This is a genomic window from Bacillus sp. FSL R12-0074 (genome assembly GCF_038005725.1).
GTDB lineage: Bacteria > Bacillota > Bacilli > Bacillales > Bacillaceae_G > Bacillus_A > Bacillus_A mycoides.
In genome coordinates, this window is sequence record NZ_JBBOTR010000001.1 from 3,174,768 (window position 1) to 3,232,438 (window position 57,671).

The window sequence follows — 57,671 nt, forward strand, 5'->3', positions numbered from 1 at the left end:
CATAACGTATAGCCATCAACAAACGGCATCATAATGTCTACTATCGCAAGATGAATATTTTCTTTCTCTAAAACGCCTTGCGCTGCCTTTCCATCTTCCGCTTCAAAAACTTTAAAGCCCTCTTTTTGTAAATGGTAATGCAATAACTCTCTAATATGTTTATCATCATCAGCTAATAAAATATGTATCATCTTCATTAAACCCTCTCTTGTTCATCCTTCTACATTCTTACATTAAGAAACAATTGGATCTTTTGCAAGAAAAAGAAAAAGAATCTATTTTGAAAAAAATTATTCAAAATAGATTCTTTCATTTTAGTATTAAGATTATTTTAATAAAAACAATTTCTACTCTTACTAAGCTTTAGAAATATCAACAAATCCTTCTCCGAACACATCACGAACATCGTGTATAGCGATGAACGCAGCCGGATCCGTAGTTTGAACAATCCGTTTTAGCTTCACTACTTCTTGCTTATTAATAACAATATAAAGAATTTCCTTCGGCGTTTTCGTGTAATAGCCATGACCTGAGTACACAGTAACCCCTCTGCCCATTAAGGTAGTTACCTTCCCGGCAATTTCATTCGGGTTATCAGAAATAATCGTAATGGCTTTCTTCGGATTTAAACCTTCAATTACAAACTCCATCACTTTCGTTGCTACATATAGCATAATAATTGTTATCATCAGTTTTTCTGCACCAATGATGAAATAAGATGAAAACGCAACGATTAAATCGAAGAACAGTAAACCATAGCTAATGCTCCATCCTAAATATTTATGCGTCATCCTTGCTAAGATGGTAGTACCTGCTGTTGTTCCGCCAACACGAATGATAAGACCAATCCCGCACCCGATAAATATTCCTCCGAAAATGGCATTTACGAGCATTTCATCCGAAGCAATCGTCCAGCCTTCTGTTAAATGAAGAAATAGCGAGTTAGTAACTACAGCAATGATCGTATAAATTGTTGTTATCTTATTCAAAAATTTATAACCAGCTATTAACAAAATCGCATTTAAAATTAAGTTAACTAAGCCTGGTGACCATTCAAATAAATAGTACGTAATAATCGTGATACCAGTTACTCCGCCTTCTCCAAACTCGTTCGGAATAACAAACAAATTCACACCTAACGCAAAAAGAAATGCACCAATAATAATAAAAATAATGTCTGTCGTTCTTTTTTTCATACAGTACCTCACTTCTTATGTAAATATTTATTCTGCCATAAACTCTCACCATTATATCGTGGAATATTCAAATCGAACAGTGGTTTATTTTTATTTTAATATAGGGTAATAAATCAACTTTATCCTATATCCACATGTAATTTAAATAGGGTAACAACTTTATTTATCCTTTTCGGCAAGAAGACTCCATCTGAATTGTGTTAGGGGTGAAACCCAACAATTCAGGTGGAGATGAATTGCCGTCAGAAGGTAGACTGAACTCTTTTGTTTCCTTCATAACAATTTTTTGAGGACGAATATTTGTTTCTTTTTGTCTTACGATATGTCGTAGATAAAGAGGGATTATATCGTAAGACAACGAAATTGGATAATAATAATCATTCGGTCACTTGAGCCAAAAGGAATTACTGTAGAAGAATGGAATTACGCTGAAGAACATGTTCATATTTTGTTCCGTTTCGTTCCAAATATTGATTTGTCAAAAATAATTTTAATGAAATCTCTAAGAAAGGTGGTGAAAACGATGGTTAAAAAGAAAGCAGTGAAAGTATTACGTAAACAAAAGAAAAGAGAAAACATACAACGATTCACGCAGAAACAGAATATCGGACGGGCTTGCCTCACAGCTAAAGAATTTCGTTTACTGCAACGCATGTCACATAGTTCAAAAGCATTGCGAAATGTTGGATTGTACACGATTAAACAAAGTTATTTGAACCATAATAAAATGGCTACTGTAAAAGAAGTGGACAATGCCATGCAGGCTGATATGAACTACTGGGGCATTCAATCAAACTCTGTTCAAGCGATTCGTAGAGCCTTATTTACAGAAGTGAAGAGCTTTTTTAAAGCATGGGAACAGTGGAAGAAAAATCCTGAAACCTTCACAGGTCGTCCTAAGTTTCCAAATTATTCTCGTTCAACGGACAAACGAATTATTGAAATCTATCAAGTTCCAAAAGTGGATGATAACGGGTATTGGATGATTCCGATGAATGTTGCATTCAGGAAAAAATTCGGTTCCATTAAAATACGTATGCCAAAGAACTTAAGAAATAAAAAAATCTCCTACATTGAGATTGTACCGAAGCAAAAAGGTCGGTTCTTTGAGGTGCATTACACATATGAAATGCACGTTTCTCAAATGAAGCAACAATCCACGACTACTAGTAACGCTTTGAGTTGCGATTTAGGGGTAGACAGATTATTAAGTTGCGTAACAAATACAGGTGATGCATTTTTAATTGATGGAAAAAGACTAAAATCCATTAACCAGTACTTCAACAAAATGATAGGTAATCTGAAGCAAAAAAATGTGGAAAATGGACTTTCAAAACGTGTTGTAACGAACAAAATGGCCACACTTTGGCATAAACGAGAAAGACAAGTAAAAGGTTATATTTCACAAACTGTAGGCTTGTTGTTCAAAAAAGTGAAAGCATTCGATATAGATACTATTGTCGTAGGGTATAACACGGGTTGGAAACAAAAATCTGATATGGGAAAAAAGAATAATCAAAAGTTTGTTCAAATTCCATTTCATAAACTGATTGCAGCGATTGAGAATAAATGTATAAAAGAAGGCATCCGTTTTTTGAAACAAGAAGAAAGCTATACTTCAAAAGCTAGTTTTCTGGATAAAGATCCGATTCCAGTTTGGTCTAAGGATGATAGGGCGCATTATCGCTTTAGTGGCAGACGAATCACTCGTGGCCTGTACCAAAGTAAAGCAGGAACATGTATCCATGCTGATATTAATGGTGCGTTGAATACATTGGAAAAATCAAGAGTTGTAGAATTGGATGACAACCTCAAAGTGAAAACGCCGATTCTATTAGAAGTGCAAAAACGTAAGGCTGTTGCTTCGCGCATAGCTTAGTGGGTGCGTCAAACATCCATGTGTACTCGACTTGTCGGGGCTTGTAGCACACGCCGGAGTCATCTGAGTGGTGGCTTCTTCCACAAGGAAGAACTGCTCTTTTTCGAAAGGGTGGTGCAGGTGGGAAAACAATCGTTCGTTGCCGGTACCAACCAAAAACTTACTTGGGGTGTTACCGTAAGGTGGCATGAATTCTAGAGCGTCAAACTTGTCTAGCGATAGATGAAAAGACCTAGAGTTCTAACTCAAGCCCCCACTGAAACGCTTCATCTCAGTGGGGGTAGTTGACTATGTACTACAAATAAAGTTTTGATTTCACATGCAATTGTTGCTAAAAAAATGAATATGAATACTCACTCGCACAAACTTCGAATACAAAGCAAATAGGCGAAGCTATAGAATAGACTTCGCATCAAACATTTAATCACAGAGATTTATATTTATACATTCCAGAAATAAATTTACTTATCTTTCTCCATATATTCTTTAATCTTTCGTTCTTCCCACTCTTTTCCGAATATCCCAAATGGAAAAGTTGTCAAACCGTGTATAACGATACCGATTCCCCAACCTCCAAGTGGATATAAAAACCATAATTTACTTGAATCAGAACTTATATTTATAAAAAACAGCATTAAGTTAACTAGTATATAGACCGTTAAATGAATGTAAAACGCTTTTAAATTCTCCATCCTTTTTTTAGCTCGTAAATAAACCTCATCTCGCTCCACCCTTAAACACCTCTTTCATTATTGTATTTTTTAAACTCGCTCCGATTTAAACATCATATTCTAATCGAAAATCCCTTATTCTCAAAAAACACAAAATAAAAAATACCCATCAAATTGTCATACACATGATAATTTGATGGGTACTGCATGATACATTTAGTTTTTACATTTATTGTTTGGAGTAAATTGCAAATAACGACTTATACTCGCCTTATTAAGACCAGATCCATACATCCTCATTATTTTCAACGTTGCTCTTTACTTCATGAACTTTTTCGATATGATCCGTTGTGTTGTAGTTAATAGAAATTCCGCCCCAGCCTACATACTTCATATCAATTTTTACTTTCTCACCCGTATTAAATACTTGTCCTTTAGTTAAGTACACTTCAATAATAGCTTTCTTCCCATTTACTGATGGATACTGCACTACAACATATTTAGTAGAAACGTCTCCCTCATCTTCCATCGTTCCTACTTTTGATACTTCCCCAATTACATAATCAGGAGAACCGTCTTCTTTCATGTGCATACCTAATTTATTTGAAGTATTTTCAACTGTATTTGCAATCATATATTCCGTAAAATTACGCATCATAGATCCAGTAGCTTTTACTTCATCTCCTACTTTCACATTTGAAAGGGAATCCATGTATACACTAACAGGCTCCTCATATTGCTTAGATTTTACAACAATCACACCTTTATCTACTTCTATTACTCGTCCTTCTAACGTCGAGAAATTCGATTCAATAGAAGCGGCACTCGCTTTTGACAGTTCTAATCCTGGTAAATTCGCTCCTGATAATGCTGCGATCCCTAAAGCACCTGCTAAAATTATTTTTTTCATACCCATATGTAACCTCTCCATTCATGATGATTATATTTTTTTGATTGGATACGACCAACCTGTAACTATTGTAGTTACAGGTTATAAAAAATAGCAACCATCTTTCTCATGCAATGTTGCGTACTGTGATTTTTAAATATAAAGTTTGATAAAAAGATTTATTGTATCTTATTCCTATATTCAGCAATAGTGTTAGGTTCATAAATAACAGCAGGTGTATTTGCTAATGGTGGCGAAAGTAAATGTCATGTACTATGTTCTTCAACTCTACGGTTTGTATAGTCGTAGTTAATTACATTATGTAGGAGCGGAATTAATATGTTAATGAAACCAAAAAGATTACAGCCAGGAGATATTGTGGCGACAGTAAGTTCTTCATGGGGAGGTGCTGGTGACTCTAAGCTAAGATGGCGATATGAGCAAGGAGTAAAAAGATTAGAAGACGTCTTCGGTCTTAAGGTTGTCCCAATGCCAAATAGTTTAAAAGGTAGCGAATACCTTTACAACAACCCACAAGCTCGTGCGGAAGATTTAATGACAGCATTTAAAGATACTCGTATTAAAGGAATTATTACGAATATCGGTGGAGAAGATAGCATCCGTTTACTTCCTTATATAGATTTTAATGTTATACGCGAAAATCCGAAAATCTTTATGGGCTACTCTGACGATACCGTTTCACATTTGTTTTGTCATAAAGCAGGAATTCCCTCTTTTTACGGTCCAGCAATTTTAACCGATTTTGCCGAAAATGTAGAGATGGATCCATATACAATTGAAATGGTAAATAGAACACTCTTTTCAAATGAGGCCATTGGCGAGATTCAACCAGCTCATGAATGGACGAGTGAGCGTTTAGAATGGATAGAGATAAATAAGGATAAAAGGCGTACGATGCAACAAAACAATGGATATGAGCTACTTCAAGGCTCTACTACTGTACAAGGGCGTTTAATTGGTGGTTGTATGGAAGTACTGGAATTTGCAAAAGGAACGGAACTTTGGCCTGAGAAAAAACATTGGGAGAATAGTATCCTTTTCTTTGAAACCTCTGAAGATCATCCAGAACCAAGTTATATAAAGTATTGGTTACGAAATTATGCAGCGCAAGGCATTCTGCAAAAAGCAAATGGCATCATTTTTGGTAAACCAAAAGACGAAACATATTATGAAGAATATAAACACGAAATACTGCAAGTAATGAAAGAACATAATTTAGAAGATTTACCGATTCTTTATAATTTAAATTTTGGCCATACCGAGCCGAAGTTTATTTTACCTTACGGTGCGATGGCAGAAATTGATTGTGAAAATGTATCCTTTTCTATTTTAGAGAGTGGCGTGGAATAAATAAAAACACTCCTATGAGATATGACTGTGAATTGATACTTTTTAAAAGTATATAATTGGAGGGAGATTACGTTTATGGAAGTAACATTTACAGTAAGTAAATGGGATGAAAAACTAATCGATGATACTAGAAAAGATTTCCCTATTAATATTGCCCATGTTGAATATGATATTGATGGTGAATTAAAAGGAAAAGCTTTTGTTGAATACTTATTATATTATTTAGACTCAAATATAAATGATGGTCACTTGGCTACTGCTAAAATTTCTGGATTTTTACACTTTGAAGGAATTTATAAGGGGCAACAAGGGACATTTACAGCTATAGAGCAAGGAATATTTGATAAAGGAAATCTAGATTCCCCAGGAACAATTATTAAAGCTACTGGTAACTTAGAAAGTCTGAGAGGGTCCTATAATTATCAGTTTACAGGTCAAACCAGTAAACTAATTTTAGAGTTTGAATTTTAGCAAAATATCCTATAATTTAGTGGAAAGGACATTTCTTGTAATACTAGGAATGTCCTTTTTTTGTTGACGAGCTTATTCAACTATTCTTCTATTAGTTAAGAAAAGAACAGAGTATATTACATAACGTCTTATTATCAGTATTCAACGATGCATAAAATTTTCGTTATGGTGGAATTAAAAATCTAAGCTCGAGAGGCATGTGGCCCCCACCTATTCATTACTTTTCCTACTAACTAAAGAATAATCCCAGAAAAACTCCCCTTCATAACTTCTTTTTCAAGTTGGTTCCTACATATAAACATCGCAATAATTTTTGTGCGATGTTTTTCATCGGGCTCAAATTGTTCAATGGTTACGTCACAACGAATGGTATCACCGCTAAAGACAGGACGTACAAATTCAAAATCCATTTTGCGAGCTAGTACGTTATAGTCACCGCCAATTTTTGTAGGCAGCGTTGATGTTAACAGCCCTTGTACAACAAATCTCCCCTGCTCATCTGGTTTAACATGATGAACACCTTCATCTTTAGATACTTCTGTAAATAAAACAACATCTTCTTTTGTAAACGTTCGTTCAAAGGTGATTTTTTCGCCTACTTGCAATTTCATCGATACCCCTCCTCAAAAACACTTTTAACATAAGAAAAACCGAAACTATAATCATTTCGGTTTTTCAATCTAAAGAAGTCTATATTTATTTTAACGAATGAACAAACAACCCACTGCGCAGTTTTGGTTCAAACCACGTTGATTTTGGTGGCATAATTTCTCCAGCGTCTGCGATTGATAATAAAGCTTCCATTGATGTCGGATATAATGAAAACGCTGCTTTATATTCACCGCTATTTACAAGGCGTTCTAGTTCTTCTAATCCGCGGATTCCTCCGACAAAATCAATGCGTGAATCAGATCGTGGATCGTGTATTTCAAGTACTTGGCTTAATAAATGATCTTGCAGAATAGATACATCTAAACCTTTAACGAGATCATTCGCATCAAACGTTTCCTCTTTCACTGTGAGTCTATACCATTTCTCATTTACATACATACCAAATGTTTTTGGCTCATTTGGTTTATACGGAGAAACAGCTGCTTCTTCTACATAAAAGTATTGTGCAATTTGCTTTAAAAACTGTTCTTCTGATAAGCCATTTAAATCTTTCACAACCCGGTTATAGTCCCAAATTGATAATTCATCATGAGGGAATAAAACAGATAGGAAGAAATTGAATTCCTCTTCTCCTGTGTAATTCGGATATTGCTCTCTTCGCATTAGTCCTACTTTTGCTGCTGATGCTGAGCGATGATGCCCATCTGCAATATAAAGATTAGAAATATCTTCAAATGCGTTTACTAAAGTAGCAATTACATCCTCATCAACTATTTTCCAGGCAACATGCTCCACGCCATCTTCTGCTGTAAATGTAAAGATTGGCGCATGTTCTTCTTTCCAGCTTGCAATGAAACGTTTCACTTCTTCTTTTGTACGATACGTTAAAAAAATTGGCCCCGTATTTGCGTCACACACATCTACGTGGCGAATACGATCAAGTTCTTTTTCATGACGCGTTCTTTCATGTTTTTTAATTGTATCATCTTCATACTCGTCAATCGATGTACAAACGACAAGGCCTGACTGCGTTCTTCCTTGCATCGTCAGTTCATAAATGTAAAGCGCTGGCTCCTCATCTTGAACGAACACTTCTTCTTGTATAAATTGCTTTAAATTTTCACCAGCTTTTTCATATACGCGATCATCGTACGGTGAAAGTGCCGGGTCTAAATCAATTTCTGCTTTATCAACGTGTAAGAAAGAATATGGATTCCCTTTTACAACTTCTCTTGCCTCTTCACTATTTAATACGTCATACGGTAAAGCTGCTACTTGTGCTGCTTTTCCTTCTACTGGACGAATAGCACGAAACGGTCGGATTTTTGCCAAGTTTCTCTCTCCTTTACACAATCATTCGAACAGCTACAACACCTGTGATTTTGCTTATATTTTCCACAATATTCTCTTTTATTATATCATCAATTCCGTTATCAATATCAATCATTGTGTACGCCCAAGAATGTTTACTACGATTAATCATATCCGCAATATTAATATGATGTTCTGCTAAGCATCCTGTAATTTGTCCTACCATGTTCGGAACGTTTTGATGCATAATTGTAATTCGTTTTTTTCCAATGTACGGAAGTTCTACGTTTGGATAGTTTACTGAATTACGAATATTACCTGTCTCTAAATATTCACGTAATTGACGTGCAGCCATTACTGCACAATTTTCTTCAGATTCAGACGTAGATGCACCAAGATGAGGCGTTGCTGTTACATTTTTCATCTTTATAACATTTTCATTCGGGAAATCTGTTACGTAATGTGTAATAATATCTTCTTCTAACGCTTTTTGAAGAGCTTTTTCATCTACAAGTTCTCCTCTTGAGAAATTGAATAGACGCATTCCTTTTTTCATCGTCTCTATAGCGTGTTCACCAATAATCCCCTTCGTTTGGTTCGTAAGAGGAATATGAAGTGTAATATAATCACACGTTGCAAAGATTTCATCTAGGCTAAACGCTCTTTGTACTTGCGTAGAAAGACGCCATGCTGTTTCAACTGATATATACGGGTCGTAGCCAACAACGTCCATCCCTAAAGATAACGCATCGTTCGCAACTAAAGCACCGATTGCGCCAAGACCGATAACACCTAAACGTTTCCCTGCAATTTCTGATCCAACGAATTGCTTCTTCCCTGCTTCAACAAGCTGTGGTACTTCTTCTCCATCCAACTCTTTCGTCCAGCTCACTCCTTTTATAATATTACGGGAAGACATAATAAGGCTTGCGATAATAAGTTCCTTCACTGCATTCGCATTAGCCCCTGGCGTATTAAATACTACAATCCCTTTTTCCGTACAACGCTCAACAGGAATATTATTTACACCGGCACCAGCTCTTGCAATCGCCTTTAAATCTTCTGAAAACTCTTCTTGATGTAAAGAATAGCTGCGAAGTAAAATACCATCTGGATGACCTACTTTTTCTCCAATTTCATAGCGATTCCCATCAAAAATTTGCAAACCCTTTTCGGCAATTTGATTTAACGTCTGAACACGAAACATATCCCCATCTCCCTATCTATTTTCAAGCTCAAATTCCTTCATATAGTCTACTAATTCTTGTACACCTTGGGTTGGCATCGCATTGTAAACACTAGCGCGCATACCGCCGACTGAACGATGTCCCTTTAGCGTAACGAAACCGCGCTCTTTCGATTTTTGTAAAAACTGATTGTTAAGCCCTTCTGACGGTGTTGTAAACGGAATATTCATAAGTGACCGATACGTGGGATCAACTGGTGAAGTAAACAATTTAGATTCATCTAAAAAATTATAAAGAAGTGAAGATTTCATTCTATTCTGTTCTTCAATCGCAGATACCCCGCCTTGTTCTTTCAACCACTCTAGTACAAGTTTTGCTACATAAATACTAAAGGATGGCGGTGTATTATATAGGGAGTTATTTTTACTGTAAGTTTCATAGTTTAACATCGTAGGACAAGCACTATTTGCACTGCCAATTAAATCTCTTTTTATAATTACAATCGTTAAACCCGCTGGCCCTAAATTCTTTTGCGCACCCGCATATATGAGACCAAACTTCGTAACATCATATTGTTCTGATAAAATATTTGAGGACATATCCGCAACGAGCGGCACTCTTTCTAAATGTGGAATATCCACATATTTTGTCCCCTCAATTGTATTGTTCGTTGTAATATGTACATAATCTAGTTCTTCATCCTTTGGTAAATCATCCATTTTAGGAATCGTAGTAAACTTATCTTTTTCAGAAGAAGCAATCACTTGTACTTCTCCTACTTTTCCGGCTTCTTGCAGCGCCTTTTTAGACCATGAACCTGTCAGTACGTACCCAGCTTTTTTATACGTACTCATTAAATTTAACGGTATCATAGAAAATTGTAATGACGCACCGCCCTGTAAAAATAAAACTTCATACTCATCAGGAATGTTCATTAATTCACGAAGTAAGCTACTTGCTTCATCAATAATACTTTGGAAATAAGAAGATCTATGGCTCATTTCCATAACAGACATGCCTGTCCCGTTATAATTTACAAGCTCCTTTTGCACTTTCTCTAAAACTGGCAAAGGGAGTATAGATGGTCCTGCTGAAAAATTATACACTCTCTCCATCACCCAGATAACCTCCCTATTTCTCATTTTTATTATTTTTTAAACTTTCTGAATTATAACCTATATACAATACACGGTCAATTTGTTTTCCGTTATTACGGTGCAAGACGCAATGGAATCGCTTGCATGTGCACCCTGCTTTTTATAAACATACAAAAAAGTGTTAAGTACATAATCGTACTTAACACTCTAGTAATTAAGTATAATAGCTACTTACTCGTAAAGAACCTATCGAAAATTTGATAAATAGCTGAAAGACCAAAGAGCCAATAAATAGTATCCACAAGCGCCGGCATAGAACCAAACCATTTCTCAACTACATTATAATCTAACGCCACAAACAACCAATTCAAACCGCCAAGAATCACCAAAATTACTGTAAGGTATGACAAAAATTTCATTATGATTGCCCCCTAGGTGATAAGATGGTGAAAGGCCTTTCACTAAAATATATGTAATAGATTCTAAAACTTACCTATTTTATAAAATTTATTTTCGATACCAGCCATTAATAACTGTCTCTGCTTCTTTACTATGTATTTGATATGAATGATTACTATCATTAGATCCGATAAACCAAATTGAAAAACCTTTAAAATATGGCTTCGCTTCTAATACATCTCGGTAAGCACGCCACCCGTTAAGTTGTACATCTTTCGAAAACACATTCGTAACATCTGGGTTCCACGGGCTTTGTAATCCAAGTTCGCGTGCTGGAACGTTAAATCCACCAAAATAAACTGGCTTTCCTGTTGTTTTATGTAATGTCTCAAGTTGCTGAACGACATTTTGGCCACGATTGTATACTGTCGTCGCAAATAAGCTTTGTTTTACTTCTTCGTATGATGGATTTCTTTTTCCTGAAACTTCAAACCAACTATCAATACTTACAATGTCCACCTTTTTTAAATACGGGCGATTTATTTTCTCTTCAAATTTCGCCTCAAAAGAAGGATCCCAACTTGCAGTTAACCACCAATTCATTTGATACAAAACATTTCCTTTATACTGCTGGCGAACAAAATTAATCGTATCATTCCAATATCCTTCTGCATATTCCATATTCACGAAATTAGAAGCGATTTTCAGCCCATAAATATTGTACTTACTTGTAATGGAATTAAAAATATCTTGTAAAACAACCGTTTTCCAATTCCAGAAGAAATCGTTAATATTACTAGGGTTCCACTCTGTTTCTCCAATATTTCCTTGCTGAATAAACGGAAACGGCTCCAATATAACTTGTATATTACGCTTTAATAATTCTTGAATTAAAATAATAGCTTGTTTCTTTTGCGCCTGATTAATTACCATATTAGCCGAATTCACATCCGAAATATCTACTTGAATAGGTACATTCACCGTATTTAAATTCAAGCGCTCTACATCTGCTAACACTTTCGCTACATTGCCTACTTCCCCTACCGTTACGTTTCCTGACTTTATTTTTCCAGATTGAACAGTATTTACATCCGCCTGTATATTTCCCTGGAAACAAAAAGAAAACAACATGATACACACTCCTAAAATACTTATTAAACTCTTATTTTTCTTCACAAGTTTCCCCCTATAATTTTTGACATACTTGCTTATTCTATACAATGTTTCACATATATTCCACAAGAATATTTAATGAAATTTCATCAATAAAAATGCTATTCACCCTTTATCCATACCTTATTCATACTAACCTCCTAAAAATAGTAAGGTAAATAAAAAAGGAGCGTATTTCTGCTCCTTTTTTATCCTTATACGATTGAATTTATTGACTTCCTTCTGGTAACTTAATTGGATCGAATTTTTCATATGAATCAATTTTTATGCTCACAACTGTATCCAATTTTTCGTTATCCGCACTAGATTTTTTATCTGTATTACGTTCACTCAGTTTTATAGCTGTGCGCATCTCTTCAAATTTATAATCTTTCGTTATTATATATTCAACAGTTAACGCATCCATATTAAATCCTTCCATTAATTTGTTCATATCTCCATTAATTTTCTGTAATGTATCTACTGCTTCTTTCCCCTTTAAGTCAAGTGTAAGCTTATATGTATCTCCCTCCTTCTTTGCTTTCATTTTCTTAGCCAAAACTTCCGGTAAATCTAACTCATTAAGTAAATTTTCACTTACCATTACGTCATTTATATTAAATTGATCACTAGGTATTGTAATTAATTCTCCTGTACCAGGGTCTTTCACTTGAGCAACGACTTTTCCATCTACTTCGTACGTTACAATATCTGTTCCACTTATTTTCATTTCTGCTCTAGAATTCTTTCGTTTCGGCTCCATTTGAATGTTCATTTTAATCTCTTCTGATTGACTGTTCCCCTTCATTGACATAAGAGACGTTAAAGTGAGAAAATCCTCTTGTTTAAAATTATCACCTGCTTTTTTAAAAATATCTTTCGCTACTAATTCATTTTCTTTTTGTACAGCGACTGGTTTCGTAACATTCGTTTTCTCACTACTACAACCCGTTGTCAAACCTACTATTAACGCCAAACTAGATGCTACAATCATTTTCTTCATAATGATCCTCCCCATTCCTTATTAGAAATAATTACACTTCATGTATAGTAAATTAAATGAATTAATATAAAAACAAATACAATACTTATTTCACTTCTAAACTAAACCAATTGTTAAATCCATATACTAACGTAACTAACGCTCCAATAACACCAAAAACAACTATATTTATACCAATTGAAGAGCCAAATACAACAGCCATTATTGACACAATCATTAATAAAATGGCGATACTATTTATCTTAATTTCTACTATATCGCCATCCTTTACTTTCTTTTCTTTACTCCCAAAAAAGAATTGTTTTACTTTTATATTTGCTTCATCTCCCTCAAAAGGAAGCGTATATTCTTCATTATTTTCAAGTTTCATTACTACTTCATTATCTACCTTTACAGCGACTCTTGCTGCTCCTCCCATCATTCCCGTTGCCCTTACTACTTTAATACTCATGCTAAATCCCCCCTGCTTCAACGCCTTGTGACTCTATTTTCCCGAGTAGCTCTTCATATTTTTGCATCTCTTCTTGCGCATTATTCCAGCTCTCACCGTAAATATGAGTTAACTTTCTTGCTGTTATTTCAATTATAAAAGAGCTATCTCCATTTTGAAGTAATACATACGTTCTTGTATCCTCTTTATATATTTTCATAGGAGTTGCTTTTTTTAACTTCTCCCCGGCTGGTTGTCCTACTTTTTCTAACATAACCGGTACATAACTTTTCTCTATAGCTCCCTCAATTGTACTTCCATTCCAATCACCTTTTCTTAATACGTATAATACAGTTACTACTTCTAACTTATCGAACGATTCTTTTTTATCTTTGAGCGCTTTATCTTGTTGCTCTACAATAATATCCTTCGTTTCTTGACTCATTTGTGGCGTCGTATTCACCGCATTTGTATTATTTAAGTTATACAATTTTCCAACTTTAAATATAAAGGAGATCGATAAAACGACAATTAAACAAATATACCATTTATTATATTTTGGTGATTCAATATCTGAATATGATTGAATCTTTTTATGTTCAGCTGATGATAAAGCTGGTTCTTTCACTGCTGCAGCAACCTCTTGCTGCCCCTCATACACAGTTCCTTTACTCCAAAAGCCCTCTAGCTGTGCTTCCAGTTCTTCTTTTGATAGTTTCGCAGCTGGAATAGTAGTAGCTTCTCCTTTTTTAACTGTACTTTCCATATTGGAAATTTCACGATTTCGAATGATTTTATTTTTTTTCACATTGTATTCAGCATCAAAGCGTGTTCCTAATCCTACTTCTTTATGAATCCGCCCTTTTATAATAGATGAAATGATATACATCATAAAAATAACTATATACACGGAACCGGCATACCAACCTGTTAAATATACAGGGAGGATTATCCATCCTAAAAGGCTTAAAACAACTAAAATATAATATAATTTAAGACTCTTCTTACTTGTAAACGAAAATATTTTACAAAACTTAGAAAATGAATTCCAAAATGTATACGTAAAACTTGCCATAAAAGCACAATACTTATTTTTCGTTCCAATTGTATCTCTATAAATTTTGTAGGCACCTTCATGATTCGGCTCTAATCGTATTGCAGTTTCAGCTAGCATTCTTGCTTTTTTAAAATTACCTTTTTCTTTTGCAACATTTGCAAAATACACTAGATTTGTTACATTTTCTGGATTCAGCTCTAACGCACGTTTTTCCGCCTTTATTCCCTCTTCTATTCGTTTCGGATAATAACTTAAAAGAATAAAAGCATATCTTCCTACATACATATCATTTTCAGGTTCTAATTCTATCGCTTTGTTATAGTATGTAATACCTTTATTTAGCGATTCGATATATATTTTTGCCTCACCCACATAAAAGTAATATACGCCTTCTTCCGGATAATTTTTTATCCCTATTTCTGCTATCTCTTTTAATCTCTCAAAATTTTCTTGCGCATAAAAAATATCTAGCGCTGTTAACAAAACATTTTCATCTAAGTGATCTATTTTTAGTGCCTCTTCTAAATATTTACTTGCTTCATCAATTTGTCGAAATCCAAAGTAGTACACATGACTTAAACAAATATAACCAGTAGCATCTTCTGGATCTTCTTTAATCATCCATTCCGCTTCTTCTTTTGCAAGCTCAACATCACCAAGCTTCAATAAGTGCGAGATTCTCCTAAGTTGCTCCTCCATCTATTCCTTTCCCTCCAATCTAATATCATTTATTTCAATTGGTGTTCTTCCATATACTCTAATACTTTGTCAAAATCTTTATTTACATCACTAAACGTTGCATAATTTTTTGCGCTTGAGAACCAGTCTAAAGTTGTCGGTTGCCGTTTTTTCATTGCTTTTAATAAATCTTCATTGGATAAGGGTTGTAACTGTCCCGTTTCAAATGAACGCTGAATAGCTTCATTAATAGCATCTTCCACTAAATATGTTAAATCTGCCCCTGAAAAATGCTCTGCATACTTCGAAACAAAATCTAACTGCAATTCCATTCTCGGTTTATCCTTTGTTTTCAACTCTAGTATTGTCAGTCTTTCCTCGTTATTTGGTGGTGCCACAAAAACAAGTGAATTAAAACGGCCTGGTCGTCGTAACGCTGGATCAATATACCATGGTGTATTTGTTGCCCCAATTATATAAACACCTTCATTAAAAGAATTGCTTCCGTCCATCTCCACTAGCAATTGATTAACTAACGTTCTTTGATGATGAGCACCCATCTTCTGTCTATTCCCGCCATATGCGTCTAATTCATCTATAAATAAAATACAAGGCTTTGTTTTTCTTGCCTCTTCGAACACTTCATGTAAATTTTTCTCCGCTTCTCCTGACCACATCGAGAGTATTGCTTGCAACTCTAAATGAATAAAATTAGCGTTTATCTCACCGGCAACTGCTCGCGCTAAAAATGTCTTACCGCATCCAGGCGGCCCATAAAATAATAAACTACCTCCTACTTTCTTACCGAAAGCTTGAAAATACTCTGGATTCTTAATCGGCATAATAAAGTCCATATTGATTTTCTTTTTAATATCTTCCATTCCGCCAACATCATCAAAAGTTATTTTACTCTCTTCCACTTCAACCATTTGATTTTTTTCTCTATCAAAAGAAATCACTTTAATTTTCTCTCGATATTTCTCCATGTCGTTCATTCTTGTATTTATCCCCCTATAAAACCCTTTAATTTAGAATACATGTATCCCTATTTCTGTAAAACCTTAAACAAAATATTCCAAAAAAAAATTATAACAAAGTTCCACAGAATTTTTTGTCAAATTTTGTCGCAAGACGAAAAAGAGACCCTTACCTATAGTAAGAGCCTCTTCTAACATTATTTCGGCTGTAAAGTTAACACCTTCCCTTCTATCCCCTCCGTATTCAATGTAGTCGTATGATACTCACCATTCACCCAATCATCTATTTGATCATGATACCAATCGCTTTTAAAATGTCCTGACTGTCCCGGCCCCACTATATGATAACCGTTTGACATATCTTTCGTATCAATAACGAATCGCCAAGAAGCCCCATGATTTACAATACCGTTATCTCCGTAACTCGCTGCTTGAACGGTAACTTGGCTTCCGCCAATTGGAACTGGTTTTTCACGATTAAATGCAAGTAGTGCTAGCATACTAGATGATTTTGAAATTGGATGTGTAAAAGCAAGTTGATGGTAATCGCCCCACTTCCACTCCGCAACATTCGGTCCATATTCCTTCTGTAATTTCTTCATTACATTTTCGTACGATGTATGCACAACTTTCGTGAACCCTCCGTACTTCGTAAACCAAGCGCTATTTTCTCCTGCTACTTCTTTTCGAATCAATTCATCAACTACTTGTGACTTCCCTTCAAATAACTCCATCACATCTTTCGGTATTTCTTTTGAAAATAGCGTATTCGAAATCTCTTTCATTAACAAATGGAATATTAATGGTGCCGCTTCATCTTTACTATCGTAAAAATTCCACTTTGTTAATTGTTTTACGCCTTCTTTCTCTACTTCATTTAAAGATGCTTTATTTAACTCTTTTAACAATATAGGAGTAAACTCTTTCCCATATAAATTTTTTTGATCCATCTGTAACTCTTCTAAATCTTTTACCGTATACTTATCCTTCTCTTGCAAAAACTCTTGAATACGCATTTGCCTGTAGGGTTGCGCCCACGTATTACTAATATGGTACGGATAATTATCATCAACAATTTTATTATTTGCAGTTGAAATAAACCCTTGTTTTGGATTTATTACTTTTGGAAGTTGATCAAACGGAATATACCCTTCCCATTCATATTCATCTGTCCATCCTGGCACAGGCAAACTACCATCACCTTTTTTACGCACTGGTATATTTCCATTCGCTTTATAAGCAATTGTGCCATCGTTTGATGCAAACACAAAGTTTTGAGTCGGTGTATGAAAATCTTGAAGAGCCGTTTCAAACTCATTCCAATCTTTCGCCTTATTCATATTTAATACAGCCTTTAATTCAGCGGAAGGCTCCAAAGCAGTCCATTTCAAAGCGAATACTGTTTTTGTTTTCTCTTTTCCTTTATCCGCAAACTCTGAAATAACTGGACCATGCCTCGTAACCGTAACGTTATACGGAATTGTTTTCCCGCCTTTTACTTTAATAGATTCATCAACAACCGTAGCCTTTTCCCATTTATCGTTATACAAAAATTCATTTTCATTATTAGGATTTCGCTTCTCAATATATAAATCTTGCACATCGGGACCTGTATTCGTAACGCCCCATGCTATTTTGTCATTGTGTCCTAATATAACGCCTGGTACTCCTGCGAAAATAACGCCACTCACATGTAAATCTTTCATTTCAAGTTGCGATTGATACCAAATAGAAGGTGCCGCAAGAGATAAATGAGGATCATCCGCTAAAATTGGTTTACCAGATACACTCTTTTCACCACTCACAACCCAGTTATTACTACCGTTAAACTCTGGTGGAATAACTGTCTTTGAAAAACTTTGTGCTACGTCCACATTTGTATTTTTCAATTCAGCTAGCAATCTAGGCGCATCTTTCGGATATGTAGGAAATAGCTCATTTGCTTGCTCTTTCGGTAAATTTTTCAGCGCCCAATATCGAAATGCTTGTCCGTGCCAATGTCCTCCTAAATCAAACGCCATATACTTTCCAATCGTTAAAGAATCCACGATTGACCATTCAGCAGGTTCATAGCCTAATAAAGTAAACTCAACCGGCAATTTCTTTTCGGCCTTCGCTTCACGTATAAAAGTATTCACCCCATCAGCAAATGACTGCAGGGCATATTTCGCTTCCCCATCATATTGACTAACAGATGCTTCTGCCGCTCGCCGTAAACCGAGCGTTCGAAACAATTTATCTCGATCAACAGCTGCTTCCCCTACAACTTCACTTAACATACCAGAAGCTTGTCTTCTACTTAAATCCATTTGAAACAAACGATCTTGCGCTTGTACATACCCTTGCGAGAAATATAAATCATGCGCATTTTCCGCTTTAATATGTGGTACACCTTTACTATCTCGTTTCACCGCAACAGCATGTTGTAAATCCTCAAGTTTTATCGTTCCATCTATCTTTGGCACAGAACTAAGCGTATATATGTTCAAAAAAATCATAGCGCAAATAAACAAAAAAAGAACGATACTACTAGACCAAATAAAAATTCTTTTTCCCCTATTTCGTTTCTTTTTTATGACGACTTCCATACAATCCCTCCTCTCTCAATCTATTCGCTTCTATTGTGAAAGAACCTTTTAGAAAAGAAGAAATCATTACTTGCTCATGCTATGGATCATACAAACTGAATACTTCTCTCTTACGCACTATTTCCTTTCCTTTATTGAAGCTTACTCGTCCTTTCTTACACCAATTCCTCAAAATCCCCTTTACATAAGCGAGCGTTCGCTTATTATGTTCAAACGCAATTTTAAGTGCCTCTAGTACTTTATCCCCTGAAACTCTTTGCATCCATTCCTTTAATTCCTTCACGATATATGGAGATAGACTACTAATGTTTTGTTCGTAAAATTTATAAACTTCACTATGCGGAGTGGCATCCTCTACTCTTTCTACCTCTTCCTTCTCTTCCTTCTCTTGAATAATTGCTTGTTGTGAATTACTACTAACCTCTTCCTCTGGCATACCAAAATACTGAAGTAATAATGGAATCTTGCATTCTTCTTCAAGGCATTTACGCAAAAACTTATGTAGGAACTCTTTACTTTTCACCATTTTCAGCTCACGTAATACACATTTCTCTATGTTCGTATTAAAAATAGGATTATAGTGTAACCAATTTATAATGAATAACTCTTTCGTTTCCGCATCATATAAAATCTTCCCGTATTCCACAAACCGGTTCAATAACTTCTCAACAGTCTCCATACTGTAACCAGTTTCAAGCTCTGCCAAACGCTTCGGTAATATGTAAATACCACATTGCTTCGTTTTCGTACCAGTTAACAAATATATGTAAAAATAACGCTCTTCTGGCGTTAAATCTAATATGAATTCATCTTGCCAAAAGTTCACCTGCACATTACGGTACACCGCCATATGTTTCCCACCTCCTTTTATTCATAAAAAGGCAAATTTCAATCCTTCAATATACATATAGGAATGAGGGCTTTATTTTTGCATTTGAATTCCAAATTTTTTTAACTACTACAACGCCGGTTTTATTTTTTCGCGCTTGTTTTGTTCTTGTAGTTGTTTTTGTTTTTGTTTTTTCTTAGTGATTTATTACTTGGTAGGTGCTTATAAGGGGCTTTGAAGGGGCTTATATAGTGTTTTCATTCCTCTCTTATCCGATGCCTAATTACAAATGTCTCCAACAATCTTCATATATTGCAGACAACCATTATGATTCACCTGCTCATATTTACACGAAAATAAAAAGCACTTGTTGCCTTCGTAGACAATTCAGTGCTTAAAGTTAAAAGCTTATAAATAAAAGTGTCTATAATCGACATAGTTGATTGAAATACAATTCTGTTACATTTATTTTAGTAACGATAATATGATACATACCGAATTATCTACAACTGAACGTTCTGGGCGAGATTTCATTAACACCGTTAATCCAATTAATGAAGTGACTAGCGTTTGTGCCAATGATTTAGCATTCACATCACTTTGCAGTTCTCCAGACTGAATTCCTTTAGTAATTAATTCTTGAAATATAACTGAAAGATACATTTGATGTTCTCTAGTCAGCACTTCAAATTTTTCATTATGAGGAGCAAGTTCCACCATTGTGTTAATACAAAAACAGCCTTTATTTGATTCTTTTTTATATTCCTCTTCCACCATATTTTCAAAAAATATACGAATGGCCTCTTTTACAGATTGTTCTTTTTGAAGTTTTGTTCGAATGCTAGCTGCGTGTAAATTCGTGTATCTCCGTAATGCAGCTTCAAATAGCCCTTCTTTATCACCAAATGCCGCATATAAACTCGGTCTTTGTATTTCCATTTTAGCAGTTAGATCACTTAATGAAGTAGCAGCGTATCCTTTCTCCCAAAAAAGTTGCATAGCAGCATCCAAAGCTTTTTCTTTATCAAATTCACGTAGTCGAGCCATTTAATCCCTCCTCTTTTTTCACCTGTTTTCTAAATTATAAATCACGTTTTTATGTACTAATCAGTATATTATATATCGTATTAAATTATAAATGATATGTCAAAAGAAACTGAATTTAATTTACAATTCACTTGACATAACAACTTATCCCTGATTATATTTGACTTACGAAATAACATACCGTTCGGTACATTATTTCAAAAACAAAAGGAGATGATATTATGGATACTAAAGAAAAAATGACAGCTGCTCTTACACAGAATAATGATCAGTTCCAATCACCTATCAATACAATCATGCCCCGCTATATAACTCTATTATTTTCCATAGCTTGCGGGATGGCTGTGGCGAATATATACTTCGCTCATCCTCTACTTGATTCTTTATCAAATGCGTTTAAGATCAACCATTCAACTATTGGTGTCGTTATTACGATTACTCAAGTTTGTTATGCACTCGGATTACTTTTATTAGTTCCACTTGGTGATTTGTTAAACCAAAAAAGACTTATCATTGTTCAAATGCTTTTATCCGTTTTCGCTTTAATTGTGGTCGGAGTCGCTCCTTCCAGTACCGTACTTTTTATAGGTATGGCCTTAGTCGGAATTCTTGCGACTGTTACGCAGACACTCGTCGCATACGCATCCATTTTAGCTAACCCAAAAGACCGTGGGCGAATAGTAGGTTTCGTCACGAGTGGTGTCGTAATAGGAATTCTACTTGCACGTACATTTGCCGGAACATTAACAGATCTAGCGGGATGGCGTTCCGTTTATCTTACCTCTGCTGTACTTATGCTCTTCGTAATTGGTTTGTTATATCGTAATTTACCTAGTCTTGAACATAAAAAAACAGCTATGACCTATCGTAAATTATTACGTTCTGTTCTCTTATTATTTGTAGAAGAAAGGATCTTACGTATTCGCGGAATATTAGCATTGCTTATTTTTACTTCCTTCAGTATTTTATGGACTTCATTAGTTTTACCTCTAAGTGTTGCGCCATATAATCTATCACATACAGCTATCGGAGCATTTGGTCTTGCTGGAGTTGCTGGTGCATTAGCTGCCACTAAAGCCGGACAACTTGCTGATCGCGGATTCGGAGAGAGAACTACTGGCATAGCCTTATCCTTATTATTACTTTCATGGCTCCTAATTAAATTAATGAACCATTCTCTATTCCTACTAGTTATCTGTGTTATCCTTTTAGATTTAGCTGTGCAAGCTGTACATGTCACCAATCAAAGTATGCTTTTCACAGTGCGTCCAGAAGCGAGAAGTCGCCTCACTGCCAGTTACATGATTTTTTATTCTATCGGCAGTGCAACAGGTGCAATTCTTTCCACAAACATTTATGCAAGCTACGGATGGAACGGAGTTTGTATATTAGGTGCATCCGTTAGTGCTTGTGCTCTTTTATTTTGGGCAATGACCTTACGGCGATCGTCATAAATAAAAGGGGAATAATTTTCTAAACACTGTGGCAATTTCATATGTACCACTAAACGAAAAAGCAGTCGAGACTGCAAAAGAAGTTGGTATAGTTGAAGTAAAACGTGATAAGAAAAAAAGCAGTCTTCTAAATGCTTCCGAAAGTATTCAGAAAGAACTTGATAGAGGAAGACTTGGTTTCAAACGTAAATATGTAAGGTGTTAAAAGTATGAAGGTGTCAATCTAGGAAAGATTGACACCTTTTTTGTGGACATTACTAGACTAACGGGACTGAAAGTTAAAGGGAACCAATCATTCATTTCCCTCTATACATCTCATACTTCTTCTATCAATTTATATACCCTATCTCTTTTCTCATCATTTTTGATAAAAGTAAGCTTTCCTTCTGTAACAAACCCTTCTAATATTAAGCATACTTGTCCAAAGGCTTTAGGCTTATTCGTTGTAAATCTTTCATCTGATATTTTACCAGATCGTATTAATTGTTCGCATAGCTCAAGTGCACTTATTTCTTCAGAATTAAATAATCCCAAAATATCTTTTTGCAAGGGCGATAAAGGTGCTGGGATCTCAGCTACCTCCACTTTTTCTTTTTCTTCTTCAAATAAATCTTCAAATGAAATTTGATTCATTACATCTTTTCCTTTCTAACAACTGATTTGTATAACATGAACTGAATCCTATAGGTACGAGAACTTTAAATATTAGTTATTGTTATGTAGTACTTACCTTATTACATGAATTTCAAACTCATATACATCATTTCATATAGTATGTTTTGATTATACCAAATATACGTTCTGTCTTCTATTGTAGAATTTTTTATAACAGGAATGAAAGTAATAGTGAATATTTATCTCCTCGTTAGTTGTATACACTATGTAAAAAAACAGAAAAAATGTTTACATAATAAAATTATAGTTTTCTATTAAATTTCTACGCTAAAACGTAAAAAAGCACTTGTTGCTTTTAGTTGACAATCAAGTGGCTTTAAGTTCATCTGTTTTTAAGTAACATTAAATTTGTCAGTTTTATAATAACAGTAGGACACCTTTGTATGTCATGACAACTACAACGTTAAAACTTATGAGTTTGTACGTTTTCGTTAGTTTTATGTTCATTCCATGTGTTTTTATATTCATGCCCCAGTAAAATGTCATCTCGCCTAAGCTCGTACTTCGTTTTCTATTCTATCATTGCACGTAGTACTCTATGATGGTACAACCATCATGGGTCTCTACTTTTAAACCACTTATTGTTTTTCTTTCCACCACAAATATACTTTATTTTTTATCTGGTGAATATACAATTATTCTCCCTTCTGGATATTCACCTTCCCATCCACAAGGCCATCCCCCAAGCTTATAAACCTCAAAGATTCTTTCATAAAAATTATCAACTTTTCCATTTACTAAACGATTTAGTGCACACATATGTAAATCTCCAATTATTTCTTCAAAAATATCAATATATTGTAATACAAAATCACCTGGATAGTTCTCGGATGATTGAATAATCTCCCTTATAGTACGCTCCATAGAGTTTAAATCATGCTCATATAATTGTCCTATTATTTCCCCACCTTCTGAGGATTTAATATCTTCCCAAACGTTTTCAACCTCATCCAAATCTTGAGACCATGCCAATTCTTGTGCTCTTTCATACTCATTAACCATAACAACATCACGATTTAGAAGGTTTTCATTATGAAAAGGTTGTAAATTTGTAATAAAATTAATAACCTCTTCGACTAATTGAGTGTTTTTTCCGTACTTCATTTATTTATCCACCTTTCCCAAAGTTCTTCAGTAGCACCGCCACCTCTTTTCCAAATCTTTATTTCTTCATTTAATTTTGTTTTGTAAAACTTCTCAATACCAATTTCTAATACCTTTGATTTGTATAATGGCAAGCCACTTTCTGTACCTTTTTTTAATTTTTGTTGCAATTCAAACACTTGTTGTTCCAACTCCTTAATACTTTGATTGATATTTAATTTATCTAACTGATCTTTAACCACATTATTATATACACTATGAAATCCTCTATGCCTAGACAAAGCACTTGGATCTTTTGCTGGTATCGGTAAAAATATCCCGTTATCAGCATGATCCATATCCATTCCAATTTTCTTTAATACCGGATGATTTCTTAAGTTTTTAGGTATTATATTTTGCGCCTGATATCCTTTCCGTGATGCAGAACGTGGAAGCCCCATGGATTCCAATATATTTTGCCCTAATTTTGTAGAACTACCTCCTGTAACCTTTCCAGGGGTACCTGGAATAAGTCTAGTAGCTTCTTCACCCGTACCCTTAACACCACCGCTCTCCAAATTCGAGATCCTACTCTGAATACTCGCCTTAGAGGCATCATGGGCTTCTTTTTATCCTTCCATTAAGTATTACTTCTTCACCTTTAATGAAGAGGGATAGTTCACATCTTTTGCTAATGTATTTTCAATTATATAATACTAGTAATTTCTGTTAGCCCTAATTCATAAAAATAATTTTTATACACTCAAAGCATACCTATCTATTAAAAAACACTCGTTGCCTTTAGTCGACAATCAAGTGCTTTCAGTTCATATGTTTTTAAGTAGCATAAATTTGTAAGATTTATAAGATCTGTAAGTTTTGTATTAACAGTACGACACCTTTTACATGCCATGACAACTACTAAGTTAAAATTGACGAGCTTGTACGAGTTCTTAGTTTAATATACATTCCATGTGATTATATTCATCGCCTAGTAAAATGTCATATCGCCTAAGCTCGTACTTCGTTTTCTATTCTCTCATTGCATGTAGTACTCAATGATGACATAACCCCCATAGAGTACTTATTTTTTAACAGCCTATTCCTTTTTCTGTCTTTTTCTATAATCTTACCTCTTTGTATCTGGTCAACTGAGCATTCATATCCTGCTCTATTTAACCAAGTCACATTATTGGGATACTCATCTAAATACTTGGCAATTAAATCTTTACTTTTACTATTATCTAGTTCTGTTCCTAAATATTTATATTCCCAAATAACTAGCTGGCCATTAAAGATATAATCAGTATTGAACCAATTGGTATAATCATAATGTACCTTCAGCTTTCCATCGCTATCAAGAGATAGTGTAAAAAAGTGCCAAAGTTCTTGCTCATTCTCTTTAAAAATCTTTCTAAGCTCATCACTCAATTTATAAAAACATCTTCTTTTCTATCGAGCGATTGATAAAGATGGACATACATTGTATATTCAGCTCCACAAAAAACAAGAGCGTCAAGCGGCTTATGCCTTTATGAAAAGACTAGTAAAAACATTTGGAGAAGCAACGGTTCTCACAACAGACAAGGCTCCCGCGTTACTTTTCTCTTTCCATAAATTGAGAGAACAAGGTCATAAGCATACCATCCATTGCACAATCAAGCATTTGAATTACCTCATCGAACAGGATTATAGACATATCAAGTGACATTTTTCCAAATCCGCAGGATTTCAAAGGCTTCGCCATGCTTTACGTACCTTAAAAGGCAACTAAACTATTCATGCCCTATATAAATAAAAACGAAGTTTACAACAACCAAACTTCGTTTTTTCGACGTACAATGAATTAGAGAACCTATTCAAAGTTGTATAAACTCTACCTACTAAATTAGGATTTTTTTGTTTATATAAAAACTTTGCAACAGAACCTTTAAACTAAACTTCAAATCCAATTACTATCCATTCATCAACTATGTCCCAAAATTTCATATTATATCTAGGCTCTTTATTCGTCCACCATAAAGTCGCATTATCATTATTAGAATTCTTATAATCTACTGCAACATAACCACCCATACCACTTTTAAAGAAACCAAAAGTAGTTTGTAAATCAATTTGTAAAGGCTCTTCTAACTCCTCAATAATACCCCATTCATCATCATCAAAAAAAGTTACATTTTCTAAAGGAACTAAACCCATAGATTGGCTCGCATAAAAATAGAAACCATTATGAACAGTTCGATAAAAATTTCGTATTGTTGAAGGAATCTTATCCCAAGATTTTTCTAATTCTTCATTATTAAACTCATCTTTGGGATTTCCCCCCTCATAATATAGAATTTCACCATTATTTGTTTTAATAGTGTATAAAATTGAATATCTACCATTTATGTCCATAAGCTCTACTTCTTCAAGGTGCCTAGACAAATAAGAAATAGTGTTTCTTAATTCCACTCCTACGTGCTCTTTCCATATCGATAAAATACTCTCAACTCTCTTGTCTACGTTTTCTTCTTGAAACAATTCATACCATGAATTTGGTATTTTCTCACCATCAAGTTTATTAATCTCATGGCATGATATAAGTTGTGCATTTCTTTTATATTTTCTTAAAAACCCAAGTTTTTGTTCCATAATGCTATGTCATCTCCTTTATTTATCTATATCCTTTTTTATTGCCTTTCAACAAAATCATCAATTTGTTTTTGTAATTTCATTTCTAATTCTTTTTCCTTCTTTATCATCTCTTCTCTAAACTTAGGATCAACTTCAATTTTTTCTTTCTTATAAATTGTCCAATCAGAATAAGATTTAGACCCCTTAGATTTATTGGCTGCTTCACTTAATCCTAAAAAATTCTCTTCATTATTTAAAACCTTAAGTTGTTGTTCTTTTGTTAGTCTATCAAAATTTTCCATCTTAGCCATATTTTTCATTGATACAATATGATCAGCTTGAAGTCTATCTGTAATATACTTACCAGGTAAAGCAGGGTCAGGCGTTCCATCTCTTAATTCATCATATAATTCCTTTGAGATTCTTCTTTCCCCGTATCGAGGCGGTGTTCCAATATCACCCGTACCCTTAACCCCACCACTCTCCAAATTCGAGATCCTACTCTGAATACTCGCCTTTGAGGCATCATGGGCTTCTTGGAATTTCCGGCTATAGTTCGTTCTAGTTCTAACGACACTTCCATCTGGCAGTATTTCTACACCTTTAACGAATGGGGATACGGATTCCACAACTTTTGCTAATGCTAATGTATTTTCAATTATATAATACTAGTAATTTCTGTTAACCTTAATTCATAAAAATAATTTTTAAACATTTATAACATGCCTATCTAATAAAAAAGCGCTTGTTGTCTTTCGTAGACAATCAAGCGCTTTAAGTTCATCTGTTTTTAATTGGCATAAATTTGTAAGTTTCGTAGAAACAGTATGATACCTTTTACATGTCATGACAACTACTACGTTAAAACTTACGAGTTTGTACGAGTTCGTTAGTTTAGTATACATTCCGTGTGTTTATATTCATCGCCCAGTAAAATGTCATCTCGCCTAAGCTCGTACCTCGTTTTTTTATTCTATCATTGCACATAGTACTCTATGATGGTACAACCATCATAGAGTACATACTTTCAAAAACCCTTTTATTTTTTCTATCTACTTCACACATACTTTATTTTTTATTCATATATACTTATGCGTATTTAAATTTAGCACCACGAACTTTATCATATCCGTACATAAAATATAATTTAGTATAGTAAGCTTTATAAAATCACTATAACTAAACTCATTTATTTACTGTAATGAGTTTTTAATGTTTATTTATATTTTAGGAATATCAATTATATTTCCTTGTGACTCATTAATAAGAATATCTGAAATATTTGGGTTCCTTTTTTTTAACTTGAATATTTGAATTTTTGTTAATTCAGGGCTAAATGATATATTTTGTGTTTTAAACGCCAAATTCATAATTTTATTTTGAAGTTTTAATATAAAAACCTTCCATTCTTGTAATGGAGAATTCGAAACTTCCTCCGGACTTTCTAATAGTCGATATCCGTCTGCATAATGAAACATTAGTAATCCCGTTCCTAAGTCACAATCTTTGTTTTCAAGAATTGCATTTGGTATATCAAATCCACTATTCCAATTATAATTTGCTGCAAAACAATGAAGGATTATTGGATTATCTATATTCTTTATTCGGCTAATTGTATCCTCGTTATTTGTATTATAAAGTAATTCTTCAAGCAAACTAATATCTTTATTTTCCATTACACCTTACCACCTTACTGATATTTACTTATTTTGTATTTCCAATTGTTTTAGCTTTCTTTCCCAAAGTTCCACTGTTGCACCTTGGCTTGGGTACAATGGTAAACCATTCCCCTGTAATTTTCTTAAATTTTTTTGCAAATCATATACCTGTTTTTGTAAACTATCAATACTTTGGTTAATATCCATTTTATTTAATGCTCTTGCAACTACTTCATTGTAAACAGAATGATATCCTCTATGTCTAGCCATTGTACTTATATTATCATCTGGTACTCTTAGAAAAATACCGTTTGATGAGTCATCAAAGTTCATACCTATCTTTTTAATTACAAGATTATCTGCCATTTCAGAAGGAATAATATGCTGTGCTTGATATCCACTCCATTTAGTTGAACGTTTAAGCCCCATTTCTGTCATCATATTTTTTCCTAATTTAGTAGAATTTCCTCCTGTTACAATACCCGGAGTACCAGGAATAATCCTACTACCTTCACCCGTACCCTTAACCCAACCACTCTCCAAATTCAAGATCCTACTCTGAATACTGGCCTTAGAGGTATCATGGGCTTCTTGGAATTTTCCGCTATAGTTCGTTCCAGTTCTAACGACACTTCCATCTGGCAATATTTCTACACCTTTAAAGATTGGGGATACGGAGTCCACACCTTTTACTAATGTATTTTCAATTATATAATATTCACAACTTAATCCATCTAACAATCCTTAAAAATAATCTATATTAATTTTCACTCATTTATCATTGTTTAATATCTATAAGAAAAAGCACTCGCTACCAATCATAGGTTTTCGAGTGCTTAAATGTATATACTTCCCGTCATATTTAAATCATTTTTAAGATTTGTTCCTTAACATTTTCGTCAAACTTGGCTCCTTCTACCTTTGCTCCTGTCCAAACTACATTGTCAAGTTTAGCACCGGTAAAATCCGCATCCGTAAAATTCCCATTTAAAAGGGTCGCTCCTGTTAAATCTGCATTTGTTAAATCCGCATTTCTAGCATCTACTTCTGATAAATTAGCATTTTCCAAATACGCTTTTTCGAAGTTACCATCAGTAAGATTGGCACTACTAAAATCCGTTCCAGTGCAATCTGCTTGTTTAGCATTAATTCCAGATAAATTTGCATGGCGAAAAGTAGCATGATTTAAAATTGTTCCAACTAATTCTCCATATGAAAAATCAACTTCATCAAAACATGTTTCAAAACAACTACTTATATTTACCTTTGCATATTTCATATTGGCTTTAGAGAAATTAGCTTCACCAAATCTACAATCTGCAATATGTATCTCCTCTAAATTACAGCTCCTGAAATCAGCCAACTCAAAATCACAATCAAAAAAAGATGCTCTCATTAGTGAAGAAGCTCTTAAATGGACTTGTTTTGCCATGATACCCTCTGCCATCACCTCTGACAAATCAGAAAAAGTAAGGTCTAAATTGCTCATATCCAGCCCATCTATAATTTCATCATTGTATTGAGATCTATTTAATATTTCCATAACTCTTATTCTATCATTACCATTCTCATTCATTATTACGATCTCCTTTCATTTAGCTTTTCAGATAGTCCTTCCAAGCAATATTTGGAGAATAAGTTACACCCATCTGATCTTCATCAAAACTTGGTATAGCCATTACTTGTGCTGGTTCCAAATACTTCATTACTTGTAGCCAATTATCAAGTAATGTATCACTATCACTCCCTAATGGATTATTTAAAATATCAATACAAAGGCCACCCCAATCTAGCTCAGATACCACAGCTGGACTATTTTGTAATAATTCCTTATCAAACATTTCTAAAATATGACCACTAAAGTATGTTCTAGCGCCTATCCCTAAGGGACCGTTAGGAAGAAACCTAACTGGTATTGGTTGGGAAGATATTTCCATCCACATTTGTAACCGTTCACGTTCGGTATTCCACGGATATGATAAAGGCCAAAAAATTTGAGTTACTCCGTAACTTGGTTTCGCAGTTTCTGCGATTTGATCAGATAACTCAAAAAAAGCAGACCATAATTTTTTAGGTATTGATTTATGAAACTCAAACTCTAAAAATGAACGATGGCTCCAGTTAACTTGAAAACGTCCTGTGTAGTTCACAGACTTATCACGATACAGGTAAACTTCTGATACTCTACGCTCTGAAACTACTTTTTCCAGAATTTCCTGACGGTTATATTCTACCCGTACCGTTTCACAGTTGCCCCAATGAGTGGGAGCGAATTTTTCATTTGACTCAAACACATCCAAAAGACGACCTAATAATTCTTCTTCATTAAAAGATACTGTAGGATACATTGTAATTGTGAAAAAATCTGGTTTCATGTATATCCCCCTTAATATTAAAAAATATAGTCACATAATAATTTTTATTCACAGCTTTTTCCACCTACCTCCACCAGGTAAACGTGTATTGTTCTCCCATTTATGAGTCACTTTACCGCTATTTGGATCAGTGTAGTAAACATCACTATCCTTACCCAAAGGTCCACTTGGTCTTGGTTTAGGAGGAATCCCATTCAAATCAGGTTTGTCACTTGATATTGTCACAATATGACTTCCATTTTTATCTTCGAGCATTTCTCTTTCAGCTCGCATTTGCCTGTCGTTATGAATAGTTTGCTCTTTTTCACCCATTTTGTGTTTGTGATCATGAACTAAATCAATTTCACCCTTATCATTACGCCCAATACTATCTGGACGCGTAAGATGCCCTTCACTAGATGTATATGTAACAACCTCACCAGCGTTATTGTCCTCTAATTGGCGATCAAGATGTTCTCCCAAGGCTTTTCTCCCTTTTATTTCTTCTTCTCTTCCACGCTCTTGGCTCTTTCTTAAATTTTCAGTCCTAGCATCCCAATCTTTACGCTCTAAAGGTTGTTTCGTTTCTTCACAATGACGATCATATCTAATATCATCTGCTGCCTTATAATCTCCTTGCGCTTTGGCTTCATCTATTTTCATTCGATAGTATTTTTCTCGTTCTGAAGTTAGTTTAATTTTGTTTGGGTTTGTATTACTACCTTTACCCGTACCCTTACTAGCAAGAGAAGCCTCTACACTCTTAATCTTATCATCTATAATCTTATTACTTTCTGTATGATGCTTATTCACCCAGCTTTGGAAATCTGTACCACCTTGTTTAGATATTAGTAAGCCATTTCCGTCAACTTCAAAACTTGCCGATTTGGCTGTCCTATCATCTATGCTTTTGGCTATTTTTTCGCCAAGTTGATACATCTTTTCATTTCCGGATTTCTCCATTTTAAGGCTCGTTAGTTTCAAACGGTCAAGCATAATAGCTTTATTATCACGCAATGATTGTACCACATTTTTACCCAAATTCGGATTAAAACCAGGCATTCCTTCTTTGAATTTTAATAATTTCGCTAAATCAGCTAATTCACTCGTGCCTTTGAATGCTTTTACTCCTTTTCCTACTGCTCCAACAACTGGGATTGCGTCTAATCCGCCAAAAATGATGTTTCCTACCCGCTCTTCTTGGCTCAATTTCCGGTGTGTTCCCCAGTCTTCTCCGTCGATACCGCTTTTTATTTGTACACCTCCGTATACTACTGCGGCAGCGGCCCCGAGTGGCGGGCAAAGGATTGTTGTGATGATGATTCCTAGGCCTATTCCTATGTCTCGCACCATTTCTAGTTTTTTCTGTTCATCTTCTATCGATTTGTATTCAAATCCTCGTGTGGATGGGACTACTTTCTTATATTCTTCATAATTTAGTTTTGCATCTGGATTTTGTTTTTTTAGTTCTTTGTATTCCTCTTTAAGTACGTTATCAAATGCGGGTGAATCTTTAAAAATATCTTCTACTGTTATTTTATCTTTTTTCGTCTGTATTGTTTGTGGTACACTTCCGTATCCTGCGTGCGCATCTGGTAATACTGTCGTTGTTGTAGAGCCAATTCGGTTATTTGTTTCGAAACTAAGAATAGATGTATCTCTCATTTTTTGAGCGAATTTATCCATTTCTACTAAAAAAGGTTTATCTATATGTTCAGACACCAATCGCCCTGCTTCTCCGCAATATTTTTGTAATGTCGAATAGCTATCAAGTAATTCCCCGATTTTTTGCGATTGATCTTTTGGGTTAAAATGTATACTACCATCTGAGTCTAAATCTCGTATTCTTCCATCAATTTTTTTAAATGATTCATTTGCGTCCCGTAATTTCATGAGAGCATCTTTTGTAATTCGATTCATACCATCTCCCATGTCTTGCCATGGTTCAGGTCTATATTTCACATCCATTTTGTTTTCATCCCCCAGCCGTATGGTGATTTCTACAACTTACTTAATATTTCACGTAATTGTTCGTCCTTTTTAAGCATTTCTACACATACGTTCCCTACAACTGTCGCCGACCTCGAATAGTGTTCAGCCAATTCAAGTGTTTTGTGTAATATATCAGGATATTTTTCAATTACTCTCATCGCTTCACCTTTTTGATAAAAATCACAGCTTAGTAAACTCTCAATATTCGTTCCAATGACGTCTACATGGATTTTATATATATCTTCTAATTTCATTACTATATCAAGTAGTTCTTGAAAATTAACTAATACTTCTTCTCCACCACCAGAACCACCGTCTCCCATTGATACTTGCATTATTCAATACCTCCTAACGAAAATTGTCTCGGGTCAATTAATTTTTTATACGGCATTTTTAACACGTCATACAATTTCTTATTAACCGCATAGAGGCTCACCCAGTCATATCGATTACGATCTACATCTATTTGAACGAAATCTTCTCCTTCAGTGAAATATAAGAAACATTCCCATTTTCCTCCTCTATTACTCCGAGGCCTCGTATACGTTTCCATCGCTATAACGTCTTTATTTGATAAATCTTTTTCCTCAAATGTTTGTTGTTCTGTTTCTGTCATTCTCTTTGAGAAAAATGTATCTTCTATTTCCCTCGGTTCTCTCAACAAGAAAGGGATGCGTGTTAATAAGGAAAAATATACGTCTGGCTTTGGTATGTAGTCGATCTCGTATTTTTTATTTGGCTCTACTTCTGTTAATACAGCCACTCGATCTTTATCATGTTTCAAAAAACCAATTAATACATTATTAATTCTCGTGTATTCATGACAATTTTCATATTCCTTTAATAGCTCAATAATTTGAAAAGCTGCAGGGGTAATTCCATTTTCGCTTGTAAGTAAGCCTTTTTCTTTTAAACTCGTAGTTGCTTTCGTGACACATTCTTCATCAAGTAAAATAATTACGTCACGGTTTGGCAATCCAAATATATCCGTAACCCCAGCTGCACCTGCGAGAACATATAATTCAGCAGGTGCAAAATTCATTTCTTTTCCCATTCTTTTATCCCTCATTTCTCCATCACAACTGTTTTATCGCCCTTACTTCCGGTCTATCTCCGTACGTCTGAATACTTTTATCTAACTCTTTCAAAGCTTTCGTATGTCCTTCAAATGCCTCTACCATTTCTGAGTTATATTGAATGATTAAATCTAGATAACTTAAAAAGGCATCTCTCGTTTTTCCATTCCAGTTCGCACATGTAACGTATGCTTTTAAGTTTTTCGCTTCGTTTAAAGAATCCTTCATACCATTTTCAATATTTTGCGCGTAAGAAATGGCACTTGTAGTGTTACTTCCTATAATTTCAACCTCTTTACCACTCATGTGGGTTCCCCCATTCTTTATATGTTTAATGGATAAGATTTTCAATTTCCTTTTTCTTTTCTTCAAAAGCCTTGGTCGCTGCATTGTATGCTGACGCTTTCTCCGCTTCTGCTTTCGCTTTATATTCCAAATACTTTGCATAAGCTGTACCTATCGCAGATCCAACATCGCTTAATGCACTTTTAAAATAGGATAATAATGTATTTAATTCCTCATCCTTTTCATGACGTTTTTGTTCAAATTCAACTGCCGGAATTTTATTAGCTTCTAAGCCATTACTTTTACTCTCATAATCTCTCTTCGCTGATTCAGCATCTTGAATGAATCGTTTTAACTCTCTTTCTTGATCTTTTAAATAATCATGTAATTTATCATACTGATCTCGTTTCCTCGCGCTTTCTGTAAAACCCGATGCATTTAAAAAAACAGTGTACAATTCCTCTAACATCTTTCTCCCCCTTTATTACAATAACTATGTAGTTAAATTCGTATATTTAAACATGAATATTCATTACATTGAGAATTTATAAATAATTATTTTTGCATATTGCTATTTTATCAAAGGGGTTTTAACATTTCCATATTTTATAAAAAGGTTTCGCATTTTTCCTCAATTAAATAGCAATGAATATTTATTATCTAAAAATTATAGTTTTATATAGATTATTGGAATTTTATCCATATTAAGTGAATTACTGACAAATGATCATCATTTACATGTTATAATTACGATGTGTACATTTAGCTGTATTAGAATGTATATGTGTAATACGTATATTTAATAAAGTTAAATTAAACTGGGGAGGCTTTCTCAAATGGGCAAGAAAACAAGCAAAGCTAAAAAAATTTTGGGATTCGTAATCACCACAGCACTAGCAACTACAATGATGGTAGGCACAGCAAACGCACAAACAACTACGAATAACTATAAAGTAGCTGGCAATGCGAACACTGTATTTACAGATGTACCAAAGGACCACTGGTCAAAAACTGCTATTGATTACTTAGCAGCAGCAGGGATTTATAAGGGATATGGAAATGGAAAATTTGGTTTTGGGGACAACATTACTAGAGGACAGGTTGCTTCTTTAGTCAATCGACATTTAGGTTTAATAGCAGATGATAAACAGGGAAATATCTTTAGTGATATTACAAATCATATGTTTGAAAAGGATATCAAAGCCATTGCGCAAGCTGGAATTATGACAGGTGATGGAACAGGTGCATTTCGTCCAGATGACGCATTAAATCGGTATGAGATGGCAGTAGTATTGCAAAAGGCATTTCAATTAAACTCAAAAGGACAAGAGAACTTTAAAGATGTACCAAAAGGTCATTGGGCCTATGAATCTGTAAATGCAGTGCGTAGTAACCGGATATCCCAAGGTGACGAGTCTGGTAATTTTAATGGCAACATGCTTGTGAAACGTGAGCAGTATGCACAATTTTTCTATAATGCAATAGCAAAGAACAGATCTTATAATTTCAACATCAATACAAAAGAAGAAATGAAACAAATGTTAACAACAGCTTTACAGGATGGGACGTTTGGTCCATTTAAATTAGATGTACTGGGTAAAGATATATCTGAGGTAAAAAAAGAATTTGGAGTGCCTGATGTTTGGAAGCAAGCACCATGTACAGAATGTGATGCACCTACTACAGCGGTATATGGAGATTATAATATTGATATGTACCCTTCGGACGCTAGATATATATGGGTAAAAATGGATATAACTATCGATGAATTAAAAGAGTGGTTTGGTGAGCCAGATGGAATTGGAGAGGATATGACTAGTGAAGGCTTTATATATAATCGAGGAAGCTATTCTCTTTATTTCAGCTTCTCTGATGGTTATATTCAACGCGCTGAAATATCTAAAAGTGAACATCATTAATACGTTACAAGCAATATAAAATATATAAAGCATAAAAAAATCCTTCAAGAACGTGCCTTTTCTTGAGGGATTTTATTTTGTTTCTATCTATTTAACATAATACAAAGCTGTAAAACTACTACTGATTAAAGTTCCACTTTATTTTTCTTAGTGCTCCGCATTCCATTCACTTAAATACGTTGCATATTCTAGTTCATCTGGATCATCATATAACATAGAAATAAACTCTAATTTATTTCCATCACAATCTAGAAAATATACGCTTGCAGCTGGCATCCACCTTTGGACAATTGGTTCTCGATTTCCTTTCCCTTGACTCCCTACTACCTCTATTCCACGCTTCTCTAACCATAATTTTGAAGCATTTAAAAACTCTAAATCTACACGAAAAGCGAAGTGTTTCGTCTCAAATTCTTTATTTATATGTACTTCCCATAATCCGAGCATTTGTTTTTTACTTTCTCCTACCCAAAAGAACGCAATTCGTCTTTTCGATAGTCTTTTTGCTAATGCTAAACCTAACTTATTTTGATAGAAATCTATTGCCTTTTCTAAATTTCTGACATGTAAATGAGTTTCATATATGCTTTGTATCATTATATATTTCTCCCTCCTTTCTAATTTTTTTAAAATATGTTTTGTTTTTATCATACAAATTAATATATTTTTAAACATCCTACTTTTGTATAATTGTTCTTTCCTTCAAATGTATAGGTATCCAGCTCTATAACTGATGTCCCAATCCTAAAATTCAATACATTAAGCATCCTTAAATTTACATTTTCATGTAGTTAGTTTCTCTCTATACTACCTTCACTAACAAAGATCTCTAGCTAAGCCTTTCATTGTTCAGTAAAAAAACAAGCCATCCAACTCAAATGAATTGGATGGCTATTTGTTATGAGATTACTTCAATTTCCCCTCAAAAACAATTTTTCTACCGCATGGTTCAACTTCTGTTTTGCCGTTTTTCTTCACTTCATGAAAGATTGGTTCTTCCATGCGACGAGACGGTGCATATCCTTCTTGTTCCATACGCGCTAAGCAGTCTGTAATTGTTTCGTTTTCGAGTACTTCAAATTTCTTTTTATTAGGTTGTTTTGTCATGCCCTAACCTACTTTCTATTTTTCTTGATGCGAATTGATTCTTCATGTAGACCATATATACCATTGCGAGAATTCCCATTATAATCATAACCGCAATAAAAAAGCTTGTATACTGTATTTTTTCTATAAATACGCCTCCTAATACAGGTCCCATAATACTTCCTATACTAAAGGCGATTCCGGATAATATATTACCCGCTGGTAGTAAGTGTCTCGGTAATAAATCTGTCATAAATCCAAGCCCTAATGAGAAGCACGAGCCAATGACCATACCTGCTATAAGCATACATGCAAAGACGATCCAGTAATATTGATCAAATACTGCTGCAAGTAGGAAAATGCCCGTACTTACGCTGAACGTCCACGTTAAAATACGATCTCTTCCGTATTTATCACTTAATATACCGAGTGGAATTTGTGTAATAATGCCCCCAACTGCGAATGCTGGTAATAAGAAGGAAACTTCCGATACAGACCATCCTTTACGAAGCGCGTATACTGGTAAGTTACTATTTAACATCGCTTCAAGTACGCCGTATGCGAGCGGACCAATTAGCGCAATCCAAGCTAATCCAACGACTTGTTTATAACGAGAAAAGGATGATTCACTTTCAGTTTTTGCCTCATCTTGTGCTGGAAATGCATTTTTCGTTGGTAGTAGCAAAAGCCATCCTATTAAGCAAAGTATAGTAGATACGATAAATGGTGTTGCAAGACCGTACTGAACAGTGCTTGCTAAATACGGGCCAACTGCGAAACCAATTCCGAAGAATACACCGTATATCGATACTTGTCTACCTATTTTACTCGGGTCTGATGTTGTCGTAATCCATGTTTGTGTTCCGACATGAAGCATATGATCTCCGACTCCAACTAGAAATCTAAGAACGAACCATACCCAAAATGAAAAAGTTTGTGTAAAAAAGAATAATGAAATAATAACGAGAAACCCACCAATAACGATAATTGGCTTCATTCCAAACTTTTGCATCGGTTTTTCAAGAAACGGTGAAATAACTAATATCCCAATATATAATGCCGTCGCATGAATACCGTTAATACTTGAACTAACCCCTTCTTGTTCAAAAATCATTGCAATGGCAGGTAAAAGCATCCCTTGTGACAAACCTGAAATTGCCACTATCCCAACCATAATCCAAAAAGTAAAACGCATCGACATCCCTTTCCCTCTCCTTCTCACGCTTTCCACTTTTCATTATAAACTGTTTCTTCAAATGCGTGTACGAATATTCATAATAAAAAAGAAGCTAAAAGAATGAACCTTTTAGCTTCTTATCCTTCCCAAACTTGTGCTTTCACATGGTAATGAAAATGCTTAAAATATGGATTTTCATAAAATGAAGACCCAAATAAAATCGGATGTGTATGGACCATTGATTGCTGCACTTGCAAAGGAACTACAGCTGGTGAAACTTGCATATACATCGGATTTATAATCATTTTTATATATTGATGATCATTATATGGAGAATGATATATTAAAAATGGATTATGCATTGACTCTCTCCCCTTATACATACAAATGCTATAGTATATGCAAGTTTTATATTTCGGGAATTATTTATTGTCTAACCAATCCTCAACATGTTTTATAAATACATCTAAACAATCTATAAACGGTGAGTGTCCGCAATCTTCTAATATCTTCAACTCTGCATTTGGCAAATGTTTTGCTAATTCCTCACCGACTACTTGCGGTACGACGTAATCTCTGTCACCTTGTATGACGAGTGTTGGAGCTTTAATATGATGAATTTGCTTACTTCCCTCTACAACCCCGTTATGTTCATCCGAAATATTAAATGTAATGAGCGCATAATTCACATCTACGAAATTACGTTGCGTTAACATATCATCTAAATACTTTTCATAACGATCCGGTTCAGGTTGATTATGTGTATATATTAATAGATTCCATACTGTACGGTAATATAATTTATTCATATTTTTTATCGCATCTAGCACTGGAGCAATTTGTACGGGATCTTGCGCGATTTCTTCTTTCGTCTTTACTAAACTTGATACGATCGGTTGCCCGTTAATATCTTTTTTAAAAATTGGATATCCCTTCATTCCCACTGATTCTACTAAAATCAACTTTTCGACAAATGTTGGATGATTCGCTGTAAATTGCATCGCAACACCACCGCCCATTGACCAGCCCATTAATGAAAATTTTTCTAGTTTTAATTGATCGATAAATAGTTTTACATCTCTTGCAAAGTCTTGTAATGAATCTATCGATTGATTATATGTTGATTGGCCAAATCCTCTTAAATCAAGAGCGTAAATATGGTATTGATCTTGCAACTTTTCAATAACTAAATCCCAGTGTTGTGACGATGTCATGTTCCCGTGAATGAGTACAAGAATTTCTGTATTTTGCCTTCCAACTTCCTGATACGCAATCGTTTCTCCGTTCGATAGTGAAACAAACTCCATTGTTGCAGGCTTAATCATCACAAGTTCCCCCATTCTATTTAATAGAAAGAAAATTCTTTACTTACTTAAAGAATAACATACAGAATGTATGTTCTCAACATAAAGCCTATACGAAATTTTTACATAACTCAACATGTCTATTACTAGACAATTATTATAAAAAAGTATATAGTTAGCTAGGTAACTAATTTGAAAGGATCAAAATACATGGACGAAAAACAACATTTTTTCCACATTGTCAGTCAAACTTCTCGTAAGTTTACGAAGAAATTTAATGAACGTGTATCTCCAACAGGATTATTTAGTGCGCAATGGGCTGTTATTTTCCGCATTAATCAAACTGGATCTTGTACCCAAACAGAATTATGTCAATATTTAAATGTTGAATCACCAACGATGACTCGCACGTTAACACGTATGGAAACGATGGGCTGGATTATTCGTACGGAAGGAAAAGATCGCCGTGAAAAGTTGATTTCATTATCTGATACTGCACTAAAAATGATTCCAGTATGGCAAGAAGAAGTTGATTCCTTTGAAGAAAAGACGCTAGAAGGTATTAAAGAAGAAGACTTACATGAAGCTTTTCAATTGTTACAACAAATTATCAAAAATTTAGATCATTAATTTGGAGGGATGACGATGCAAAGTGAAAAACTTTGGACGAAGGATTTCCTCGGAACTTGTTTTAGTAGTCTGTTTCTCTTTTTAACATTTTACATGCTTATGACTACTCTGCCTGTCTATGTTATAGACAGCCTAAAAGGAAAACCTGAGGAAATTGGTTTAGTTGCAACTGTTTTTCTTATTTCATCTGTTTTATGTAGACCATTCACAGGAAAATGGCTCGATGATTTAGGAAGAAAGAAAATATTATTTATTTCACTTTCACTATTTTTAGCCGCTACCGTTATGTATTTCGGTACGCAAAGTTTATTTTTATTACTTGCCCTTCGCTTCTTACATGGTATTGGATTCGGAATGGCAACAACAGCAACTGGAACAATTGTAACTGATGTAGCACCAGCTCATAGACGCGGCGAAGCACTTGCTTATTACGGCGTATTTATGAGTCTACCGATGGTAATTGGTCCTTTTTTAGGTTTAACAATTATTTCTCATTTTTCATTTACTGTACTATTTATCGTTTGTTCAGTATTTTCATTACTCGCATTTTTATTAGGATTACTAGTCAATATTCCGCATGAAGCACCAGTAAACAAACAAAAACGAGAAAAAATGAAATGGAAAGACTTAATTGAACCATCTTCTATTCCAATCGCTCTGACAGGATTTGTTTTAGCCTTTTCTTATAGTGGCATTTTATCCTTTATTCCTATTTATGCGAAAGAGCTCGGTTTAAGCGAAATTGCAAGTTACTTCTTTATTTTATACGCACTTGTTGTGGTCATTTCTCGTCCATTTACAGGGAAAATATTTGATCGTTTCGGTGAAAATGTACTTATTTATCCCGCTATTATTATTTTCACAATTGGGATGTTCATTTTAAGCCAAGCGCAAACTTCATTTTGGTTCCTTGGCGCAGGTATGTTAATCGGTTTAGGATACGGAACATTAATTCCAAGTTTCCAAACGATTGCAATTTCTGCCGCTCCAAACCATCGACGTGGTTCTGCGACAGCTACTTACTACTCGTTCTTTGATAGTGGCATTGGCTTCGGTTCTTTCATTTTAGGTATAGTCGCTGCCAAATCAAGTTATCATAATATGTATTTTATCGCAGCTATTATCGTTGCGTTCACTTTACTTCTATATTATGGATTACACGGACGAAAACAAAAATTCAAGAAACAAAGTACAGACGGACAAATATCTGCTTAACGTTCATAAGGAAAGTAAACTTACCCGTTTACTTTCCTTATTTTGTATTTATTTTAAGACGAGCGTATACTTATAATAGAAACTAAAGGAGGTACATGCATGAATGTAAAGAAATCTCCCCTGCTATTACTGTTACTAGTATTACTATTCGTAGTTACAGGGCTTGGGTTTACTTTTTTTAAAAATAATAAAACGACCCCCACTAAAGCAAATGTCACAAAAGAAAACTGGTTAGACGATCCTTACTTACGCTGGTCGTATACACATATGAAAGAATTCACTTTAATAAATGAAGTAAAAAACATCCCTGACCAAGTTGCTCCCTTCCCTACCGCGTTACAAAACTTAGACGATTTTGCTGTGGAGCGTAGATTTGGAAATACGACTCCTCTAAAAAAACTTTTAGACGAAAATAAAACAGACGCTTTTGTCGTTGTACATAATGGTCAACTTGTTTATGAACGATATTTCAATGAATATAGCGAGAGTAATCCTCATGGAATGGCATCATTAGCAAAGTTGTTTACTGGTGCAATTATACAATCGCTCGCTGAAGAAAATCGAATTGATGTGAAAAAAACAGCTGACACTTACATAAAAGAATTAAAAAATACACCGTTTGGAAAAGCAACACTTCAACAATTAATGGACATGCAAGTTTCCGCTGAATACCCTACTCACGGATATATGCAGCTAGGACTAGAAAATCAAGATGCACAACTATATTTAGCTAGTAATATTTTACCCCGAGGTAAAAATTACGAGGGTCCTATGAAAATTTATGATATGTTACTAGAAGCAGAAGAAACTGCACCACCTGGTTCAGCTTTTTCTTACAATAACGGATCAACTGAAACACTCGCTTGGATTATCCGAACGATTACAGGGAAATCGTTAGCTGAAAATGTAAGCGAACGAATTTGGTCTCAAATTGGTATGGAAGAAAACGCGTATTACGTTACAGATGAAACAAAAGTAGAACAAGCAAGCGCTGGCTTAAATGCAACTGCTAGAGATATGGCGAGGTTCGGACAATTACTATTAAATAATGGTCAATATAGCGGAAAACAAATCGTCCCTTCTTCTATTACAGAAAGTGTGAAAAATGTACAAGAAGGTGAGCTCGCAATTGGTCATGGTGCTTCCATTTCTTATCATAATCAATGGTGGATTCCGCACAATGAACAAGGTGCTTTCGAAGTGTTAGGCAGTTACGGACAAACTCTTTACATTGATCCGAAAGCAAGTATGGTAATCGTCCACTTCTCTTCTAACGCTGCGCCTAGTAATGAAATCCATTCGGTTTATTCCGATATGTATATTGATATTGCACATCATTTGGAGAAGCTTCCACAGTAGTGGAGGCTTTTTTTATTTACCCAAATCCTATTCCAGTTAGTACTTGGTTAGTAGGAGTTGCCGAAAGAATTACTATTTAAGCCACGCCTAAACCCCATTTATATTGATAATATTTTAGTAATTTGAAAACACTAGTGCTTAGGAAAGGAGGGAATGTGAATGTCTGTGAAAAAGAAATTAACTGGATTGATCATTTCACTTGCGATGATTGTAGTTATGACTACTTTAGGTTCGCTCCGTGTATTTGCCGAATCCGACGTTGTGAGACAGCCTATTGAGGTTGAATTGAATGATGATTACTTTAATCCGAGTATCATCACTGTTCCGGTTGGGAAAACGACGACGTTGCTATTGAAAAACAAAGGAAATAGAGAACATACCTTCACGGTGAAAAAACTCGGAATTGACGCCGAAGTCCCCTCAGGAAAAGAAATAACAATTACCGTAAAACCTGAAACTCCCGGTACATATGAACTAATATGTCGGTTCCACTACTTGAAAGGAATGGATGGAAAAGTAATAGTCAAATAACAAGCGGTACCGGCCCTTACTTTTTTATAAAGTGAAACTTAAATTCGCGGGGGTTTCCCTCCCCCGCAGATTATGAGCTCTCACTAATCAGTTTTTTACTGGTAGCATAAAATCGTTACATTTTCATAGCGTATGAAATTTGTGTTTTGATGGTGCTACCCCATCGCTATCAAGCTAAGTTTATACAATGTCAATTATAGTAGGGGTTGTTTCTTTTTTCTAAAGACTACGTATAGGGAATTTAAAGCTTTGCATACGAAATAAACCCTAACGGGTTTCATTTTTTTTACTTTAAGCGACTTGATTATCAGACAGGGTACAATTGTAAACGACACCTAATATATCAAAGACTGTTTTCTTCTCATAACGATGTGATTTTCGCCCGTTTTGCTGTAGGAGATTGAACAGGCGAAGTAACACCTTTGATAGCTCTTGGGTGTCTTTTTGAATAGTTTGGAATAGAAGGAGAAAATAGTCTTTAATCATATATATTGCTTTATACTCACTAAGCTCTCGTTTTTTCTTCATGAGGAGCAATTGGCGCATTTGAAACATGATAGAAGAACAGAGTAGAATGGCAATCAATTGACCATATAAATGGCACTCCAATCGTTCTGGTTTTATCTTTTTACAATGATGGATTTGAAAGAATGACTTCCACGTTTTAAATAAAATTTGTCGGGTAAAGAACTGGCGCGGTATCAGTTATGACCCGTCTCCAGCCCCTCCCCATAAGAACTGCTCGTGAAGTTTTCCCTCAAGCAGCTCACCCCATAAACTTCATCAAAAGGGTTATGAGACCTATCAGATGGCAGACACTTTTATCAATATCTTCCCGAGCTTTCGAGAGGACGAACTTTCCAGTTCCAGTAGAGTCCTAGTACACCATAGAGATATTCATTACTCCATCTCTGCCATCCAATGCTACGCTTTTGTCGCCGTTTCCTTCTCGTCAATAACGTACGGACTTTCATCTCTGTATAGTCTCGTACTTTACTAAAAGCTCGACTAGAATTCCCAACCCGGAAGTAATTCACCCATCCAATCAGTACAGTATTGATTTGTTTTACTAAATCTTGTGCAGGCTTGGCGCCTGCGTTTCTGATTAATTCTCGGATTTTTGCTTTCACTTTCGTACAGGCTTTCTTCTTCGGGGTAATAAGAACAAAGTATCTACTCTTATTTCGATTAAGTACTCGCCTCAAATCAAATCCTAGGAATCCGAAGGATTCTCCTTTTAAAACATTAACCACTCGGGTCTTCTCCAGATTCAGTTCAACTCCCAAAGGCTTTAATTGTTCCCACAGTCGTCGCAATGCCAATTCAGCCCATCCACGTTTACTAGAGTGTCCGCTTACAGTGATAACTATATCATCAGCAAAACGGTGATAGTTTACAGCCTCGTAATGGTTTTCTGTTGTCTTACGTCGAATGGCATCAAATGTCCAATCTACTTCATTGAGGTAGATGTTTGCGGCTAGGGGAGAAAATGGTCCCCCTTGCGGGACACCAATCTTTCCTGTCACCTTGATTACCTGTTTTACAAGGTGCATAACTTGCGAATCTTGGACACGCTTTGCAATTTTCTCCAAAAGTATGTGGTGTCGAATTGTATCAAAGTAGCGTGACAGGTCAACATCGATTACTACAGTCATCCGGCGCAATATGCTACGTCGCACTTCTGCCAGTGCTTGATGTGGAGAGCGTTTTGGTCGGAATCCGTAGGAATTTGAACAGAAATCAGCTTCAAAGATGGCTTCCAATATGAGTTTTAGCGCTCCTTGGACCACGCGGTCCCGTATACACGGGATTTGTAGTGTCCGCATTTTTCCGTTTTCTTTTGGGATTTCTACTTTACGATTAGCTTGTGGTTGATATGTTCCAGCCTGTAGTTCTGCTTGGATATTCTTTAAAAACGGCATAACTCCCTCTAGCTCTATATCAGCGAAACTTTTCCCGTCGATGCCTGGGGCACCGTTGTTTTTCCTCGCTTGCTGATATGCTTCATGAAGGGTTGTTATTTTGGTAATGTGGGAAAATATTCCCCAAAACCGATGCGTAGGTTCAGACTTCGCCTTTTGATAGATTCGTCGCCTTAGTTCCTGCAAAGTAATAGGTGTTTTTATCATGGCACCCTTGCCTCCTTTGGTCGTACGAAATATTTACAGGTTCGGACCCTTCCCTCCCCGCGCGTTTTGCTGCACGCAGATCTCTGGTACTACGATCCGTTCCGCCACCCTGACACCTACCGTTCTCACTTCCCGATCGCGGTTATAGAGACGGTCTCCTCGATGAGGTTTCTTCATCGGGTGTCGAGGGCTTCTCCAGTTTCCACATTATCTTTCTCTCCATGTCGCCGCTGATACCCCGCCGGTGAGAACTGCCGTTCCAGACTCGTTTCGGTCAGTTCTTGCTGCTTTCGCACGTTATCGACCGTCTCAGCCACCGGAATTGCGTGTAACGAGGCTACGTCTACGTTCACTGTACGTTACAACCTGGAGATTTGCCCACATGCCTTTTGCATGTGATGTCAGAGGGCTTCGCCGTGTCGCTTTCACTTCATGGCGCCTCTCAGGCTACGGGAGTGGAGTCTATTCTCCCGATTGGACTTTCACCAACTAGATAATGTGTCCTTATCTGGACACGCCGATTTGCCAACGCAAAGAATACCAGTCATGTACCTGTCCCATCGGGACAATATCTGTAGGGGTGTTTGTCATATATACATTGATAACACTGAGTCGTTTACTACGAGAAGAATACTTCATTCCTTTCTTTTTTTCTCTTACAGCTTGATCTTGTAATCGTTTTTGTTGTTGTTCTTTGGTTAGTCGATGAACAATCACACGAGTTGAGACTTTATCATTCATTCCTACATAAGCGTTGAATATTTCACATGTTTGTCCTGGTTGAAAAGAGTTCATTAACGTTTCCATATCTATCTGTATATACTCTGTACCTTTCTTGATTCTGCCATCTTGAAAATAGAAGCGTATGGAGAAGTGAGCATCTTAGTTGAAGATAACTTTTGATTGAGAAGTTCGGCTAACACTTGTTGTAGAAATTGCACGGCTGTGGCATTAAATCGTTGATGCTTCTAAACAGCTACATAAATGAGTTAAAGAGGTTTTAGCGACATTTTGACTGATCCATACACATAAAGCGACTAAATCTTTTGCTTGGTACTTACTGGTTCTTTGTACAAAACCAACATTTCTAGCAAGATCTCGTAAGAAATTTGGAGATAAAAAGTTTTGAATCTCTTGAGCAAATAGTTGTAATTCATCCGATACAGAAATAGACATACAAAAAACGCCATCCTTTCCTATGATTCTACAGAAAGAATAACGCCTTTTTCGCTTTAAAGGTAGTGCAAAAACTTAGCTTTATAGCGATGGAACAGAATCCCTATAAAGATTTTTAATGTAATAAAATACGTTTATGTTACTATTGGATATTTTATCTCCTATTCCTTTGCTAAATGCCATTTAATGATATGTCCAGCGTGTGTAAGACCTCCTCCAAACCCATAGAGTAAGAGAGTGTCCCCTTTTTTCACCTTTCCCTCATTCATACCTATGTCTAATGCTAATGGAATGGAGACAGAAGAAGTATTTCCCATGTATGTTACACTTGTTAACGTTTTATCCAGTGGGAAACCTGATTTTTCACATATAGATTCAATCATTCGTAAATTAGCACTATGTGGAACAAACCAGTTTACCTCTTCCAGTTGTAACTCTGCTTGACATAACAATTCTTTAATACCAATTGGTAGTGTCCGTGCTGCCCACTTATATACTTCTCTTCCATTTTGAACTATCTTCCCATGTGTTCTTAAAGGATTTCCAAACATGGTAGTAGATAAATTTTTACGATATACATGCATACCTCCTTCCCCATTTGTCCCAATATGGGTAGCTATAAAGCTAGACTCTTCTTGATCTTTCTCTACTAAAACAGCTGCGGCTCCATCTCCAAATAAGATACATGTAGTTCGATCTGTATAGTCTGTAATCTTAGATAAGGTTTCTGTCGTTACAATTAAAATCTTGCGATGAAGGCCAGATGTAATTAAACCATTCGCCAGATGTAATCCATATGTAAAACCAGCACAAGTCGCATTGAAATCAACAGCACCTGTATGTTGAATATTAAAATACTCTTGTACTTGGCAGGCTACACTTGGAAAAGTGTAGTCAGGCGTAGTTGTTGAAACGAGAATACAATCCACATCGACAAGACTTTTATGATAACGTTCCACTAAGTTTTCAATAGCTTTAAAAGCTAATGTAGAGGCATATTCGTTATCACCAGTAATTCTTCTTTCCTTCATCCCAGTTCTTTGTACAATCCATGCATCATTTGTATCTACTAATTTTTCTAAATCATCATTGGTCAGCTTTTTTTCAGGTACATAGGTACCAATAGCTGTAATTCTTGCTTTTGATTGCATACATTTATCCCCCTTTACTATTTTAATACTTAGTTATATAATCAAATAATAGTACTAGATACTAATCATTGTCAATATTCAAACATTTTACTTCTGGAAATTAAACTAACTAAAATATCTATCTATGGTATAAAGGAGAGACATTCATGCTCAATATTCAACAAATTGAAGAAATTACTCCCCATCGTTATCCCCTTTTATTAATTGATCGGATCATTGAAGTAGAAGAAGGAAAGCGTGCAGTTTAGATCCAAAATGTTGTAACTAAAGAAGGATTTTTTATCCGTCATTTTTCTGACTATTCAGTCATGAGCGGCGTCCTTATTGTAGATGCCCTTTTAACATGAATAAATAAGTAGAAGTTTATTGAAAAATTTTCTGGAGAAGAACAATGCTAAAACCCTGTATTGATGTAGAAAAAAAGAAATTCAGAATAATGTAAAGGGAGAAGAGTGATGATTGATATTTTAAAGATTTTTGCGGCCTTAGTTTTTGGTTATCTTTTAGGAAGCCTTAATACAGCGGTGATTGTAGGGAAAATATACGGCAAGGATATAAGAAGCCATGGAAGCAAAAGCGCCGGGCTTACCAATACTCTGAGGGTACTTGGGAAATCTGCTGCGGTGTTTGTTCTTGCGGGAGATATATTAAAAGGGGTAATTGCCTGTTATATAGGCTTGTTCCTTAGCGTTTACTTTTATTCGGGAGAGGCTAAAGATTGCGTAAGCCTTTTAGCGGCGGGCGCAGGGGCGGTTATAGGGCATAACTGGCCGGTATATTTTGGGTTTAAAGGAGGCAAGGGAGCACTTACAGCAGTGGCTGTACTGTTTATGATTGATTGGGTTATGGCCCTTTTATGCCTTGGCTTTTTTGTGATAATAGTAGCTTTAACCCGTTATGTCTCTTTAGGTACAATATGTGCTACATTGCTTGTCGCGGTCATTTCATTTATTCCTGTTTTTGAGAATACCTTATATTTTTATATATTTGCATTCCTAATGGCGTTTATGGTTATTTTCAGGCATATGGAAAATATACAAAGGCTGCTTTTAGGAACAGAAAATAAACTTATTTTTCCACAGCGTTGAGCATGTCGTCAAAATAGAAAAAATTGGGGTTAGTTAACCGTTTAAGGGGGAAGGCAACGATTCTTTACTTTTGGAGCCACTCAAGAAAAATGTACTTTATAATCCTATTTTTGGTATATCTCCTACCTTAGTAGCAATAAAAGGTTAATATAAGTCATCACATCATGCGTAAATATTAACGTACACATTGAATAGAAGAAATCAAAAAATACGTTATCCTTTCCTATGATTCTACAGAAAGAATAGCGTATTTTTTATTTTAGGGGGGATTTTGTTTTATTAGCTTGATAGCGATGTGGTGCTACCCCATGCCCATCAACTTAAGAATTTTATAACACCACAAAAAGAGAGAATGTACATTTTCTCATGAAGATGCATATTCTCTCTTTTTGGATATATTTGTATTTCTTAGCTTGATAGCCATATGTGACCCCTACTACCACGAATAGAACGGTACCTTTTATATATTTTCTGTCGTAATATTAACTCCATATTCTCTATAAAAGTCTAAAATTGCACATGCATTCACACCCAAATCTAATAGATTTTCTGGAAAGTAAATTTTAGAATCCAGAACCACAATATCAGATGTTTGTAGAATATTCTCTGCTTGGACAGCTGCTCCTAAAGCAGTAAGATGTGTCTGTCCTAACGGATCTGATATGTTCACACATCGTCTATGCAATACACCAGTAGCATCATAACCTTTAAGGTGAATAACTATGTTATGTGCACTTCCCCTTCCGGGTTTATAGAGAATATTTTTCCGTAAATTAGTAAATTTTTCTCCGCTAATCATTTTCCAAATCCCTGTATTCACCAGAGAAACCAGTCCATATGTAGAGATTTTACTATCAAAAGCAATACGAAAGTTAGTCGAAACAGCATGAATTGATTCTGGCAGGGTTACGTGATCGGGAGTATCCAAACGATAACATTTGGTTATATAACCGTTGGGAAAGCGGACTTTGATTGGATTAGTCATTGGATAAGCCTGTCGCATTCCCTCTCGAGCTTTGACTTCAAACGGAATAGTTAACCGGTCCATATACGCTGTTGAATTTGGTCCTGCTTTGTCTTGAAGAGAATATAGTGCGTTGATATCAACCGTAACCTCTTGAAGATCTTTTGAATACATTTTAGAAAAAAGGGCTGCTGTCCCCCCCATCCACCCTGAAGCTAATACAACAGGGGATTGCACCTCAACATTTTTTAATCGATCAATAGAACTCTTAAAGCGTTCAGTCCAACGAGTAATGTCAACCAATGGAATTTTTTTTCGAACTGCAGATAGGAGTAGTCTATCTTGAGGATCATTAACCGCATTAACAACTAATGTGAAATTATCATCCAAATTTCTTAAGGGATCATCTGTTGTGTTGTCTACCTTGACTATTTTTACTCTCTCTGATTCAAAAGGTAACGCTTTCCCTAAGGTTCTTCCTCCTAATCTAATTTCCAAATCAGGATGTCGATCATGTAAAATTCGAGCAATTTGACTACCAACAACTCCATACCCACCAACAATTAATACTGTTTTTTTATTCATCTGAAACCTCCATTTTAATTAGTGTGAGATTATAAGTTTAAATGATTAAAAACTTAAACCTTTTAACATATTATCGCTAAAAAAAGGGACAAAAGGTGTCCCTAAACTATAAATGAGTACCTAGTTCTTACATTCATCTTCAACTAAAGAAACAAGTTCTTTTAAAAGATTTATTGTTTCATTAAATTCAAGACAATAATACATTTCAGTGCCTTTTTTCTGAACTTGAAGTAACCCTGATTGTTTCAATATTTTCAAATGATGAGATACAGTAGGTCTTGACATGGGAATATTCTCCGCAATTTGCGTCACATTCAAGCTATCTTTATCAATTAAAAGTGATACAATTTGCTGACGAGTTGGATCTCCCAACCCTTGAAAACATGGTCTTAAATTTTCTAAAATATGCATTACTTTATCATTACAGTTCATTTGGCTAACATTACCTTCCGTTTAAGAATTTAATCATTTAAACGTATTATAAATTACATTACTATCTAATGCAATAAAGAAGTAGCACGAACTTTAAGTATAAATATAGAAAGTTTCATAAACAGCCATTTTCGATTTTCCAGATTTGTAAGAATGGCGGGTCTTTTTCCTGTAACAATTTCCAAATCCATTCCAGCTACAACCAGGGCAAACCCATGAAATTCACGAAGCCTATATCGGATTGTATCAAAAGCTTCCAACTCAAGTGATCCTGCTTTTCCTGTTTATCCTCCTACAGAAAAACGGGCGAAAGTTCCACTGTTATGAGATTTTCGCCCGTTTTGCTGTAGGAGGTTGAACAAGCGAATTAGAATCTTTGATAGCTCTTGGGTGTCTTTCTGTATAGCTTGGAAAAGAAGAAGAAAGTAATCTTTAATCATATATATGGCCTTATATTCACTCAGTTCTCGTTTCTTTTTTATAAGAAGTAATTGCCGCATTTGAAACATGGTAGAAGAACAGAGTAGAATGGCAATCAGTTGCCCATACAAATGGCATTCTAATCGTTCTCGTTTTATCTTTTTACAATGATGAATATGAAAGAATGATTTCCATGTTTTAAATATAATCTCGATTTGCCAACGTAAAGAGTACCAATCATGTACTTGTCCCATCGGGACAATATCTGTAGGGGTGTTTGTCATATATACATTGATACCACTGAGACGTTTACTACGAGGGGAATACTTCATTCCTTTCTTTTTCTCTCTTACAGCTTGATCTTGTAATCGTTTTTGTTGTTGTTCTTTTGTTAGCCGATGAACAATCACACGAGTTGATACTTTATCAGTCATTCCTACATAAGCGTCAGATATTTCATATGTTTGTCCTGGTTGAAGAGAGTTCATTAAGACCTCCATATCTATCTGTATATACTCTGTACCTTTCTTTATTCTTCCATCTTGAAAATAATCAGGGGTGGGATTTTTTTGATAAATACGTGTATTTGATTTAATACGAGAGATATAGTAAGCCTTTTTATCTTGTATGTGTTGAAGATCTTTCAAATGAAAATACCCTACATAAATCATTCGCTGTCACAGTTGGAACACACAGGGAACCGTAAGTTCGATCATGTTGTTTCCCTGGACCCGTATGAATATGAAGGAACTGTCCACTTAATAAATCATACTCAAGCTGAATCTTTACTCCCGCTGTATGGCTGCATCCCCCTGCACCTGGATAAACGGATGAAAAAGGATCTGGAAGTTGAAATGCAGTTGAATCTAAAATACGAATACGCTTGAAAACAGAAGTATATGGAGAAGAAATCGGCATAGATGAGGTCAATTTTTTGCTTAATAGTTCGGCTAGTAGGTGTTGTAAAAGTTGGACGGCCGCCTTATTAAATCGTTGATTCAGTCCCTCAGGACTGATAAGTACTGCTGTTGATGCTTCTAAACAGCTAGATAATTGAGTTAAAGAAGTCATAGCTACATTTTGGCTCACCCATACACATAAAGCTATTAAATCTTTTGCTTGGTACTTACTGGTTCGTTGTACGAAACCAACATCTCTAGCAAGATTCCGTAAGGTATTTGGAGATAAAAAACTTTGAATCTCTTGAGCAAATAGTTGTAATTCGTCAGACACAGAAACAGACATAAAAAACGCCATCCTTTCCTATGATTCTACAGAAAGAATAACGTATTTTTTCATTTTAGGGGGCATTTCTTTTTATTAGCTTAATAGCGATGGGGTAGCGTCAGGAAAATGCGGATGTACAGCGTAAAGTTCCTAAAAGTGCAGCCCCAACATGTAAAAATTTCACAATCATTGTCACTCCACGCTCCGTTAATAATGTCCGATGTTTCAATTCATATATTAGCCATAATTCCCGTACCTAATAACACCAATAATTAATAACAACACTAATGAAAAAATGCATATAGTTCCGATTGAAGCTAAAACATTAAGGATTTTATTTGCTTTTGTACTAAACAGCTTACAAAATACAATATAAATTCCAACTCCAATAATTCCACCTAATGTATTTCCCATAAGGTCAGTTATATCGCTACCTCCTATAGCAAAGATGAATTGTAATACTTCAAATAACAAACTTATTCCCGCTATTGGTACAATCTTTTTCAAGAAAGACCAACTTGGTTTTAGCATACTGATATAAATTCCAAATGGGATAAATGCAAATACGTTATAGATTATTTCACCAATATCTATTTGCTCGTTTTTAATAACTGAACCAGCAAAAGGGATTAAGTTGATTCCCCTAAAATCCGTGAAATGACGCAAGTCTTGAAATGAAAATTGCATTTTAAAGAGTATAATCCATGTTAATACAAAGAAATATACGGTCAACAAGCCAGCAGTTATATTATTTTGATTACTTTTTGATTTTTCCATATAAACCCTCAATTCCTACTTACAATCCAATCTTTTATCCTACTTCACAATTGAATCTCTTAAATAACAAATTATAGCTTGGAATATTATGTTTGTGCTACCCCTAACTTGTAACAAAAAAATGTACATTTTCACTTGGAGATGCCAATTTTCTCGTTTGGGGATATTTACTTTTCTGAGCTTGATAGCGATGGACGATATCCCTATTACGTAATGATTGTTAGACGTCCAATTTGATTACACTCTTCAGCGAACCAAAGATCGCCATCCGGACAAAACGTGATACCATGTGGCTCTGCATTATTTGTAGGTATCGTATATTCCGTAATAACTCCTTCAACTGTAATACGGCTGATTTGGTTACCTCCCCATTCTGTAAACCAAAGATCTCTGTTCTTCCCGGGTATTATGGCATGCGGACGAGCGTTCGGCGTCGGTATAACAAATTCTTTGACCTCACCTTCGAACGTAATTCTACCAATTTTATTACCCATGATTTGCACAAACCATATTGCTCCATCTGGTCCGCTCGCAATTCCAACTGGCCCGGAGTTGGGTGTTGGGATTGGATATTCTTTGACCTCACCTTTAGTGGTTATTCTCCCAATCCTATTGTTCTGATTCTGTGTAAACCATAATGCACCGTCTGATCCCAGAGTAATAAAAGAGGGAAATGATTTAGAGTTAGGCAATTCAAACTCGGTGATTTCCCCTGACTTTGTTATTCTTCCGATCCTACCATTATTCATTTCTGTAAACCATATTGCTCCATCTGGGCCTTCCGTTATGCCAAAAGGTGCAGCGTTCGTTGTAGGGAGTACATATTCTTCAAAAAGACCGTTCATCGACATTTTACCGATCTTGCTTGAGTTATATTCCGTAAACCATAAGTCACCGGTCTGGTCCGAGATAATTGACATAGCTCCTGCATTTGCTGTCGGAATGGGAAAAGAATTTATTTCACCAGTAGCATTTATTCTACCAATTCGATTCCCTTTCTGTTCCGTAAACCACAATGCTCCGTCTTTTCCTACGGTTATTCCATATGGCCCTGAATCTATTTCATTGACCACATATTCTTGTATCGTGATCCTCATATCATTTCCTCCCATTGAAAATTTCGAGTCTTGTTTTTCGGTATAATTTAGTTTAAAAAAGGACATTCCTGGTATTACAGTGGATGCCCTTTTTGCTAAATTATAAGATATTTTGTTAGAATTCAAAGTCTAGAATAAGTTTACTGGTTTGACCTGTAAACTTATAATTATAGGACCCTTTCAGGCTTTCTAATTCACCGGTAGCTTTGATGATTGTTGCAGGGGAATCTAGATTTCCTTTATCAAATATCCCTTGCTCTATAGCTGTAAATGTCCCTCGTTTCCCCTTATAAACTCCTTCGAAATGTAAAAATCCGGAAATTTTAGCAGTAGCCAAGTGACCATCATCTATAGTTGATTCTAAATAATATAATAAATATTCAACAAAAGCTTTTCCTTTTAATTCACCGTCAATATCATATTCGACATGGGCAATATTAATAGGGAAATCTTTTCTAGTGTCATTGACTGGCTTTTCATCCCATTTACTTACTGTAAATGTTACTTCCATACGCGTAAACCTCCCTTCATCATTAGATGAGTAATCTACCTCCAGTATATCACCTAAAAAGCACCATCAATAATTATATCTCATAGGAGTGTTTCTAAAGTAACGGATGCTTCTTATATGACATTGAAGGTAAATTTTTATTTAAAAGTTTACTTTCGTATTTACAATGAAATACAAATGATTTTTATTAATTTGTTATTTTCATACTCTTACAAAACTTATTTTCACTATATGAAAATAACAACAATTTATGAAGGGATTCTTTACAAACAAAAAGAAGGCATCTCGAATAAAGATTAATCAAAATGGCCTTCTTTACACATGCCCATCAACTGAAGCATTCAGAATTACCCCAAAACGAGAAAATTGGCATCTCCAGGGGAAAATACATTTTTTTGGTTTTGAGGGCCACCTGATGAGCATAGGATATCAGAAAAAACGCGTTAAGATCAGTATTTATATACTATTTCGTTTCATACAAAAGGAATTTGTTCATTATTAGCGAAAGTGTATGTTAACTAAATGAATTCATTCATACACAGTACTACAAAAAGACATGGGGACAACCTTATATTACGATACATAATTATAATTCGTTTAAGAAGCTAGTAAAATTAAGGAGAAACATTGTATGGGGAAAAAAGTATTGTTCTTTGGAGATTTTGGAATTGACGATACGATAGCTATCATATATGCACATTTAACAGATAAAATTGATGTTATAGGAATTGTTGCAGACTATGGGAACGTACCTCAAGCTGAAGTTGTTAGAAATGTTCGCTTTTTGCTTAAAAGTGTAGGAAAAGAATATATAAAAGTTTTTGGTGGGGCTGAGCATTCCATGTCTTCAGAAGCTGAAACTTTTTATCCAGAAGTTCACGGTAAATTTGGGATAGGGCCCATTCACCCAGGACTAGAGCTTCAAACATTTGAGAATTTTTTTGAGGTTCTCGCACTTATTAAGCAGTATAAAAATGAACTTATTATCGTGAATACCGGAAGGCTAACTTCACTTGCAACTTTATTTCTCCTTTATGGAGATGTGATGGAATATGTACATTCTTATTATATTATGGGAGGGGCTTTTCTATATCCAGGAAATGTTACTCCCATTGCCGAAGCTAACCTTTATGGCGATCCTGTAGCGGCCAATATTGTAATGAGATACGCAAAGAATCTATCAATTTATCCTTTGAATGTTACACAATCGGCTATCGTAACACCAGAAATGGTCAATTATATTCACTCTAAAGGAAAAACTAAGTTTTTAAAGCCTCTTTTAGACTATTACTATTATCAATTTTATCAAAAAAAAGTTCCTGGAATACAAGGTAGCCCGGTCCATGATGCGCTCACTTTGGTTGCGATTAATCGTGATGATATTTTTACGTACCATCAATCAGCAGTGACGGTTAATGTACTTGATACTGTACGAGGGCAAAGTATAGGAGATTTTAGATCTACTTTTGAACCAGAAACATTCGGTAACCGTCCAAAACATAGGATTGCAATACAAATGAATTATGAACAGTTTTTTAAGGAGTTTATGACTGTAACGACTGGCGACCTATTTTAGTGAATACCCTTGTCCATCAAGCTAAGATTTTAAAGTATTCTCCTCATGACTTTGTTTCTAGAGTTTAACGGTAGGTCATCAACAATAAAAAACACTAATCTTACATAAGATTAGTGTTTTTTATTGTATTTTCCCCTTGTTTTTGGGTATTAGTGCTGGCTAATCTTGTGGGGGCCAAACGCCACGAATTTAACGTAACTTTATATGGCGTAAATGAATTTTTCATTCGAGAGATCCAGGCGATTGTACCTTCCAGATTTCTGTAAGTGATTTTAAATCCACACTAACTCAAACTTCTTTATTACTCGATTTAAAAAGTATATACAACTTCTTGGCGAGAAATTGCGGTGTATAAGGCATATCCCTATGTAACCACTTTACAATCGTTCCAATTAAAGCTGAGGAACCGTACCAAATAGCAATATCTTTTGGAATATCTTTAGTAATGAGAAAGGAGTCACTTTCTGTTCTCTCTGTTATTTTGTCTGAAAGTGTATTTAACAAGCGTTCTGTAAAAATCGGTGTTCGCCTAGAACCAAGAACTACTTTATAGAATTTAGCATTGTCAGCAATGTACTCAAGTAGATCTACGAGTTTTAACCATTCTATATCCTCAGAGGAATCTGAGAGGTTTTCCGTACTCGTCATTATCTTCTCAATATCCTCAACCATTTCCTGTGCCATTTTCTCCAACATGTCATGAATATCACGATAATGGAGATAGAACGTAACACGATTAATAGTCGCACGTTCTGCAAGTTTATTAACTGTTATTTTGCTAATTTCCATCTCTTGTAGAAGATCTATTAAAGCCTCTTTTATTAACTGGCGTGTACGAATGACTCGGGGGTCTACACGGGACTTGGGATGGTCTTTCATATCTAATCACCCTTCCTATTAATTGGAAATTTACAACATTCTAAGTTCTGTCTATTATCTTCGATTTTATCAACAGAAATCGCAAGAAGTGTTAACTAATATACAGTTATTAGGAAATTGTCTGTTGTCATAATAATCTTTAATAATGTAATTTATATAGTGTAAATTATTCAACACTTTGTAAAAAAAAGTCTACTTTAAAGTTAGAAAGGATATGAAAGAATTGCATAATCAGACTAAAACAGACCCTAATTCGATAAAAAAAGGACCTATTATGTTCATTATGATTTTAGGTGCTTTTCTTGCAACATTAAACCAAACACTCATGAGTGTCGCTACTCCTGAACTTATGGTTGAATTTAAGATCTCGGCTACAACAGCCCAGTGGTTAACAACCGGTT

The 57,671-nt window shown here is 35.2% G+C and carries 59 protein-coding genes and 7 pseudogenes (2 of these 66 cut by a window edge); 15 read left to right on the top strand and 51 right to left on the bottom strand.

What is annotated here, in order from left to right:
* Positions 1-197, bottom strand: partial view of a response regulator transcription factor gene (locus NSS97_RS16485; RefSeq protein ID WP_341113433.1) — the beginning only. It extends 481 nt beyond the left edge of the window; the window shows 197 of its 678 coding nt (coding positions 1-197); the start codon lies at positions 195-197; its stop codon lies off the left edge, out of view.
* A gap of 159 nt (positions 198-356) precedes the next feature.
* Positions 357-1,196 carry a YitT family protein gene (locus NSS97_RS16490; protein ID WP_000747487.1) on the bottom strand — a complete coding sequence of 280 codons (840 nt, stop codon included), beginning with the start codon at positions 1,194-1,196 and terminating at the stop codon, positions 357-359.
* A 403-nt stretch (positions 1,197-1,599) separates the two neighbouring features.
* On the opposite strand from NSS97_RS16490, the gene NSS97_RS16495 reads away from it, so the two are divergent.
* Positions 1,600-3,075 carry a transposase gene (locus tag NSS97_RS16495; RefSeq protein WP_341114653.1) on the top strand — a complete coding sequence of 492 codons (1,476 nt, stop codon included), beginning with the start codon at positions 1,600-1,602 and terminating at the stop codon, positions 3,073-3,075.
* A 461-nt stretch (positions 3,076-3,536) separates the two neighbouring features.
* Here NSS97_RS16495 and NSS97_RS16500 read toward each other — a convergent pair whose 3' ends face one another.
* Positions 3,537-3,806: a 2TM domain-containing protein gene (locus NSS97_RS16500; RefSeq protein WP_002128109.1), complete on the bottom strand. Its 270-nt coding sequence runs from the start codon at positions 3,804-3,806 to the stop codon at positions 3,537-3,539.
* 214 nt (positions 3,807-4,020) lie between these two features.
* Positions 4,021-4,662, bottom strand: coding sequence for an ATP F0F1 synthase subunit alpha (locus NSS97_RS16505; protein ID WP_107886602.1), 642 nt, complete (start codon positions 4,660-4,662; stop codon positions 4,021-4,023).
* A 312-nt stretch (positions 4,663-4,974) separates the two neighbouring features.
* Here NSS97_RS16505 and NSS97_RS16510 point away from each other — a divergent pair, with 312 nt between their 5' ends.
* Positions 4,975-6,006, top strand: coding sequence for a S66 family peptidase (locus tag NSS97_RS16510; protein ID WP_341113437.1), 1,032 nt, complete (start codon positions 4,975-4,977; stop codon positions 6,004-6,006).
* Positions 6,007-6,081: 75 nt separating this feature from the next.
* On the top strand, positions 6,082-6,477 hold the full coding sequence (locus tag NSS97_RS16515) for a DUF3224 domain-containing protein (protein ID WP_044443456.1): 396 nt from the start codon (positions 6,082-6,084) through the stop codon (positions 6,475-6,477).
* A gap of 233 nt (positions 6,478-6,710) precedes the next feature.
* Here the strand turns inward: NSS97_RS16515 and NSS97_RS16520 are convergent, their stop codons facing one another.
* The 13 genes from NSS97_RS16520 to NSS97_RS16580 all read right to left on the bottom strand — a co-directional run bounded on the left by NSS97_RS16520 (position 6,711) and on the right by NSS97_RS16580 (position 20,844).
* Complete coding sequence (locus NSS97_RS16520) at positions 6,711-7,088, bottom strand: MaoC/PaaZ C-terminal domain-containing protein (RefSeq protein WP_044443454.1); 378 nt, start codon at positions 7,086-7,088, stop codon at positions 6,711-6,713.
* 85 nt (positions 7,089-7,173) lie between these two features.
* Positions 7,174-8,421 carry a DUF1015 family protein gene (locus NSS97_RS16525; RefSeq protein WP_107886600.1) on the bottom strand — a complete coding sequence of 416 codons (1,248 nt, stop codon included), beginning with the start codon at positions 8,419-8,421 and terminating at the stop codon, positions 7,174-7,176.
* Positions 8,422-8,434: 13 nt separating this feature from the next.
* Entirely contained in the window at positions 8,435-9,607 is a 1,173-nt protein-coding gene (locus NSS97_RS16530; protein WP_341113443.1) for a 3-phosphoglycerate dehydrogenase family protein, read from the bottom strand.
* A gap of 12 nt (positions 9,608-9,619) precedes the next feature.
* On the bottom strand, positions 9,620-10,702 hold the full coding sequence (gene serC / locus NSS97_RS16535; protein WP_044443514.1) for a 3-phosphoserine/phosphohydroxythreonine transaminase: 1,083 nt from the start codon (positions 10,700-10,702) through the stop codon (positions 9,620-9,622).
* 209 nt (positions 10,703-10,911) lie between these two features.
* Positions 10,912-11,103, bottom strand: a complete 192-nt coding sequence (locus NSS97_RS16540) for a DUF378 domain-containing protein (protein ID WP_002084566.1) — start codon at positions 11,101-11,103, stop codon at positions 10,912-10,914.
* A gap of 88 nt (positions 11,104-11,191) precedes the next feature.
* Entirely contained in the window at positions 11,192-12,259 is a 1,068-nt protein-coding gene (locus tag NSS97_RS16545) for a glycoside hydrolase family 113 (RefSeq protein ID WP_341113446.1), read from the bottom strand.
* Between the two features lie 205 nt (positions 12,260-12,464).
* On the bottom strand, positions 12,465-13,238 hold the full coding sequence (locus tag NSS97_RS16550) for a DUF6612 family protein (RefSeq protein ID WP_107886598.1): 774 nt from the start codon (positions 13,236-13,238) through the stop codon (positions 12,465-12,467).
* Between the two features lie 85 nt (positions 13,239-13,323).
* Positions 13,324-13,689 carry a hypothetical protein gene (locus NSS97_RS16555; RefSeq protein ID WP_044443445.1) on the bottom strand — a complete coding sequence of 122 codons (366 nt, stop codon included), beginning with the start codon at positions 13,687-13,689 and terminating at the stop codon, positions 13,324-13,326.
* A gap of 1 nt (position 13,690) precedes the next feature.
* Positions 13,691-15,424, bottom strand: a complete 1,734-nt coding sequence (locus tag NSS97_RS16560; protein ID WP_107886597.1) for a hypothetical protein — start codon at positions 15,422-15,424, stop codon at positions 13,691-13,693.
* Between the two features lie 29 nt (positions 15,425-15,453).
* Entirely contained in the window at positions 15,454-16,398 is a 945-nt protein-coding gene (locus NSS97_RS16565; protein ID WP_341113451.1) for an ATP-binding protein, read from the bottom strand.
* Positions 16,399-16,577: 179 nt separating this feature from the next.
* Positions 16,578-18,968, bottom strand: a complete 2,391-nt coding sequence (locus NSS97_RS16570) for a penicillin acylase family protein (protein WP_341113452.1) — start codon at positions 18,966-18,968, stop codon at positions 16,578-16,580.
* A gap of 79 nt (positions 18,969-19,047) precedes the next feature.
* Positions 19,048-19,818: a DnaD domain-containing protein gene (locus NSS97_RS16575; protein WP_341113455.1), complete on the bottom strand. Its 771-nt coding sequence runs from the start codon at positions 19,816-19,818 to the stop codon at positions 19,048-19,050.
* A gap of 444 nt (positions 19,819-20,262) precedes the next feature.
* Complete coding sequence (locus NSS97_RS16580; protein ID WP_044443435.1) at positions 20,263-20,844, bottom strand: TetR/AcrR family transcriptional regulator; 582 nt, start codon at positions 20,842-20,844, stop codon at positions 20,263-20,265.
* 221 nt (positions 20,845-21,065) lie between these two features.
* Here NSS97_RS16580 and NSS97_RS16585 point away from each other — a divergent pair, with 221 nt between their 5' ends.
* Together NSS97_RS16585 and NSS97_RS16590 are read left to right on the top strand one after the other, a co-directional pair.
* Positions 21,066-22,298 carry an MFS transporter gene (locus NSS97_RS16585; RefSeq protein ID WP_341113458.1) on the top strand — a complete coding sequence of 411 codons (1,233 nt, stop codon included), beginning with the start codon at positions 21,066-21,068 and terminating at the stop codon, positions 22,296-22,298.
* A gap of 10 nt (positions 22,299-22,308) precedes the next feature.
* A pseudogene (locus NSS97_RS16590) lies at positions 22,309-22,503 on the top strand (DNA alkylation repair protein); the annotation flags it as partial.
* Positions 22,504-22,613: 110 nt separating this feature from the next.
* Here the strand turns inward: NSS97_RS16590 and NSS97_RS16595 are convergent.
* The 4 genes from NSS97_RS16595 to NSS97_RS16610 form a co-directional block, all read right to left on the bottom strand.
* Complete coding sequence (locus NSS97_RS16595) at positions 22,614-22,931, bottom strand: DUF3895 domain-containing protein (protein ID WP_016091764.1); 318 nt, start codon at positions 22,929-22,931, stop codon at positions 22,614-22,616.
* A 651-nt stretch (positions 22,932-23,582) separates the two neighbouring features.
* Complete coding sequence (locus NSS97_RS16600) at positions 23,583-24,077, bottom strand: hypothetical protein (RefSeq protein ID WP_044443431.1); 495 nt, start codon at positions 24,075-24,077, stop codon at positions 23,583-23,585.
* The gene (locus NSS97_RS16605) at positions 24,074-24,655 is read right to left on the bottom strand and encodes an AHH domain-containing protein (protein ID WP_341114655.1); all 582 of its coding nucleotides are present in this window, start codon (positions 24,653-24,655) and stop codon (positions 24,074-24,076) included. The genes NSS97_RS16600 and NSS97_RS16605 overlap by 4 nt, the downstream gene beginning before the upstream one ends.
* 412 nt (positions 24,656-25,067) lie before the next feature.
* Positions 25,068-25,487 (bottom strand): immunity protein YezG family protein, encoded by a 420-nt coding sequence (locus tag NSS97_RS16610; RefSeq protein WP_341113464.1) that lies wholly within the window; start codon positions 25,485-25,487, stop codon positions 25,068-25,070.
* A gap of 22 nt (positions 25,488-25,509) precedes the next feature.
* Between NSS97_RS16610 and NSS97_RS16615 the strand changes: the two are divergent.
* Positions 25,510-25,929 (top strand): annotated as a pseudogene (locus tag NSS97_RS16615) (DDE-type integrase/transposase/recombinase); the annotation flags it as partial.
* 62 nt (positions 25,930-25,991) lie between these two features.
* On the opposite strand, the gene NSS97_RS16620 reads toward NSS97_RS16615, so the two are convergent.
* The 13 genes and pseudogenes from NSS97_RS16620 to NSS97_RS16680 all read right to left on the bottom strand — a co-directional run bounded on the left by NSS97_RS16620 (position 25,992) and on the right by NSS97_RS16680 (position 34,506).
* On the bottom strand, positions 25,992-26,690 hold the full coding sequence (locus NSS97_RS16620) for an SMI1/KNR4 family protein (RefSeq protein WP_044443426.1): 699 nt from the start codon (positions 26,688-26,690) through the stop codon (positions 25,992-25,994).
* A 38-nt stretch (positions 26,691-26,728) separates the two neighbouring features.
* On the bottom strand, positions 26,729-27,160 hold the full coding sequence (locus tag NSS97_RS16625; protein WP_341114657.1) for a hypothetical protein: 432 nt from the start codon (positions 27,158-27,160) through the stop codon (positions 26,729-26,731).
* 27 nt (positions 27,161-27,187) lie between these two features.
* Positions 27,188-27,301 (bottom strand): annotated as a pseudogene (locus NSS97_RS16630) (hypothetical protein); the annotation flags it as partial.
* A 78-nt stretch (positions 27,302-27,379) separates the two neighbouring features.
* The gene (locus NSS97_RS16635) at positions 27,380-27,577 is read right to left on the bottom strand and encodes a hypothetical protein (RefSeq protein ID WP_082179644.1); all 198 of its coding nucleotides are present in this window, start codon (positions 27,575-27,577) and stop codon (positions 27,380-27,382) included.
* Between the two features lie 315 nt (positions 27,578-27,892).
* Complete coding sequence (locus NSS97_RS16640; RefSeq protein WP_044443424.1) at positions 27,893-28,348, bottom strand: DUF4274 domain-containing protein; 456 nt, start codon at positions 28,346-28,348, stop codon at positions 27,893-27,895.
* A 24-nt stretch (positions 28,349-28,372) separates the two neighbouring features.
* Positions 28,373-29,071: an AHH domain-containing protein gene (locus NSS97_RS16645; protein ID WP_341113472.1), complete on the bottom strand. Its 699-nt coding sequence runs from the start codon at positions 29,069-29,071 to the stop codon at positions 28,373-28,375.
* Positions 29,072-29,192: 121 nt separating this feature from the next.
* Positions 29,193-29,906 (bottom strand): pentapeptide repeat-containing protein, encoded by a 714-nt coding sequence (locus tag NSS97_RS16650; RefSeq protein ID WP_044443422.1) that lies wholly within the window; start codon positions 29,904-29,906, stop codon positions 29,193-29,195.
* Positions 29,907-29,925: 19 nt separating this feature from the next.
* Entirely contained in the window at positions 29,926-30,705 is a 780-nt protein-coding gene (locus NSS97_RS16655; RefSeq protein ID WP_044443420.1) for a hypothetical protein, read from the bottom strand.
* 48 nt (positions 30,706-30,753) lie between these two features.
* Positions 30,754-32,652: an ADP-ribosyltransferase gene (locus NSS97_RS16660; protein WP_341113476.1), complete on the bottom strand. Its 1,899-nt coding sequence runs from the start codon at positions 32,650-32,652 to the stop codon at positions 30,754-30,756.
* A gap of 32 nt (positions 32,653-32,684) precedes the next feature.
* Positions 32,685-33,011 (bottom strand): hypothetical protein, encoded by a 327-nt coding sequence (locus tag NSS97_RS16665; protein ID WP_044443416.1) that lies wholly within the window; start codon positions 33,009-33,011, stop codon positions 32,685-32,687.
* A complete protein-coding gene (locus NSS97_RS16670) occupies positions 33,011-33,730 on the bottom strand; it encodes a DUF5081 family protein (RefSeq protein ID WP_002013800.1) in 720 nt (239 codons plus the stop codon). The genes NSS97_RS16665 and NSS97_RS16670 overlap by 1 nt, the downstream gene beginning before the upstream one ends.
* Before the next feature lie 22 nt (positions 33,731-33,752).
* Positions 33,753-34,058, bottom strand: a complete 306-nt coding sequence (locus NSS97_RS16675) for a WXG100 family type VII secretion target (RefSeq protein ID WP_044443414.1) — start codon at positions 34,056-34,058, stop codon at positions 33,753-33,755.
* Positions 34,059-34,083: 25 nt separating this feature from the next.
* The gene (locus NSS97_RS16680; RefSeq protein ID WP_044443412.1) at positions 34,084-34,506 is read right to left on the bottom strand and encodes a hypothetical protein; all 423 of its coding nucleotides are present in this window, start codon (positions 34,504-34,506) and stop codon (positions 34,084-34,086) included.
* A gap of 367 nt (positions 34,507-34,873) precedes the next feature.
* On the opposite strand from NSS97_RS16680, the gene NSS97_RS16685 reads away from it, so the two are divergent.
* Positions 34,874-35,956: an S-layer homology domain-containing protein gene (locus tag NSS97_RS16685; protein ID WP_107886560.1), complete on the top strand. Its 1,083-nt coding sequence runs from the start codon at positions 34,874-34,876 to the stop codon at positions 35,954-35,956.
* 147 nt (positions 35,957-36,103) lie between these two features.
* Here NSS97_RS16685 and NSS97_RS16690 read toward each other — a convergent pair whose 3' ends face one another.
* The 5 genes from NSS97_RS16690 to phaZ all read right to left on the bottom strand — a co-directional run bounded on the left by NSS97_RS16690 (position 36,104) and on the right by phaZ (position 39,559).
* Positions 36,104-36,553: a VOC family protein gene (locus tag NSS97_RS16690; protein WP_341113480.1), complete on the bottom strand. Its 450-nt coding sequence runs from the start codon at positions 36,551-36,553 to the stop codon at positions 36,104-36,106.
* Positions 36,554-36,862: 309 nt separating this feature from the next.
* A complete protein-coding gene (locus NSS97_RS16695; protein WP_000166305.1) occupies positions 36,863-37,063 on the bottom strand; it encodes an NETI motif-containing protein in 201 nt (66 codons plus the stop codon).
* Positions 37,047-38,243 (bottom strand): MFS transporter, encoded by a 1,197-nt coding sequence (locus NSS97_RS16700; protein WP_002128162.1) that lies wholly within the window; start codon positions 38,241-38,243, stop codon positions 37,047-37,049. Before NSS97_RS16700 ends, NSS97_RS16695 begins: the two co-directional genes overlap by 17 nt.
* A 113-nt stretch (positions 38,244-38,356) precedes the next feature.
* The gene (locus tag NSS97_RS16705; protein WP_044443401.1) at positions 38,357-38,581 is read right to left on the bottom strand and encodes a hypothetical protein; all 225 of its coding nucleotides are present in this window, start codon (positions 38,579-38,581) and stop codon (positions 38,357-38,359) included.
* A 60-nt stretch (positions 38,582-38,641) separates the two neighbouring features.
* Positions 38,642-39,559, bottom strand: a complete 918-nt coding sequence (gene phaZ, locus NSS97_RS16710; RefSeq protein WP_113733515.1) for an intracellular short-chain-length polyhydroxyalkanoate depolymerase — start codon at positions 39,557-39,559, stop codon at positions 38,642-38,644.
* 174 nt (positions 39,560-39,733) lie between these two features.
* Between phaZ and NSS97_RS16715 the strand changes: the two genes are divergently transcribed.
* The 4 genes from NSS97_RS16715 to NSS97_RS16730 all read left to right on the top strand — a co-directional run bounded on the left by NSS97_RS16715 (position 39,734) and on the right by NSS97_RS16730 (position 43,258).
* Positions 39,734-40,153, top strand: coding sequence for a MarR family winged helix-turn-helix transcriptional regulator (locus NSS97_RS16715; protein WP_002033056.1), 420 nt, complete (start codon positions 39,734-39,736; stop codon positions 40,151-40,153).
* A 15-nt stretch (positions 40,154-40,168) separates the two neighbouring features.
* Positions 40,169-41,368: an MFS transporter gene (locus NSS97_RS16720; RefSeq protein ID WP_002128166.1), complete on the top strand. Its 1,200-nt coding sequence runs from the start codon at positions 40,169-40,171 to the stop codon at positions 41,366-41,368.
* Positions 41,369-41,467: 99 nt separating this feature from the next.
* Entirely contained in the window at positions 41,468-42,727 is a 1,260-nt protein-coding gene (locus NSS97_RS16725) for a serine hydrolase domain-containing protein (protein WP_341113487.1), read from the top strand.
* Positions 42,728-42,886: 159 nt separating this feature from the next.
* Positions 42,887-43,258, top strand: a complete 372-nt coding sequence (locus tag NSS97_RS16730; protein ID WP_044443393.1) for a cupredoxin domain-containing protein — start codon at positions 42,887-42,889, stop codon at positions 43,256-43,258.
* Between the two features lie 291 nt (positions 43,259-43,549).
* On the opposite strand, the pseudogene NSS97_RS16735 reads toward NSS97_RS16730, so the two are convergent.
* From NSS97_RS16735 to NSS97_RS16750, 4 genes and pseudogenes are all read right to left on the bottom strand, one after another.
* Positions 43,550-43,936, bottom strand: a pseudogene (locus NSS97_RS16735) (IS4 family transposase); the annotation flags it as partial.
* Between the two features lie 146 nt (positions 43,937-44,082).
* Entirely contained in the window at positions 44,083-45,387 is a 1,305-nt protein-coding gene (gene ltrA / locus NSS97_RS16740) for a group II intron reverse transcriptase/maturase (protein ID WP_061674703.1), read from the bottom strand.
* A 513-nt stretch (positions 45,388-45,900) separates the two neighbouring features.
* Positions 45,901-46,563, bottom strand: a pseudogene (locus NSS97_RS16745) (IS4 family transposase); the annotation flags it as partial.
* A 161-nt stretch (positions 46,564-46,724) separates the two neighbouring features.
* Complete coding sequence (locus NSS97_RS16750; protein ID WP_341113492.1) at positions 46,725-47,714, bottom strand: ketoacyl-ACP synthase III; 990 nt, start codon at positions 47,712-47,714, stop codon at positions 46,725-46,727.
* A 146-nt stretch (positions 47,715-47,860) separates the two neighbouring features.
* On the opposite strand from NSS97_RS16750, the pseudogene NSS97_RS16755 reads away from it, so the two are divergent.
* A pseudogene (locus tag NSS97_RS16755) lies at positions 47,861-48,052 on the top strand (3-hydroxyacyl-ACP dehydratase FabZ); the annotation flags it as partial.
* A 117-nt stretch (positions 48,053-48,169) separates the two neighbouring features.
* Entirely contained in the window at positions 48,170-48,802 is a 633-nt protein-coding gene (plsY, locus tag NSS97_RS16760; RefSeq protein ID WP_070174394.1) for a glycerol-3-phosphate 1-O-acyltransferase PlsY, read from the top strand.
* Between the two features lie 460 nt (positions 48,803-49,262).
* Here plsY and NSS97_RS16765 read toward each other — a convergent pair whose 3' ends face one another.
* The 7 genes and pseudogenes from NSS97_RS16765 to NSS97_RS16795 all read right to left on the bottom strand — a co-directional run bounded on the left by NSS97_RS16765 (position 49,263) and on the right by NSS97_RS16795 (position 54,815).
* Positions 49,263-50,351, bottom strand: a complete 1,089-nt coding sequence (locus NSS97_RS16765; protein WP_341113497.1) for a saccharopine dehydrogenase NADP-binding domain-containing protein — start codon at positions 50,349-50,351, stop codon at positions 49,263-49,265.
* A gap of 120 nt (positions 50,352-50,471) precedes the next feature.
* Positions 50,472-50,783: an ArsR/SmtB family transcription factor gene (locus NSS97_RS16770; protein ID WP_002013825.1), complete on the bottom strand. Its 312-nt coding sequence runs from the start codon at positions 50,781-50,783 to the stop codon at positions 50,472-50,474.
* A gap of 65 nt (positions 50,784-50,848) precedes the next feature.
* Positions 50,849-51,043 (bottom strand): hypothetical protein, encoded by a 195-nt coding sequence (locus tag NSS97_RS16775; protein ID WP_060749864.1) that lies wholly within the window; start codon positions 51,041-51,043, stop codon positions 50,849-50,851.
* A 24-nt stretch (positions 51,044-51,067) separates the two neighbouring features.
* Positions 51,068-52,448: pseudogene (locus NSS97_RS16780) on the bottom strand (IS4 family transposase).
* A gap of 219 nt (positions 52,449-52,667) precedes the next feature.
* Entirely contained in the window at positions 52,668-53,207 is a 540-nt protein-coding gene (locus NSS97_RS16785; RefSeq protein WP_341113500.1) for a VanZ family protein, read from the bottom strand.
* Between the two features lie 206 nt (positions 53,208-53,413).
* On the bottom strand, positions 53,414-54,304 hold the full coding sequence (locus NSS97_RS16790) for a Vgb family protein (RefSeq protein WP_060752034.1): 891 nt from the start codon (positions 54,302-54,304) through the stop codon (positions 53,414-53,416).
* A 115-nt stretch (positions 54,305-54,419) separates the two neighbouring features.
* Positions 54,420-54,815, bottom strand: a complete 396-nt coding sequence (locus NSS97_RS16795; RefSeq protein ID WP_107886554.1) for a DUF3224 domain-containing protein — start codon at positions 54,813-54,815, stop codon at positions 54,420-54,422.
* A 631-nt stretch (positions 54,816-55,446) separates the two neighbouring features.
* On the opposite strand from NSS97_RS16795, the gene NSS97_RS16800 reads away from it, so the two are divergent.
* Positions 55,447-56,391 (top strand): nucleoside hydrolase, encoded by a 945-nt coding sequence (locus tag NSS97_RS16800; RefSeq protein ID WP_107886553.1) that lies wholly within the window; start codon positions 55,447-55,449, stop codon positions 56,389-56,391.
* Between the two features lie 288 nt (positions 56,392-56,679).
* Here NSS97_RS16800 and NSS97_RS16805 read toward each other — a convergent pair whose 3' ends face one another.
* Entirely contained in the window at positions 56,680-57,270 is a 591-nt protein-coding gene (locus tag NSS97_RS16805) for a TetR/AcrR family transcriptional regulator (RefSeq protein ID WP_060752030.1), read from the bottom strand.
* Positions 57,271-57,484: 214 nt separating this feature from the next.
* Between NSS97_RS16805 and NSS97_RS16810 the strand changes: the two genes are divergently transcribed.
* Positions 57,485-57,671, top strand: partial view of a DHA2 family efflux MFS transporter permease subunit gene (locus tag NSS97_RS16810; protein WP_165497883.1) — the 5' end (the start) only. Its footprint extends 1,328 nt past the window's final position; the window shows 187 of its 1,515 coding nt (coding positions 1-187); it begins with the start codon at positions 57,485-57,487; its stop codon lies off the right edge, out of view.

What these genes read in the sequence shown, in the direction of transcription:
- NSS97_RS16490 (WP_000747487.1), bottom strand. Translation starts at nt 1,196, where the DNA reads ATGAAAAAAAGAACGACAGACATTATTTTTATTATTATTGGTGCATTT.
- NSS97_RS16505 (WP_107886602.1), bottom strand. Translation starts at nt 4,662, where the DNA reads ATGGGTATGAAAAAAATAATTTTAGCAGGTGCTTTAGGGATCGCAGCA.
- NSS97_RS16510 (WP_341113437.1), top strand. Translation starts at nt 4,975, where the DNA reads ATGTTAATGAAACCAAAAAGATTACAGCCAGGAGATATTGTGGCGACA.
- NSS97_RS16515 (WP_044443456.1), top strand. Translation starts at nt 6,082, where the DNA reads ATGGAAGTAACATTTACAGTAAGTAAATGGGATGAAAAACTAATCGAT.
- NSS97_RS16520 (WP_044443454.1), bottom strand. Translation starts at nt 7,088, where the DNA reads ATGAAATTGCAAGTAGGCGAAAAAATCACCTTTGAACGAACGTTTACA.
- NSS97_RS16530 (WP_341113443.1), bottom strand. Translation starts at nt 9,607, where the DNA reads ATGTTTCGTGTTCAGACGTTAAATCAAATTGCCGAAAAGGGTTTGCAA.
- serC (WP_044443514.1), bottom strand. Translation starts at nt 10,702, where the DNA reads ATGGAGAGAGTGTATAATTTTTCAGCAGGACCATCTATACTCCCTTTG.
- NSS97_RS16540 (WP_002084566.1), bottom strand. Translation starts at nt 11,103, where the DNA reads ATGAAATTTTTGTCATACCTTACAGTAATTTTGGTGATTCTTGGCGGT.
- NSS97_RS16550 (WP_107886598.1), bottom strand. Translation starts at nt 13,238, where the DNA reads ATGAAGAAAATGATTGTAGCATCTAGTTTGGCGTTAATAGTAGGTTTG.
- NSS97_RS16555 (WP_044443445.1), bottom strand. Translation starts at nt 13,689, where the DNA reads ATGAGTATTAAAGTAGTAAGGGCAACGGGAATGATGGGAGGAGCAGCA.
- NSS97_RS16560 (WP_107886597.1), bottom strand. Translation starts at nt 15,424, where the DNA reads ATGGAGGAGCAACTTAGGAGAATCTCGCACTTATTGAAGCTTGGTGAT.
- NSS97_RS16565 (WP_341113451.1), bottom strand. Translation starts at nt 16,398, where the DNA reads ATGAACGACATGGAGAAATATCGAGAGAAAATTAAAGTGATTTCTTTT.
- NSS97_RS16570 (WP_341113452.1), bottom strand. Translation starts at nt 18,968, where the DNA reads ATGGAAGTCGTCATAAAAAAGAAACGAAATAGGGGAAAAAGAATTTTT.
- NSS97_RS16575 (WP_341113455.1), bottom strand. Translation starts at nt 19,818, where the DNA reads ATGGCGGTGTACCGTAATGTGCAGGTGAACTTTTGGCAAGATGAATTC.
- NSS97_RS16580 (WP_044443435.1), bottom strand. Translation starts at nt 20,844, where the DNA reads ATGGCTCGACTACGTGAATTTGATAAAGAAAAAGCTTTGGATGCTGCT.
- NSS97_RS16585 (WP_341113458.1), top strand. Translation starts at nt 21,066, where the DNA reads ATGGATACTAAAGAAAAAATGACAGCTGCTCTTACACAGAATAATGAT.
- NSS97_RS16595 (WP_016091764.1), bottom strand. Translation starts at nt 22,931, where the DNA reads ATGAATCAAATTTCATTTGAAGATTTATTTGAAGAAGAAAAAGAAAAA.
- NSS97_RS16600 (WP_044443431.1), bottom strand. Translation starts at nt 24,077, where the DNA reads ATGAAGTACGGAAAAAACACTCAATTAGTCGAAGAGGTTATTAATTTT.
- NSS97_RS16620 (WP_044443426.1), bottom strand. Translation starts at nt 26,690, where the DNA reads ATGGAACAAAAACTTGGGTTTTTAAGAAAATATAAAAGAAATGCACAA.
- NSS97_RS16635 (WP_082179644.1), bottom strand. Translation starts at nt 27,577, where the DNA reads ATGTATACTAAACTAACGAACTCGTACAAACTCGTAAGTTTTAACGTA.
- NSS97_RS16640 (WP_044443424.1), bottom strand. Translation starts at nt 28,348, where the DNA reads ATGGAAAATAAAGATATTAGTTTGCTTGAAGAATTACTTTATAATACA.
- NSS97_RS16650 (WP_044443422.1), bottom strand. Translation starts at nt 29,906, where the DNA reads ATGAATGAGAATGGTAATGATAGAATAAGAGTTATGGAAATATTAAAT.
- NSS97_RS16655 (WP_044443420.1), bottom strand. Translation starts at nt 30,705, where the DNA reads ATGAAACCAGATTTTTTCACAATTACAATGTATCCTACAGTATCTTTT.
- NSS97_RS16660 (WP_341113476.1), bottom strand. Translation starts at nt 32,652, where the DNA reads ATGGATGTGAAATATAGACCTGAACCATGGCAAGACATGGGAGATGGT.
- NSS97_RS16665 (WP_044443416.1), bottom strand. Translation starts at nt 33,011, where the DNA reads ATGCAAGTATCAATGGGAGACGGTGGTTCTGGTGGTGGAGAAGAAGTA.
- NSS97_RS16670 (WP_002013800.1), bottom strand. Translation starts at nt 33,730, where the DNA reads ATGGGAAAAGAAATGAATTTTGCACCTGCTGAATTATATGTTCTCGCA.
- NSS97_RS16675 (WP_044443414.1), bottom strand. Translation starts at nt 34,058, where the DNA reads ATGAGTGGTAAAGAGGTTGAAATTATAGGAAGTAACACTACAAGTGCC.
- NSS97_RS16680 (WP_044443412.1), bottom strand. Translation starts at nt 34,506, where the DNA reads ATGTTAGAGGAATTGTACACTGTTTTTTTAAATGCATCGGGTTTTACA.
- NSS97_RS16685 (WP_107886560.1), top strand. Translation starts at nt 34,874, where the DNA reads ATGGGCAAGAAAACAAGCAAAGCTAAAAAAATTTTGGGATTCGTAATC.
- NSS97_RS16690 (WP_341113480.1), bottom strand. Translation starts at nt 36,553, where the DNA reads ATGATACAAAGCATATATGAAACTCATTTACATGTCAGAAATTTAGAA.
- NSS97_RS16695 (WP_000166305.1), bottom strand. Translation starts at nt 37,063, where the DNA reads ATGACAAAACAACCTAATAAAAAGAAATTTGAAGTACTCGAAAACGAA.
- NSS97_RS16700 (WP_002128162.1), bottom strand. Translation starts at nt 38,243, where the DNA reads ATGTCGATGCGTTTTACTTTTTGGATTATGGTTGGGATAGTGGCAATT.
- NSS97_RS16705 (WP_044443401.1), bottom strand. Translation starts at nt 38,581, where the DNA reads ATGCATAATCCATTTTTAATATATCATTCTCCATATAATGATCATCAA.
- phaZ (WP_113733515.1), bottom strand. Translation starts at nt 39,559, where the DNA reads ATGGGGGAACTTGTGATGATTAAGCCTGCAACAATGGAGTTTGTTTCA.
- NSS97_RS16715 (WP_002033056.1), top strand. Translation starts at nt 39,734, where the DNA reads ATGGACGAAAAACAACATTTTTTCCACATTGTCAGTCAAACTTCTCGT.
- NSS97_RS16720 (WP_002128166.1), top strand. Translation starts at nt 40,169, where the DNA reads ATGCAAAGTGAAAAACTTTGGACGAAGGATTTCCTCGGAACTTGTTTT.
- NSS97_RS16725 (WP_341113487.1), top strand. Translation starts at nt 41,468, where the DNA reads ATGAATGTAAAGAAATCTCCCCTGCTATTACTGTTACTAGTATTACTA.
- NSS97_RS16730 (WP_044443393.1), top strand. Translation starts at nt 42,887, where the DNA reads ATGTCTGTGAAAAAGAAATTAACTGGATTGATCATTTCACTTGCGATG.
- ltrA (WP_061674703.1), bottom strand. Translation starts at nt 45,387, where the DNA reads ATGATAAAAACACCTATTACTTTGCAGGAACTAAGGCGACGAATCTAT.
- NSS97_RS16750 (WP_341113492.1), bottom strand. Translation starts at nt 47,714, where the DNA reads ATGCAATCAAAAGCAAGAATTACAGCTATTGGTACCTATGTACCTGAA.
- plsY (WP_070174394.1), top strand. Translation starts at nt 48,170, where the DNA reads ATGATTGATATTTTAAAGATTTTTGCGGCCTTAGTTTTTGGTTATCTT.
- NSS97_RS16765 (WP_341113497.1), bottom strand. Translation starts at nt 50,351, where the DNA reads ATGAATAAAAAAACAGTATTAATTGTTGGTGGGTATGGAGTTGTTGGT.
- NSS97_RS16770 (WP_002013825.1), bottom strand. Translation starts at nt 50,783, where the DNA reads ATGAACTGTAATGATAAAGTAATGCATATTTTAGAAAATTTAAGACCA.
- NSS97_RS16785 (WP_341113500.1), bottom strand. Translation starts at nt 53,207, where the DNA reads ATGGAAAAATCAAAAAGTAATCAAAATAATATAACTGCTGGCTTGTTG.
- NSS97_RS16790 (WP_060752034.1), bottom strand. Translation starts at nt 54,304, where the DNA reads ATGAGGATCACGATACAAGAATATGTGGTCAATGAAATAGATTCAGGG.
- NSS97_RS16795 (WP_107886554.1), bottom strand. Translation starts at nt 54,815, where the DNA reads ATGGAAGTAACATTTACAGTAAGTAAATGGGATGAAAAGCCAGTCAAT.
- NSS97_RS16800 (WP_107886553.1), top strand. Translation starts at nt 55,447, where the DNA reads ATGGGGAAAAAAGTATTGTTCTTTGGAGATTTTGGAATTGACGATACG.
- NSS97_RS16805 (WP_060752030.1), bottom strand. Translation starts at nt 57,270, where the DNA reads ATGAAAGACCATCCCAAGTCCCGTGTAGACCCCCGAGTCATTCGTACA.